The 53466-nt window shown below is 63.9% G+C and carries 62 protein-coding genes (1 of these 62 only partly in view); 25 read left to right on the top strand and 37 right to left on the bottom strand.

Annotated features, from left to right (window positions below; genetic code table 11):
- Positions 1-56 precede the first annotated feature (56 nt).
- Complete coding sequence (locus ACKUUH_RS00005; RefSeq protein ID WP_407947785.1) at positions 57-566, top strand: hypothetical protein; 510 nt, start codon at positions 57-59, stop codon at positions 564-566.
- A gap of 4 nt (positions 567-570) precedes the next feature.
- Here the strand turns inward: ACKUUH_RS00005 and ACKUUH_RS00010 are convergent, their stop codons facing one another.
- Positions 571-1857, bottom strand: coding sequence for a dipeptidase (locus tag ACKUUH_RS00010; RefSeq protein ID WP_407947786.1), 1287 nt, complete (start codon positions 1855-1857; stop codon positions 571-573).
- A 151-nt stretch (positions 1858-2008) separates the two neighbouring features.
- Between ACKUUH_RS00010 and ACKUUH_RS00015 the strand changes: the two genes are divergently transcribed.
- Positions 2009-2896, top strand: coding sequence for an FkbM family methyltransferase (locus ACKUUH_RS00015; protein ID WP_407947787.1), 888 nt, complete (start codon positions 2009-2011; stop codon positions 2894-2896).
- Here the strand turns inward: ACKUUH_RS00015 and gshB are convergent.
- The 5 genes from gshB to rsmI form a co-directional block, all read right to left on the bottom strand.
- Positions 2893-3831, bottom strand: coding sequence for a glutathione synthase (gshB, locus tag ACKUUH_RS00020; RefSeq protein WP_407947788.1), 939 nt, complete (start codon positions 3829-3831; stop codon positions 2893-2895). The two genes, ACKUUH_RS00015 and gshB, sit on opposite strands and share 4 nt — an antisense overlap.
- Before the next feature lie 100 nt (positions 3832-3931).
- Entirely contained in the window at positions 3932-4780 is an 849-nt protein-coding gene (locus ACKUUH_RS00025) for a SirB1 family protein (RefSeq protein WP_407947789.1), read from the bottom strand.
- A 56-nt stretch (positions 4781-4836) separates the two neighbouring features.
- Positions 4837-5427 carry a BON domain-containing protein gene (locus ACKUUH_RS00030; RefSeq protein WP_407947790.1) on the bottom strand — a complete coding sequence of 197 codons (591 nt, stop codon included), beginning with the start codon at positions 5425-5427 and terminating at the stop codon, positions 4837-4839.
- 57 nt (positions 5428-5484) lie between these two features.
- On the bottom strand, positions 5485-5856 hold the full coding sequence (locus tag ACKUUH_RS00035; protein WP_407947791.1) for a YraN family protein: 372 nt from the start codon (positions 5854-5856) through the stop codon (positions 5485-5487).
- 13 nt (positions 5857-5869) lie between these two features.
- Complete coding sequence (rsmI, locus tag ACKUUH_RS00040; RefSeq protein WP_407947792.1) at positions 5870-6754, bottom strand: 16S rRNA (cytidine(1402)-2'-O)-methyltransferase; 885 nt, start codon at positions 6752-6754, stop codon at positions 5870-5872.
- A 111-nt stretch (positions 6755-6865) separates the two neighbouring features.
- On the opposite strand from rsmI, the gene ACKUUH_RS00045 reads away from it, so the two are divergent.
- Positions 6866-8143 (top strand): penicillin-binding protein activator, encoded by a 1278-nt coding sequence (locus ACKUUH_RS00045; protein ID WP_407947793.1) that lies wholly within the window; start codon positions 6866-6868, stop codon positions 8141-8143.
- 14 nt (positions 8144-8157) lie between these two features.
- The gene (maiA, locus tag ACKUUH_RS00050; RefSeq protein WP_407947794.1) at positions 8158-8814 is read left to right on the top strand and encodes a maleylacetoacetate isomerase; all 657 of its coding nucleotides are present in this window, start codon (positions 8158-8160) and stop codon (positions 8812-8814) included.
- A gap of 3 nt (positions 8815-8817) precedes the next feature.
- On the opposite strand, the gene hemW is transcribed toward maiA, so the two are convergent.
- Genes hemW through rph form a run of 3 tightly spaced genes read right to left on the bottom strand, consistent with a single transcriptional unit; the run spans position 8818 to position 11301 of the window.
- A complete protein-coding gene (hemW, locus tag ACKUUH_RS00055; RefSeq protein WP_407948013.1) occupies positions 8818-10002 on the bottom strand; it encodes a radical SAM family heme chaperone HemW in 1185 nt (394 codons plus the stop codon).
- Positions 9983-10594 carry an RdgB/HAM1 family non-canonical purine NTP pyrophosphatase gene (gene rdgB / locus ACKUUH_RS00060; RefSeq protein WP_407948014.1) on the bottom strand — a complete coding sequence of 204 codons (612 nt, stop codon included), beginning with the start codon at positions 10592-10594 and terminating at the stop codon, positions 9983-9985. The genes hemW and rdgB overlap by 20 nt, the downstream gene beginning before the upstream one ends.
- A complete protein-coding gene (rph, locus tag ACKUUH_RS00065; RefSeq protein WP_407947795.1) occupies positions 10585-11301 on the bottom strand; it encodes a ribonuclease PH in 717 nt (238 codons plus the stop codon). The genes rdgB and rph overlap by 10 nt, the downstream gene beginning before the upstream one ends.
- A 263-nt stretch (positions 11302-11564) precedes the next feature.
- On the opposite strand from rph, the gene hrcA reads away from it, so the two are divergent.
- From hrcA to ACKUUH_RS00080, 3 genes are all read left to right on the top strand, one after another.
- Positions 11565-12620, top strand: a complete 1056-nt coding sequence (hrcA, locus tag ACKUUH_RS00070; RefSeq protein ID WP_407947796.1) for a heat-inducible transcriptional repressor HrcA — start codon at positions 11565-11567, stop codon at positions 12618-12620.
- Between the two features lie 96 nt (positions 12621-12716).
- Positions 12717-13352, top strand: a complete 636-nt coding sequence (gene grpE / locus ACKUUH_RS00075) for a nucleotide exchange factor GrpE (RefSeq protein ID WP_407947797.1) — start codon at positions 12717-12719, stop codon at positions 13350-13352.
- A 114-nt stretch (positions 13353-13466) separates the two neighbouring features.
- Positions 13467-14171, top strand: a complete 705-nt coding sequence (locus tag ACKUUH_RS00080; protein WP_407947798.1) for an NnrU family protein — start codon at positions 13467-13469, stop codon at positions 14169-14171.
- On the opposite strand, the gene ACKUUH_RS00085 is transcribed toward ACKUUH_RS00080, so the two are convergent.
- A complete protein-coding gene (locus tag ACKUUH_RS00085) occupies positions 14165-14842 on the bottom strand; it encodes an alpha-ketoglutarate-dependent dioxygenase AlkB (protein ID WP_407947799.1) in 678 nt (225 codons plus the stop codon). The two genes, ACKUUH_RS00080 and ACKUUH_RS00085, sit on opposite strands and share 7 nt — an antisense overlap.
- 58 nt (positions 14843-14900) lie before the next feature.
- Here ACKUUH_RS00085 and ACKUUH_RS00090 point away from each other — a divergent pair, with 58 nt between their 5' ends.
- The 6 genes from ACKUUH_RS00090 (at position 14901) to ACKUUH_RS00115 (ending at position 20889) form a co-directional block, all read left to right on the top strand.
- The gene (locus ACKUUH_RS00090; RefSeq protein WP_407947800.1) at positions 14901-15455 is read left to right on the top strand and encodes a hypothetical protein; all 555 of its coding nucleotides are present in this window, start codon (positions 14901-14903) and stop codon (positions 15453-15455) included.
- Between the two features lie 324 nt (positions 15456-15779).
- Positions 15780-17705: a molecular chaperone DnaK gene (gene dnaK, locus ACKUUH_RS00095; protein WP_407947801.1), complete on the top strand. Its 1926-nt coding sequence runs from the start codon at positions 15780-15782 to the stop codon at positions 17703-17705.
- A gap of 101 nt (positions 17706-17806) precedes the next feature.
- The gene (dnaJ, locus tag ACKUUH_RS00100) at positions 17807-18958 is read left to right on the top strand and encodes a molecular chaperone DnaJ (protein ID WP_407947802.1); all 1152 of its coding nucleotides are present in this window, start codon (positions 17807-17809) and stop codon (positions 18956-18958) included.
- A gap of 68 nt (positions 18959-19026) precedes the next feature.
- On the top strand, positions 19027-19365 hold the full coding sequence (locus tag ACKUUH_RS00105) for a DMT family protein (protein WP_407947803.1): 339 nt from the start codon (positions 19027-19029) through the stop codon (positions 19363-19365).
- 48 nt (positions 19366-19413) lie between these two features.
- Entirely contained in the window at positions 19414-20229 is an 816-nt protein-coding gene (gene dapB, locus ACKUUH_RS00110) for a 4-hydroxy-tetrahydrodipicolinate reductase (RefSeq protein WP_407947804.1), read from the top strand.
- A gap of 27 nt (positions 20230-20256) precedes the next feature.
- On the top strand, positions 20257-20889 hold the full coding sequence (locus ACKUUH_RS00115; RefSeq protein WP_407947805.1) for a 2,3-bisphosphoglycerate-dependent phosphoglycerate mutase: 633 nt from the start codon (positions 20257-20259) through the stop codon (positions 20887-20889).
- Here ACKUUH_RS00115 and ACKUUH_RS00120 read toward each other — a convergent pair.
- Positions 20886-21413 carry a DUF2244 domain-containing protein gene (locus ACKUUH_RS00120; RefSeq protein ID WP_407947806.1) on the bottom strand — a complete coding sequence of 176 codons (528 nt, stop codon included), beginning with the start codon at positions 21411-21413 and terminating at the stop codon, positions 20886-20888. The two genes, ACKUUH_RS00115 and ACKUUH_RS00120, sit on opposite strands and share 4 nt — an antisense overlap.
- A gap of 81 nt (positions 21414-21494) precedes the next feature.
- On the opposite strand from ACKUUH_RS00120, the gene nth reads away from it, so the two are divergent.
- On the top strand, positions 21495-22145 hold the full coding sequence (gene nth, locus ACKUUH_RS00125) for an endonuclease III (RefSeq protein WP_407947807.1): 651 nt from the start codon (positions 21495-21497) through the stop codon (positions 22143-22145).
- Between the two features lie 10 nt (positions 22146-22155).
- Here the strand turns inward: nth and ACKUUH_RS00130 are convergent, their stop codons facing one another.
- Both ACKUUH_RS00130 and ACKUUH_RS00135 read right to left on the bottom strand, forming a co-directional pair.
- Positions 22156-22533: a hypothetical protein gene (locus ACKUUH_RS00130; protein ID WP_407947808.1), complete on the bottom strand. Its 378-nt coding sequence runs from the start codon at positions 22531-22533 to the stop codon at positions 22156-22158.
- Positions 22530-23210: a sulfate transporter family protein gene (locus tag ACKUUH_RS00135; protein ID WP_407947809.1), complete on the bottom strand. Its 681-nt coding sequence runs from the start codon at positions 23208-23210 to the stop codon at positions 22530-22532. The genes ACKUUH_RS00130 and ACKUUH_RS00135 overlap by 4 nt, the downstream gene beginning before the upstream one ends.
- 264 nt (positions 23211-23474) lie before the next feature.
- On the opposite strand from ACKUUH_RS00135, the gene ACKUUH_RS00140 reads away from it, so the two are divergent.
- Complete coding sequence (locus ACKUUH_RS00140) at positions 23475-24470, top strand: adenosine kinase (protein WP_407947810.1); 996 nt, start codon at positions 23475-23477, stop codon at positions 24468-24470.
- Here the strand turns inward: ACKUUH_RS00140 and coaA are convergent.
- From coaA to hisB, 9 genes are all read right to left on the bottom strand, one after another.
- A complete protein-coding gene (gene coaA, locus ACKUUH_RS00145; RefSeq protein ID WP_407947811.1) occupies positions 24467-25453 on the bottom strand; it encodes a type I pantothenate kinase in 987 nt (328 codons plus the stop codon). The genes ACKUUH_RS00140 and coaA overlap by 4 nt on opposite strands.
- Positions 25450-25779 (bottom strand): phosphoribosyl-ATP diphosphatase, encoded by a 330-nt coding sequence (locus tag ACKUUH_RS00150; RefSeq protein ID WP_407947812.1) that lies wholly within the window; start codon positions 25777-25779, stop codon positions 25450-25452. The genes coaA and ACKUUH_RS00150 overlap by 4 nt, the downstream gene beginning before the upstream one ends.
- Before the next feature lie 115 nt (positions 25780-25894).
- Positions 25895-26992: a pentapeptide repeat-containing protein gene (locus tag ACKUUH_RS00155; RefSeq protein WP_407947813.1), complete on the bottom strand. Its 1098-nt coding sequence runs from the start codon at positions 26990-26992 to the stop codon at positions 25895-25897.
- A gap of 135 nt (positions 26993-27127) precedes the next feature.
- Positions 27128-28657, bottom strand: coding sequence for a CHAD domain-containing protein (locus ACKUUH_RS00160; protein ID WP_407947814.1), 1530 nt, complete (start codon positions 28655-28657; stop codon positions 27128-27130).
- A gap of 158 nt (positions 28658-28815) precedes the next feature.
- On the bottom strand, positions 28816-29574 hold the full coding sequence (gene hisF / locus ACKUUH_RS00165; protein ID WP_407947815.1) for an imidazole glycerol phosphate synthase subunit HisF: 759 nt from the start codon (positions 29572-29574) through the stop codon (positions 28816-28818).
- The gene (gene hisA, locus ACKUUH_RS00170; RefSeq protein ID WP_407947816.1) at positions 29574-30305 is read right to left on the bottom strand and encodes a 1-(5-phosphoribosyl)-5-[(5-phosphoribosylamino)methylideneamino]imidazole-4-carboxamide isomerase; all 732 of its coding nucleotides are present in this window, start codon (positions 30303-30305) and stop codon (positions 29574-29576) included. The genes hisF and hisA overlap by 1 nt, the downstream gene beginning before the upstream one ends.
- Before the next feature lie 10 nt (positions 30306-30315).
- The gene (hisH, locus tag ACKUUH_RS00175) at positions 30316-30954 is read right to left on the bottom strand and encodes an imidazole glycerol phosphate synthase subunit HisH (RefSeq protein ID WP_407947817.1); all 639 of its coding nucleotides are present in this window, start codon (positions 30952-30954) and stop codon (positions 30316-30318) included.
- 2 nt (positions 30955-30956) lie between these two features.
- A complete protein-coding gene (locus ACKUUH_RS00180; protein ID WP_407947818.1) occupies positions 30957-31463 on the bottom strand; it encodes a DUF2628 domain-containing protein in 507 nt (168 codons plus the stop codon).
- Positions 31464-31561: 98 nt separating this feature from the next.
- Positions 31562-32173 (bottom strand): imidazoleglycerol-phosphate dehydratase HisB, encoded by a 612-nt coding sequence (gene hisB / locus ACKUUH_RS00185; RefSeq protein WP_407947819.1) that lies wholly within the window; start codon positions 32171-32173, stop codon positions 31562-31564.
- A 368-nt stretch (positions 32174-32541) separates the two neighbouring features.
- Here hisB and ACKUUH_RS00190 point away from each other — a divergent pair, with 368 nt between their 5' ends.
- Positions 32542-33072, top strand: coding sequence for a pyridoxamine 5'-phosphate oxidase family protein (locus tag ACKUUH_RS00190; RefSeq protein WP_407947820.1), 531 nt, complete (start codon positions 32542-32544; stop codon positions 33070-33072).
- Positions 33073-33289: 217 nt separating this feature from the next.
- Here ACKUUH_RS00190 and ACKUUH_RS00195 read toward each other — a convergent pair whose 3' ends face one another.
- Complete coding sequence (locus tag ACKUUH_RS00195) at positions 33290-34321, bottom strand: hypothetical protein (RefSeq protein WP_407947821.1); 1032 nt, start codon at positions 34319-34321, stop codon at positions 33290-33292.
- 169 nt (positions 34322-34490) lie between these two features.
- Positions 34491-35105, bottom strand: a complete 615-nt coding sequence (locus tag ACKUUH_RS00200; RefSeq protein WP_407947822.1) for a pyridoxamine 5'-phosphate oxidase family protein — start codon at positions 35103-35105, stop codon at positions 34491-34493.
- Positions 35106-35282: 177 nt separating this feature from the next.
- Between ACKUUH_RS00200 and hslV the strand changes: the two genes are divergently transcribed.
- The 3 genes from hslV to hslU are packed head-to-tail and all read left to right on the top strand — an operon-like array spanning position 35283 to position 37730.
- A complete protein-coding gene (gene hslV / locus ACKUUH_RS00205) occupies positions 35283-35834 on the top strand; it encodes an ATP-dependent protease subunit HslV (protein ID WP_407947823.1) in 552 nt (183 codons plus the stop codon).
- The gene (locus ACKUUH_RS00210; RefSeq protein WP_407947824.1) at positions 35831-36418 is read left to right on the top strand and encodes a DUF2585 domain-containing protein; all 588 of its coding nucleotides are present in this window, start codon (positions 35831-35833) and stop codon (positions 36416-36418) included. Before hslV ends, ACKUUH_RS00210 begins: the two co-directional genes overlap by 4 nt.
- Before the next feature lie 4 nt (positions 36419-36422).
- On the top strand, positions 36423-37730 hold the full coding sequence (gene hslU, locus ACKUUH_RS00215) for an ATP-dependent protease ATPase subunit HslU (protein WP_407947825.1): 1308 nt from the start codon (positions 36423-36425) through the stop codon (positions 37728-37730).
- Positions 37731-37750: 20 nt separating this feature from the next.
- On the opposite strand, the gene ACKUUH_RS00220 is transcribed toward hslU, so the two are convergent.
- From ACKUUH_RS00220 to ACKUUH_RS00250, 7 genes are all read right to left on the bottom strand, one after another.
- Entirely contained in the window at positions 37751-38827 is a 1077-nt protein-coding gene (locus tag ACKUUH_RS00220) for an isopenicillin N synthase family dioxygenase (RefSeq protein ID WP_407947826.1), read from the bottom strand.
- The gene (locus ACKUUH_RS00225; protein WP_407947827.1) at positions 38824-39600 is read right to left on the bottom strand and encodes a hypothetical protein; all 777 of its coding nucleotides are present in this window, start codon (positions 39598-39600) and stop codon (positions 38824-38826) included. The genes ACKUUH_RS00220 and ACKUUH_RS00225 overlap by 4 nt, the downstream gene beginning before the upstream one ends.
- Before the next feature lie 117 nt (positions 39601-39717).
- Positions 39718-40656, bottom strand: a complete 939-nt coding sequence (locus tag ACKUUH_RS00230; protein WP_407947828.1) for a LysR family transcriptional regulator — start codon at positions 40654-40656, stop codon at positions 39718-39720.
- Positions 40657-40836: 180 nt separating this feature from the next.
- Positions 40837-41220 (bottom strand): helix-turn-helix domain-containing protein, encoded by a 384-nt coding sequence (locus tag ACKUUH_RS00235; protein WP_407947829.1) that lies wholly within the window; start codon positions 41218-41220, stop codon positions 40837-40839.
- The gene (locus tag ACKUUH_RS00240) at positions 41217-41822 is read right to left on the bottom strand and encodes a Smr/MutS family protein (RefSeq protein WP_407947830.1); all 606 of its coding nucleotides are present in this window, start codon (positions 41820-41822) and stop codon (positions 41217-41219) included. The genes ACKUUH_RS00235 and ACKUUH_RS00240 overlap by 4 nt, the downstream gene beginning before the upstream one ends.
- Before the next feature lie 53 nt (positions 41823-41875).
- Positions 41876-43006 (bottom strand): murein transglycosylase A, encoded by a 1131-nt coding sequence (locus tag ACKUUH_RS00245; RefSeq protein ID WP_407947831.1) that lies wholly within the window; start codon positions 43004-43006, stop codon positions 41876-41878.
- A gap of 12 nt (positions 43007-43018) precedes the next feature.
- The gene (locus ACKUUH_RS00250; RefSeq protein ID WP_407948015.1) at positions 43019-43750 is read right to left on the bottom strand and encodes a Tim44/TimA family putative adaptor protein; all 732 of its coding nucleotides are present in this window, start codon (positions 43748-43750) and stop codon (positions 43019-43021) included.
- A gap of 281 nt (positions 43751-44031) precedes the next feature.
- Here ACKUUH_RS00250 and ACKUUH_RS00255 point away from each other — a divergent pair, with 281 nt between their 5' ends.
- Together ACKUUH_RS00255 and secB are read left to right on the top strand one after the other, a co-directional pair.
- Entirely contained in the window at positions 44032-44583 is a 552-nt protein-coding gene (locus tag ACKUUH_RS00255) for an FxsA family protein (RefSeq protein WP_407947832.1), read from the top strand.
- A gap of 89 nt (positions 44584-44672) precedes the next feature.
- Positions 44673-45170 carry a protein-export chaperone SecB gene (gene secB, locus ACKUUH_RS00260; protein ID WP_407947833.1) on the top strand — a complete coding sequence of 166 codons (498 nt, stop codon included), beginning with the start codon at positions 44673-44675 and terminating at the stop codon, positions 45168-45170.
- Between the two features lie 16 nt (positions 45171-45186).
- Here secB and dnaQ read toward each other — a convergent pair whose 3' ends face one another.
- Genes dnaQ through ACKUUH_RS00290 form a run of 6 tightly spaced genes read right to left on the bottom strand, consistent with a single transcriptional unit; the run spans position 45187 to position 49399 of the window.
- Positions 45187-45870 carry a DNA polymerase III subunit epsilon gene (gene dnaQ / locus ACKUUH_RS00265; protein WP_407947834.1) on the bottom strand — a complete coding sequence of 228 codons (684 nt, stop codon included), beginning with the start codon at positions 45868-45870 and terminating at the stop codon, positions 45187-45189.
- A gap of 59 nt (positions 45871-45929) precedes the next feature.
- Positions 45930-46358: a VOC family protein gene (locus tag ACKUUH_RS00270; protein ID WP_407947835.1), complete on the bottom strand. Its 429-nt coding sequence runs from the start codon at positions 46356-46358 to the stop codon at positions 45930-45932.
- Positions 46359-46402: 44 nt separating this feature from the next.
- Entirely contained in the window at positions 46403-47029 is a 627-nt protein-coding gene (coaE, locus tag ACKUUH_RS00275) for a dephospho-CoA kinase (RefSeq protein WP_407947836.1), read from the bottom strand.
- Positions 47030-47046: 17 nt separating this feature from the next.
- Positions 47047-47892 carry a shikimate dehydrogenase gene (locus ACKUUH_RS00280; protein WP_407947837.1) on the bottom strand — a complete coding sequence of 282 codons (846 nt, stop codon included), beginning with the start codon at positions 47890-47892 and terminating at the stop codon, positions 47047-47049.
- A gap of 43 nt (positions 47893-47935) precedes the next feature.
- Positions 47936-48562, bottom strand: coding sequence for a Maf family protein (locus ACKUUH_RS00285; protein ID WP_407947838.1), 627 nt, complete (start codon positions 48560-48562; stop codon positions 47936-47938).
- A 6-nt stretch (positions 48563-48568) separates the two neighbouring features.
- A complete protein-coding gene (locus ACKUUH_RS00290) occupies positions 48569-49399 on the bottom strand; it encodes a pyruvate, water dikinase regulatory protein (protein ID WP_407947839.1) in 831 nt (276 codons plus the stop codon).
- A 601-nt stretch (positions 49400-50000) separates the two neighbouring features.
- Here ACKUUH_RS00290 and hemE point away from each other — a divergent pair.
- The 4 genes from hemE to rho form a co-directional block, all read left to right on the top strand.
- A complete protein-coding gene (hemE, locus tag ACKUUH_RS00295; protein WP_407947840.1) occupies positions 50001-51023 on the top strand; it encodes a uroporphyrinogen decarboxylase in 1023 nt (340 codons plus the stop codon).
- Entirely contained in the window at positions 51020-52069 is a 1050-nt protein-coding gene (gene hemH, locus ACKUUH_RS00300; RefSeq protein ID WP_407947841.1) for a ferrochelatase, read from the top strand. The genes hemE and hemH overlap by 4 nt, the downstream gene beginning before the upstream one ends.
- An 18-nt stretch (positions 52070-52087) precedes the next feature.
- A complete protein-coding gene (gene hemJ, locus ACKUUH_RS00305) occupies positions 52088-52531 on the top strand; it encodes a protoporphyrinogen oxidase HemJ (protein WP_407947842.1) in 444 nt (147 codons plus the stop codon).
- 365 nt (positions 52532-52896) lie between these two features.
- Positions 52897-53466, top strand: the beginning of a protein-coding gene (rho, locus tag ACKUUH_RS00310) for a transcription termination factor Rho (RefSeq protein ID WP_407947843.1). Its footprint extends 696 nt past the window's final position; 570 of the gene's 1266 nt are visible here — the first part of the coding sequence; it begins with the start codon at positions 52897-52899; its stop codon lies off the right edge, out of view.

Raw genomic sequence — 53466 nt, forward strand, 5'->3', positions numbered from 1 at the left:
CAAATGGTCACGAGACTCTACTTCCGACTGGATGAAACTTGGGGCGCAGGTCAGGCATGATCGCCTATGCGCGCGCTTTTGCTCTCGTCTGCGAGATGCGAAACAGCGGGCCGTTACCGCACTATTTCAATGATGGCATTGAGGCCTCTCTGCGGGCGGCCCAAGAAGACAAGAAAAATAGGAGAACCGACTCCGCGAGCCGTTCCAATAGCGTCAGAAACGGAAGCATCTTTTTTTCTGGCATATTGCTTTCATTCATTGGACTGACGGTGTCGCTAAATGACAAACTCGATAATTCTGTGCCTCCTGCTCGCGTGGTGCATGTGGTGCGACATGTTTACGAACATCTTGACTATGCTTTTGCAACCCTATTTCTACTTGCCCTTCCTTTTCTCATTCGTATCAGAGTTTTCTTTGACTGGATGAAAAACATTTTTTTCAGGAACGTTACTCGCCTCATTCAAGTATTTCCCCAGAAGGTAGCCACCACGATCTTGGCTGTTGTCACCGTGGGTCTTTTCCTTCTCACCTGGACGGTGACCACATTTCTACTCCGCGCATCGTAGCGGCCTATCGTGCCTTGCGGGCCTTTTCGACGTCTTCCATGACGCGCAGCAGATTGCCGCCCCAGAGCTTCACGATCTCTTCTTCCGAATAGCCGCGCCGCACGAGTTCCGCCGTGACATTGGCGGTCTCGCCCGCATGCGACCAGCCCTCGATGCCGCCGCCGCCCTGGAAGTCGGAGGCGATGCCGACATGGTCGATGCCGACGAGCCGCACCGCATAGCCGACATGATCGGCAAGGACGGCGACGGTGGCGCGCGGATATTTGCGGTCAAGTTCGGCGAGGCCCTCGGCGAATTTCGCCTTCGCCGCCTCGTCCGCCGCGAAGACCGCGTCGAGGCTCGTGAAGCCGAGCGAGACGGCGAGCTCGCGGCGCGCCGCCATTTTCTCGTCCGGCACGGGGTGGAGATATTCGTCGAAGGCGACGATCTGGACGACGCCACCCTTCGCGGCGAGCGCCTTCATTTCCTCGCCAGAGAGATTGCGCGGGTGGTCATGCACCGATTTCACCGCCGAATGCGAGGCGATGACTGGGGCACGCGAGGCCTCGATCGCGGCCATCGTCGCGGCGCGCGAGGCATGGGAGACATCGACCATGAGCCCCAGATCGTTGGCGCGGGCAACCGCCTCGCGGCCAAGCGCGGAAAGGCCGCCATGTTCGCCGCCCTCCTCGTTCGGCCTGTCGGCGAATTTTTCCTGCGGTTGGGCGCTGTCGGCAAGATCGTTGTGGCCGTTATGGACAAGGCCGAAATAGCGCGCGCCGAGATCGTAATAGAAGTCGAGAAGCGCCGGGTTCTTCGCAATCGAATAACCGTTCTCGATGCCGATGAGCGCGATGCGCTTTCTCTCTGCGTGCAGCGCGCGGACATCGGCGGCGGTGAGCGCCAGGCCGATTTCATCCTTATACTGAACATCCGTCATGCGGCGGATGGCGGCGAATTTCGCCAGCGCCTCGGAGGCAGCCTGCGCATAGCCGACGGGTCCGCGCTCCGTCTGGCCGACATAGACGATGAAGAAGACGGCATCGAGGCCGCCTTCGCGCATGCGCGGCAGATCGACCTGGATGGGGGGAGCGCCGCGCAGGCCCGGATCGTATTTCTCCGTGCCGAAGAAGCTCGGGATATCGACATGGGTGTCGATGACGATGGCGGTGCGGTGAATGTCGGCGGCGATTTCCTCCGGCGAGCGTTCGGGCGCGGAGGGGGAAAAGGCGGGGCGGAACGTCCAGAGCGCCGCCAGCAGCAAAAGCGCGGCGGCTGCCGCGATACCGTATCTCAAGCCGTTCATCCGCATGAAGACCTCCCCCGCAATAACCGGTCAAGACTAGCCGTATTTGGCGGATCGGCAAAAACGGACGCCCCGGCGTGGACAGTCAAGTTAACTCGCCTTATGGTCCCACGCAGCCGGCGCGTTCTCCGCGCCGTTGAGAATGCCGGGGGCTTCGTTGCGCGACTTCATTTTCGCCGCCATCGCGCGGTACTTTCCGACCGAGCGTATCGGGGAGAGCCGTCTGCTCGCGGGCATCTGGCGCGTCCTCTTCTACCTTATCCGGCCGTCGGCACCCTTCATCATGCGGTTGCCGCATTACCGGCTCTGGGTGCACCCGACGAAAGGCACGCTGACGCGCGTCGTGTTGCGGCGCGGCTATTGGGAGCCGGCGGAAACGGCGTTCTTCATCAGCCGCCTGAAACCGGGGGCCTTCGTCGTCGACGCGGGGGCCAATTTCGGTCACTACGCGCTCGTCGCATCGGGCATCGCCGGCCCGGGGGGCCTCGTTGCCGCCTTCGAACCCTTCCCGAAGAACTACGCACTTCTCCAATCGAACGTCGCCCTCCTCGCGACCGGGAATGTCGTGGCCGAACAGGCGGGGCTTGCCGCGGCGAGCGGCACGATGGACCTCATCACCGACGAGGCCAACCCAGGGGGACACAGTTTCAATCCCAACCTCATCTGGAAAGAGGGGGCGAAGATTTCGGTGCCCGTCTACGCTCTCGACGATTATATCGAGAAGCGATGCGCTGGCCGCAAGCTCGACATGTTGAAGAGCGACACGCAAGGCTATGAGTGGCAGCTCATCTCCGGCGCGCGAAAAACGATCCTGCGCGACAAACCTGTCATCCTTTGCGAGGTGGCGCCGAAGGCGCTTGCGGCGATCGGCGACTCGCACGAGGAGCTGCTCCGCTTCTTCGAGGAAGCCGGATATTCGATGCTGATCGTCGACCGGAACATCGAGCGGCTCCGTCCTATCAGCTATACGGAGCTCAAGCGGCATTTCAACGAAACGAGCCGCGAGTTCGAGGACGTGATTTTTCTGCCGCCGGAAAGTGCCTAGCGCCGCGCCTCGATGGCGTCCCAGACGAGGCCGGCGAGATTGGCGTTGTCGAAGCGGTCGATCTCCTGGATGCCGGTCGGCGAGGTGACGTTGATCTCGGTGAGATAGTCGCCGATCACGTCGATGCCGACGAAAATCAGGCCGCGCGCCTTGAGCTCGGGGCCGATGATGTCGCAGATCTCCTGTTCGCGCTTCGTCAGCATCCATTTTTCCGGGCGGCCGCCGACATGCATGTTGGAGCGCGCCTCGCCTTCCGCCGGCACGCGATTGATCGCGCCGACGGGTTTCCCGTCGACAAGGATGATGCGCTTGTCGCCCTGGCGGACTTGCGGGAGATATTTCTGCACGATGACCGGTTCGCGGTTCATCTGGCCGAACATTTCGAGGAGCGAGGCGAGATTTTCGTCGCCGTCGCGAATGCGGAAGACGCCCATGCCGCCATTGCCGAAAAGCGGCTTCACGATGATGTCGCCGAACTCCTTGCGGAAGGCGCGGATTTCGCCCGGATCGCGGCTGATGAGGGTCGGGGGGAGCAACCCCCTGAAGCGCACGGCGAAAAGCTTTTCCGGCGCGTTGCGGACTTCCGCCGGGTCGTTCACGACGAGCGTCTTCGGATGCACGGTTTCGAGAAGATGCGTCGCCGTGATGTAGCTCATGTCGAAGGGCGGGTCCTGGCGCATCAGCACCACGTCCACATCCTCCAGATAGATTTTCTCCAGACTGCCGAGCGTGGAATGATTGCCGATCTCGCGGCGCAGCGTGAGCGGGCGCATCTGCGCATAGACGCGGCCGTCGCGCATCGAGAGGTCGTGCGGCTCGTAATAGAAAAGCCTGTGGCCGCGCGACTGAGCCTCGAGCCCCAGGGCGAAGGTCGAATCCGCGTTGATGTCGATGTGCTGGATGGGATCCATCTGGATGGCGACGGAAAGGCTCATGTTCTTCTCATTCTGGCGGGGCCGTCTCTCGGCGCCGGTTCTCTGGTTCCGGGGAAAGATGGGGGGAGACGCGCGGCTTTGCGAGTAAAAAAACCGGCGGTCAGTTGAGCCGCGTGCGGAGGCGGCGCAGCGCCTCCTCGGCCATGCCCGCGATCCGCGTTTCGCCGATATCGGCGGCGAGGTCCTTGCAGGTCTCGAAGGCGTCCGCCGCGGCACCCATGTGGCCTGCATGAACCTCGAGACGGCCAAGCTCGAAGCGCAGGCCCGCGCGGTGCGGCGCGAGCCAGATCATGCGCGTCACGACCTCGCGGGCACGGGCGAAGTCGCCGCCCCTGATGGCGCGGCTCAGAATGTTGTTTTCGAGGCGAAGCAGGATGTCGCGCGGACCGACCTCCGCGCAGGCATCGGGTGTCAGACGCGCCTCCGGCCCCTCGACACCGCGCAAGAGCGAGAGCAGGCCGGCAGAGGAAAGCGGCTGGCCGCCATTGAAGGGATCGATCACGACGGCCTCGCCGCCGGCCCGCAGGCGCAGCACAAAGTGGCCGGGAAAATTGAGCCCCGCAAGATCGAGACCGAGCTTCGCGCCGACATGGAGATAGAGAATGCCGAGTGTGACGGGCAGGCCTTTCCGCCGGTCGATCACATGCGCAAGATTGGCGTTCTTCGGATCGTCGTAGGTTTCCGCATCGCCGAGATAGCGGAAGCGGCCGGAGATGACGCCGGAGAGAATGCCCGCGACCACGCTGCAGGGCGGGTGCGCATTTTCATCCAGCGCCTTGCGCGCGGCGTCCGCGAGTTCATCGAGATGTGCGTGGTAGGGATCGAGAGACACGCCCGGCCGGTCGCAGGCGGCGAGCAGCAGCGCGAGATGCGCGATGTCGAGACCGGCGTCGGGCGTCTCGCCCGCCGCGCGCAATTCGCGTTCCCACTGTTTTTCCTGTCCCGCCATGACAGGCATCATGGCGCGGAACGGAGAAAGGCGGCAAGCGCCGAAATGGGAAAATCTCAGCCCTGCCTCTTCACTTCGACATAGGAGACGACGTTGCGCACGCCCTTGATGTCGCGCGCATGCGCGATGACGCGGTCGAGTTCGGTCCGGTCGAGCGCGGTTCCCATGAGATAGACCACGCCATCCACCGTCTCGATCGAGTAGTTGATGCCGCTGACATTCTTGTCGCCTGTGAGGCGGGCGCGAAGCTTGGTGGAGATCGTCGTGTCGCTCACCGATTGCGAGAAGCTGCCTTCCTTGCCGGTATTGAGCTCGTTGATGACTTCCTTCACGCCGCCGATCGACCAGACGAGGCGGGTGACGGCGATACGGTCTTCCTGCGCGGGGACGCGGCCGGTGAGAAGCACGCGGCCCTTTCGCACCTGCGTCGAGACGCCGGAATAGAGGTTCGAATGCTGCGCGAGCAGCTTCCGGTTTATTTCGAAGGCGATTTCATTGTCGTCGACCGCCTGTTCGAGGCCGCGATCCTGGGAGGCGCCGACCGCCGCCGCACCGCCCGCACCCGCAACGAGAGGCACGCAGCCGCCCAGCGCAAGCGCCACAGGAGCAAGCAGCGCAACGGCACGTATCGCGAGAAACTTCCGCATGGTCCAATCCCCATAATCGAATTCGCCGCGGAGAATGACCTTGAAGCTGCGGCGAGATTATGGCCGCCAGGCGTCGGCGAGATGACGCGGCAGGCGGCGCGGCGCGACGAGGACCACATCGAAGCGGATATCGAGACCGGCGAGGTGCGGGTTGCGGCCGAGAAAATGCGCGGCGGCGCGCTCCAGGCGGCGCTGCTGGCGAGGCAGGATCGCCTCCACGGCATCGCCCGTTCCCCTCGCCTTCACCTCGACGATGGCGAGGCTCGAGCCCCGGCGCACCACCATGTCGATTTCGCCCGCGGGCGTCTTCAGCCGGCGCGCCAGAATGCGGTAGCCCTTGAGGCGGAGAAGGATGGCGGCCAGCGCCTCGGCGCGCAGGCCCGAGCGATAGGCCGCGCGGCCCGTCGCGGCATCGCCCCGCCTGCTCATGCCGTGCGGCTCACTATTTCGCACCCGAAAGTTCAAGCGCGCGGGCATAGATCTCGCGGCGCGGAAGGCCCGTCATCGAGACGATTTCGGCGACCGCATCCTTCAGCGAGGTGCGGGCGAGCGCGTTTTCGAGCATGGCGTCGATCTCATGCGCACAGAGCGCGACGCGCTTTTCGGGCGGGCCGACGACGATGACGATTTCGCCTTTGGGCGGCCCCGCCTCGGCATAATGCGCGGCAAGATCGCCCAACGGTCCCCGCCGCACTTCCTCGAATTTCTTGGTGAGCTCGCGCGCGACCGCCGCTTCGCGGGGTCCGAGCGCCGAGGCCATGTCGGCGAGCGCGGCTTCGAGGCGGTTCGCGCTTTCAAGGAAGACGAGGGTCGCGGGAATGGCGGCGAGTTCGGCGAGATCCTTGCGCCGCGCCTCCTGTTTCGCGGACAGGAAGCCCGCAAAGAAGAATCGGTCGGTCGGGAGCCCCGCCAGCGTCAGCGCCGCGAGGACGGAGGAGGCGCCCGGCAGCGCCGTCACATTGTGGCCCGCTTCCAGCGCCTCGCGCACGAGCTTCAGGCCCGGATCGGAGACGAGCGGCGTGCCCGCATCGGAGACGAGCGCGATCGCCTCGCCCGCTTCGAGGCGTTTCAGCACGCGCGGACGCATCTCGGCTGCGTTGTGGTCGTGATAGGGCGCGGTCTTCGCGGAAATCCCGTGGATCGCAAAGAGCTTTGCCGTCACCCGCGTATCCTCGCAGAGGACGAGGTCGGCGCGGGCCAGCACATCGAGCGCGCGCAGCGTGATGTCGCGCGCATTGCCGATGGGCGTCGCGGTCACATAAAGGCCGGGCGCAAGGCCCGCGGAGAGGCGGGTTTTTGTCTTGTCTGGTGTCGTATCTGGCGTCATGGCTGGACCTTGACCCCGGTAACCGCGTTTGGCAACGCCGGTTTACTTGACGCAGGCCGGACAGTACCCTCCGCACTCGTCCGTTTCCGCGTCCCTGCTCAGGAAAATCCGGTGAGAACAGCCGCCCGCTCCGCCTGCTTCGGCATCAAGAACGCCACGAAGGTGGCGCTCCTTTTCGGTTTCGCCCTGGCGCTCGCCGCCTGCGGGACCGACCGCCGGCCAGCGCCGCCACCCCAGGTGACGCCGCCGCCGAAAGTGGAGGTGACTCCGCCGCCGGTGACGCCGCCGCCCTCCTATGGGCGCGACCCGTCGCGCTTCTACATGCCGGCCTATATGGCGGGCGAGAGGCCGATCCGGGTTGCCCTGCTGCTGCCGTTCAATGCGCCGCGCGAGAATGTGCGCACGCTGTCGAACGCGCTTTTCAATGCGGCGCAGCTCGCACTGTTCGAATTCGACCGCGACAACATCCTGCTGATGCCGAAGGCCACCGGCGGCACGGCCGACGGCGCCAGACGCGCCGCGCGCGATGCGCTCGATGCGGGCGCGGACCTGATCCTCGGACCGCTTTTCGCGGAGGAAGTGACCGCTGTCGGGCCGCTTGCGGCGCAGGTCAACGTGCCTGTCGTCGCCTTCTCCTCCGACACGTCGGTCGGCGGCCAGAATGTCCATCTCCTTTCCTTTCCGCTCGATCAGGATGTGGAGCGCATCGTCGATTATGCGACGCTGCAGGGGATCACACGCTATGCGGCGCTTTATCCGCAGGGCACCTATGGCGAGCGCGTGCGCGCAGCCTTCCAGAGCGCGGTGTCGTCGCGGGCCGGCGAAGTGGTGGCGAGCGCGAGCTATCCTTCGAGCGCGCAAGGCATGTACGAACCGGCGGAGCGCGTCGCGCGCGCTTACGGCGGCGGCAACTATCACGCGCTGCTGCTGCCCGAGGGCGGATCGGAGCTCAAGTCGCTGGCGCCGCTGCTGCCTTATTACGACGTCGATCCGCGCGATGTGAAATTTCTCGGCACCGGGCTCTGGGACGATCCCTCGCTCGCGCGCGAGCCGCCGCTCAACGGCGCCTGGTATCCAGCGCCGCCACCCGAAGGCCATGAACAGTTCCTCACGCGCTACCGCCGCGCCTATGGCACGACGCCGCCCCGCATCGCCAGTCTCGGCTATGACGCGGTGAGCCTCGCCATTGCGCTTTCGACCCTGCCCGAGAGCGAACGCTTCACGCAGGAAGCGCTGACCAATCCGGACGGCTTTGCGGGCGTCGACGGGATTTTCCGCTTCCTGCCGGATGGCGGCACGGAGCGCGGCCTCGCCGTGCTCGAAATAAGGCCGGGCGGCGCGGTGGTGATCGACCCGGCGCCGACGAGCTTCCGGCCGGAGGTGTTCTAGAAGGAGGTCTCCCCATGGCCGAACTTCGCCTGCACAATTTCTTCCGCAATTCGGCGGGCCATCGCGTGCGCATCGCGCTGGCGCTGAAGGGGCTCGACTACGATTATGTGCCGGTGAATATCGGCCCGGCGAGCGAGCAGAAATCCGAAAGCTATCTCAGGCTCAATCCGCAGGGGCTCGTGCCGGCGCTCGAACACAAGGGCGCGGTCATCACGCAATCTTCCGCCATCATCGAATATCTCGAAGAGATGTTTCCAGATCCGGCGCTCCTGCCCGCCGATCCGCTGACCCGGGCGCGGGCGCGCGCCTTCGCCGCCGCCATCGCCGCCGAAATGCACGCGCTCAACAATTCGGGCGTGCACCGCTATCTCGCGAGCGAGATGGGGCTCGACGACGCGCAGCGGCAAAACTGGTATGCCCATTGGGCGCAGAAGGGATTTTCGGCGCTCGAAGCGCTGCTTGCCGCCGGGCCGGACACGCCGTTCTGCTTCGGCGACAAACCGACGATCGCCGACATTTTCCTGGTACCGCAGCACCTGAACTACCGGCGCTTCAAGATCGACCTCTCGCCCTACCCGCGCATCAACCGCATCGTCGCGCGATGCGAGGCACTGCCGCCCTTCCAGGCCGCGGCGCCGGAAGCGCAACCGGATTACGTCGACGGGTTCTGAAGATCAGGCGAGAAGCCGCGCGAGAACGGCGTCGAGCAGCATGCGGCCTTCGGGTGTCGCGCGAACGATGCCGTCCTTCACCGCGAGAAGATTGTCGGCGGCGAGGGCCTCAAGGCGGGCGGATGAAATTTCACTGCCGGTGAGACGCGCGTAACGCGCAAGCGAGACGCCTTCGGCAAGACGCAGGCCCATCAGCATCATCTCGTCGCCCTGCTCCGCCGGTGCGATGTCTTCCATCGCTTCGACGCCATGGCCTTCGCGCTCGACGCTGTCTATCCAATCGCCGGGGAGGCGGCGCGCGCGCGTGGCAAGCCGCTTTCCCCCGGCCATGATGCGTCCATGCGCGCCGGGACCGGCGCCTGCATAATCCCCGTAGCGCCAATAGACGAGATTGTGCCGGGACTCCGCGCCCGGGGCGGCATAGTTCGATACTTCGTAGGCTGACAATCCGGCTTCCGCGCAGACTTCCCCCGTCAGCGCATACATATCCGCCGCTTCTTCATCCTCCGGCAACGCAAAGGCGCCTTTCTCGTAGAGCCGCGCAAAGGCCGTCTCCGGCTCAATGGTGAGCTGATAGAGAGAGAGGTGATCGGCCGCATGGGCGAGCGCGGCACGCAGTTCCTTTTCCCATTTCTCCGCCGTCTGGCCGGGGCGCGCATAAATCAGGTCGAAGGAAAGACGCGGGAAGGTTTCGCGCGCGAGTGCGATGGCGCGCAATGCTTCCTCGGCGCTGTGAAGACGGCCGAGAAATTTCAGCTCCGCATCGTCGAGCGACTGCACGCCGAGCGAGAGACGGTTGACACCCGCCGCGCGGTAGCCCCTGAAGCGGTCCGCCTCGACGCTTGTCGGGTTCGCCTCGAGGGTGATCTCGGCGCCCTCCTCCATCGTCCAGAGCGAGGCGATTTTCGAGAGCACCGCGTCAACTGTTTCCGGCAGCATCAATGAGGGCGTGCCGCCGCCGAAGAAGACGGAGCGCACGCGGCGCGGCCCCGACAGCGCACGCATATGCTCAAGCTCGCGCGCAAGCGCACGCGCCCAGCGCGCCTGGTCGATATTCGCGACGACATGGGAATTGAAATCGCAATAAGGGCATTTCGACTGGCAGAAAGGCCAGTGCACGTATACGGCAAAGCCGCCTTCGGTTTCCCGCGGCGCTTCCCGCGCGGCGCTATTTACCGAAGCAGGCATCGACCAGTTGCCGGAAGGCATGCGCGCGATGCGAGATGCCATGTTTTTCCTCCGGCTCCATTTCGCCGAAGGTGATGTCGTAGCCGTTCGCGACGAAGACGGGGTCGTAGCCGAAGCCCTTGCCGCCGCGCGGCGGCCAGACGAGTTCGCCGTCGACACGGCCCTCGAAATACTCGACATGGCCGTCCGGCCAGGCGAGCGCGAGGCCGCAGACGAAATGCGCGCTGGTGTCGGAGAGGCCCGCCTCGATCATGCCGCGGCGGAGCTTTTCCATCGCGAAATCGAAATCCTTGTTCGGGCCTGCCCAGCGCGCGGAATGAATGCCGGGCGCGCCGCTGAGTGCATCGACGCAGAGACCGCTGTCGTCGGCAAGCGCGGGGAGCGATGCCGCCTTCGCGGCGGCAAGCGCTTTCAGTTCGGCGTTTTCGCGGAAGGTTTCGCCCGTCTCGTCGGGCTCGGGCAATCCGAGATCGCCCGCCGAGACGGTTTCGATGCCGAAAGGCGCGAGGAGATCGGCAATCTCGCGGACCTTGCCGGGATTGTGGCTTGCGACCACGAGCTTGCCGCCCTCGAACCTGCGCGTCATTTCGATATGACTTCCTTCTGGAGCTTCACGAGATCGGCGACGCCCGCCTTGGCGAGTTTCAGCAGCGCGAGGAACTCATCCTCGGAGAAGGGGTCGCCTTCCGCCGTGCCCTGGATTTCGCAGATGCCGCCGGCGCCGGTGATGACGAAATTCGCGTCGGTGTCGGCGGTCGAATCCTCTGCATAGTCGAGGTCGGCGACGGGAACGCCCTTGTAGATGCCGCAGGAAATCGCCGCGACGTGATCCTTGATCACGGGCGCGGAGATCATCGAGCGGGCGCGCATCCATTCGATGCATTGATGCAGCGCGATCCAGGCGCCGGTGATTGAGGCTGTGCGCGTGCCGCCATCGGCCTGCAGCACGTCGCAATCGACGCTGATCTGGCGTTCGCCCAGCGCCTTCAGATCCACCACCGCGCGCAGCGAGCGGCCGACAAGGCGCTGGATTTCCTGCGTGCGGCCGGACTGCTTGCCCTGGGACGCCTCGCGGCGCATGCGCTCATGCGTGGAGCGCGGCAGCATGCCGTATTCGGCCGTCACCCAGCCCTGCCCGCCGCCCTTCAGGAAGGGCGGTACGCGCTCTTCAAGGCTCGCCGTGCAGAGCACATGCGTGTCGCCGAAACGCACGAGGCAGGAGCCTTCGGCATGCTTGGCAATGCCGGGTTCGAAGCTGACGGCCCGCATTTCGTGCGGTTGACGTCCGGAAGGGCGCATATCGGAATCCAGTGCTGGCTGATCGTCTCTATATAAATAATTCGGACCGTTTCCAGACCGGCAAGTGTTCTGCCTGCCTAGAAAACGGTCTCGTTCGAGGCCTTGTTACATGGGGGGTGGCCCGGCGTAAAGGCGGCGCATCGCCCTGCCCGGCTCCGGCCTTGCCGCCGCTGCGAATTTCCCCGATAAAGGTTTCCAGTCGCGGGAAAGCAAACTAGATTGTTACTCAATATCAGAGGCTTATGAGGAAGCGGGTTGCGAGCATGATTGGCGTGATGGATCTCAATGAGCGCTCGCGCGAGATCCTGCGCCGCGTGGTCGAGACCTATCTCGAAACCGGCGAGCCGGTGGGTTCGCGCTTCCTGTCGCGCCAGCTTCCCCTGTCGCTTTCCGCCGCCTCGATCCGCAACGTGATGTCCGACCTCGAGGCGCTCGGCCTCATCTTCTCGCCGCATACGAGCGCCGGGCGTGTGCCGACACAGGCGGGGCTTCGCATGTTCGTGGACGGGCTTCTCGAAATCGGCGACCTGACCGACGAGGAGCGCGTCTCCATCGAGCGGCAGGTCGCGGGGTCGCACAAGAGCGTAGAGGACGTGCTGGACGAGGCAACGAAGCTTCTCTCCGGTCTCAGCCACGCGGCGGGCTTCGTCGTTGCGCCGACCTATGAGGCGGCGCTCAAGCATGTCGAATTCGTGCCGATCGACAATGAGCGCGCGCTTGTCGTCATCGTGACGGAAGGCGGCGCGGTCGAGAACCGCGTCATCGATATTCCCAAGGGGCTTACACCCTCCGCGCTGGCCGAGGCGACAAACTATCTCAATGCGCAGTTGCGCGGGAAGACGCTCGACGAGGCAAAGACCCATCTCGCACGCGAACTCGAAACGCAAAAGGCCGAGCTCAACGAGCTCACCGCCAAGGTGATCGAGGCGGGGCTCGCCACCTGGTCGGGCTCCAATGCGCCGAACGATCCGCTGGCGAAGTCGCTGATCGTGCGTGGCCGCTCGCGGCTCCTCGAAGATGTGCATGCGGTGGAAGACCTCGAACGCATAAGACTTCTGTTCGATGAGCTGGAGAACAAGCGCGACCTGGTGCAACTTCTCGGGCTGGCGGAAGAGGCGGATGGCGTGCGCATCTTCATCGGCTCGGAGAACAAGCTTTTCTCGCTGTCGGGCTCGTCGCTCATCGTGAGCCCCTATATGGATACGCAGCAGCGCGTGGTCGGCGTGCTCGGCGTGATCGGCCCGACAAGGCTCAACTATGCCCGCGTGATCCCGATGGTGGACTACACCGCGAAGCTCGTGGGCCGGCTGATCAACTGAGGGCCGCGACGGGCTGCCCGGTTGACATATCGGGCCTCCATGCGCACATGGGCGCGCACACCGAACCCAACTATCCGTGATTACCGGAAAAGACGAATGACCGACGAAACGAACAAGCCCGAAGCTGAAACGCCCGCCGAAGCGGCGGAAAACCTGGCGGAATCGCTCGCCGAGGAACCTGCCGCGCAGGGCGAGGCGCAGGACGCGGCCGCCAGCGGCCCCGATATCGCGGCGATCCAGGCCGAGAATGCCGACCTTCGGGACCGGCTGCTGCGCGCGGCTGCCGAGATGGAGAATACGAGGAAGCGGGCCGAGCGCGAGAAGCAGGACGCCGCGCGCTACGCCAATGCCGGCTTTGCCCGCGACATGCTGGAGGTTTCCGACAATCTGCGAAGGGCGCTGGCGACCCTCAAGGAAGATGAGCGCGAAAGCGCCGCCGGCAGCGTCAAGGCGATGGTCGAGGGCGTGGAGATGACCGAGCGTCAGCTTCTCGCCATTTTCGAGCGCCACGGGATCAGGGAAGTCACCCCGAAACCGGGCGAGCGCTTCGATCCGAACCATCACGAAGCGATGTTCGAAGTTCCGGGCAGCGAGCATCCGGCGGGCAGCGTCGTTCATGTGCTGGAAGCGGGCTACAAGATCGGCGACCGCCTGCTGCGGGCAGCGCGGGTAGGCGTGGCAAAGCGTGAAGATGGCGCGCAGAATGGCGGCAAGGTCGATACGACGGCATAATTCCGGCGCCTGATCCCGGCGCCCCTTGCACTCCGGCAGTGTCTGGCCCATCTTTTATAACGCTGTTATAAACCGGACCCGGGGTGGGCCGGACCATTGGGAGGAGGGCGGATCATGCTTCAGCTATGGGCGGCGGCGGCGTTTTTTCTCGGCATTCATCTTCTCGTGGCGGGCTCCAGCGCCCGGACGAAGATCGTTGGCGTATTGGGAGAGCGGGCCTGGCTCGCAAGCTTCTCGGTCCTCTCCATCGCGGGCATTTCCTGGCTCGCCTACAGCTTCAACGAGGCGGTGGCCGGACCCAATCACCTCTACTGGGCGGCGCCCGGCTGGGCCTATCACCTGTCGCCGCTCGTGATCCTCGTGGCGGCGCTCTTCGCGGTCATCGGCGTCACCACGCCGAACCCGACGGCGGTCGGCGCGGAGGCACTTGCCGAAAAACCCGAAACGGTGAAAGGCATTCTGCGCATCACGCGGCATCCCTTTCTCTGGGGTGTCGCTGTCTGGGCGCTCTGGCACATCTTCGTGAATGGCGACAAGGCGTCGATCATCTTCTTCGGCACCTTTGCGCTGCTGGCAATGCTCGGCACGTTTTCCATCGACGACAAGAAGCGCAAGCGCCTAGGCGATGCGTGGACCGGCTTTGCCGCGAGAACCTCCAACCTGCCATTCGCGGCGATCTTCGCCGGACGCAATCAACTGAAGATCGGCGAACTCGGCTGGTGGCGAATCCTTCTGGCGCTCGTCATCTTCGGCGGGCTTTTCTACGGGCATCTCTGGCTGTTCGACGTGTCGCCGGTGCCCGGTTTCCAGCCTTATTGAGCGGAAGAAGGGGGCTTCGTCACCCTTCGCAGCGTCAGGTTGATCCTGCCGCCGCCGGGCACAAGCTGAGACGAGCCGGGGATCACGCGGTCGACGCCGTGATAGCGCAGCCGCGATGCACCGCCGATCACCAGCACATCGCCGCTCGCGAGTCTGAAGCTTTTCGATTTGTCGCTTCTGGCGAATCCGCCGACGCGGAAGACGCAGCTGTCGCCGAGCGAGATCGAGACGACGGGGGCGTCCAGCGCCTCCTCGTCCTCGTCGCGGTGGAGGCCCATGCGCGATTTCGGCGTGTCGTAGAGATTGACCAGGCAGCATTCGGGCGGGGCGGGGTAGTGTGCCACCTGAGCCCAGATATCGAGTAGGGCCGCCGGTATGGCCGGCCATTTGCGGCCGTTAACGTCGTTCGTTGACGCATAGAAATAGCCGTCCGGGCGCGAGACCCAGCCCAATTCGCCGAAATTCGTCTGGCGGATCGACCAGGGCTGGCCGGTGCGCGGCATGCGCGGACGATAGGGCGGGGCGGCCTCGAAGCCCGCGGAAAGCGTGGCAAGGAGCGCCTGCTGCGCGGGAACATCCAGATATCCCGGATAGAGCCAGGTGCCCGGAAAGCCGGTTTCGACCGGCCTTCGCCCCTTTGAGGGCTCGTCTTTTGGCACTTTATATGTCATATTAACAGGCATTCTACCGGGTGGCGCGGCCATGGCCCGCGCGAAAATGGGGGTACGCATGAAAAGGATAATCGGGCTTTGCCTGACGGCAATGCTTCTTGGGGGGATGCTTTCGGGCTGCGCGGCGGCGGCGATCCAGGGCGCCTCGCGCGCCAAGGACAACGCAATCATCGCGGGTAATGAAGACGAGGCGGCGGCGGGCGACGTCGCGGCGCAGATGAAGGTGGGCGACGCCCATTGCTGCACCATCGCAGGGAGCGCCGGCGTTCTCAACAACCAGAAGGCGACCGAGTGGTACTGCAAGGCGGCGGACCAGGGCGAACCGCGCGCCTTTTACGAGCTTGGCCGCATCTATTCGGGCGACCTCGTGCGCGGCATGAACGGCCCGGCGAAGATCGGCGCCCTGCTGACGGAGCAGCGCGAAAACAAGCCACTGGCGCTGATGTGGTTCAACCTCGCGATGGAGCAGGGCTATGGCGATGCCATGGGCGAGATTTCCGATCTGCGCGAGGACATGACCGGGCCCGAGACGCAGCAGGCGAGCCTTCTCAAGAAGAACTGGCGCGAACAGCCCTGCGAGTGGAACGAGGTCTATCTGGACAACCAGCGCTGATCCTTCAGGGTAACCGGCGCGTTTCGCACCGGAGTTTCAAAAGAGAACCCGCATCGGCGCCCGCCGCCGGTGCGGGTTCGCTGTTTCAGGGCCGCAGTGAGTCCCAAAAGCCCCGCCATGTGGCCATATTGCCGCATCAACGCTTGCGGGCCGTAGAACCCAAACCTATATACAGCGCAATGTTTCAACCCCTGAACCGGGGCGAAAATCCCGGGAAGGATCCCCTTTGGGGACCGGTCGGACGGCCGCGCGCAAGCGCAAGCCGGCCAGCGGGTGCCACAAGGCCCGCCCGGTCAGCCGCAAGTGAAAGAGGACCAGCAAGCTATGGCTAAAGTCATCGGTATCGACCTCGGCACGACGAATTCGTGTGTCGCGGTGATGGAAGGCAACAGTGCCAAAGTCATCGAGAATTCCGAAGGCATGCGCACCACCCCGTCGATGGTGGCCTTCACGCAGGACGGCGAGCGCCTCGTCGGTCAATCCGCCAAACGCCAGGCCGTCACCAATCCGACCAATACGCTTTTTGCAATCAAGCGCCTTATCGGCCGCGCCTACGAAGACCCGACGACCCAGAAGGACAAGGGGATGGTGCCTTACGACATCATCCGCGCCGACAATGGCGATGCCTGGGTGGAAGCGCAGGGCGACAAATATTCGCCGTCGCAGATTTCCGCCTTCATCCTGCAGAAGATGAAGGAAACCGCCGAAAGCTATCTCGGCGAGAAGGTCGAGAAGGCCGTCATCACCGTTCCCGCCTATTTCAACGACGCGCAGCGCCAAGCGACCAAGGACGCCGGCAAGATCGCGGGTCTTGAAGTGCTGCGCATCATCAACGAGCCGACGGCAGCGGCACTCGCCTATGGTCTCGACAAGAAGGAAGGCGAACTCATCGCGGTCTACGACCTTGGCGGCGGCACGTTCGACGTGTCGATCCTTGAGATCGGCGACGGTGTCTTCGAAGTGAAGTCGACGAATGGCGACACGTTCCTCGGCGGCGAAGACTTTGACATGCGTCTCGTCAACTACCTCGCCGACGAATTCAAGAAAGAGAACGGCATCGACCTGCGCGGCGACAAGCTCGCGCTGCAGCGGCTGAAGGAAGCCGCCGAAAAGGCGAAGATCGAACTCTCCTCTTCGTCGCAGACGGAAGTGAACCTGCCCTTCATCACCGCGGATGCTTCCGGACCGAAGCATCTCACCATGAAGATCACGCGCGCGAAGCTCGAGGCGCTCGTCGAGGATCTCATCCAGCGGACGATCGATCCCTGCAAGGCGGCGCTGAAGGATGCGGGCGTGACCGCGGGCCAGATCAACGAGATCGTTCTCGTCGGCGGCCAGTCGCGCATGCCGAAAATTCGCGAAGCCGTGAAGCAGTTCTTCGGCAAAGAGCCGAACATGAGCGTGAACCCGGACGAAGTGGTCGCCATGGGCGCGGCCATTCAGGCCGGCGTGCTGCAGGGCGACGTGAAGGACGTGCTGCTGCTCGACGTGACGCCGCTTTCGCTCGGCATCGAAACGCTGGGTGGCGTGTTCACCCGTCTCATCGAGCGCAATACGACGATCCCGACCAAGAAGGCGCAGACTTTCTCGACAGCCGAAGACAACCAGTCGGCTGTGACGATCCGCGTCTTCCAGGGCGAACGCGAGATGGCGGCCGACAACAAGCTGCTCGGCCAGTTCGACCTGCTGGGAATCCCGCCCGCACCGCGCGGCGTGCCGCAGATCGAGGTTGCCTTCGACATCGATGCGAACGGCATCGTGAACGTGTCGGCGAAAGACAAGGCGACGAACAAGGAACAGACGATCCGCATCGAAGCCTCGGGCGGTCTCTCGGAAGCCGACATCGAGAAGATGGTGAAGGACGCCGAAGCGCATGCGGAAGAAGACAAGAAGCGGCGCGAGGAAGTCGAGACGCGGAACCATGCCGAAGCGCTGGTGAACGCGACCGAAAAGACGATCGCCGAGAATGCCGACAAGCTCGACGCAAGCGTGAAGGCCGATGTCGAAGGCGCTGTCGAGGCGCTGAAGGCCGCGCTGAAGGACGGGTCGAGCGACGACATCAAGACGAAGATGGAAGCCCTCACCCAGACGTCGATGAAGATGGGCGAAGCGCTCTACAAGGCTGCCCAGGCGGAAGCCGAGAACGAGGCCGCCTCCGCAAGCGACAGCAGCAATGCGGGCGACGATGTCGTCGATGCCGACTTCGAGGAAGTCGACGACGACAAGAAAGATCAGGACAAGTCCGCCTGATCCGGGGCCTCGTCATGACGCCCTTATTCTCACACATCCATGCAGGCCGGGCGCGCAAAGGCGCGCCCGTGCCCGCGCGTTCAGTTGCAAGGTGATCCCCGATGTCGAAGCGCGATTACTATGACGTGCTCGGGGTGAGCCGCAACGCAAGCGCCGACGAGCTGAAGAAAGCCTATCGTTCGCTTGCGAAGAAACTCCATCCCGACCAGAACCCGGGCGACAAGGAAGCCGAGCAGCGCTTCAAGGAACTCAACGAAGCCTATGACGCGCTGAAGGACGAACAGTCCCGCGCGGCCTACGATCAGTTCGGACATGCGGCCTTCGACGGCGGCATGGGTGGACGGGGCCCCGGCGGCATGGGCGGCGGTTTCGGCGGCGCCTCGATGTCCGACATTTTCGACGATCTCTTCGGCGAATTCATGGGCGGGCGCGGCGGCCGGGGACGCCGCGGCGGTGGCGGCCAGATGCGCGGCCACGATCTTCGCTACAACATGGAGATCACGCTCGAGGAAGCTTTCGAGGGCAAGAAGGCGCAGGTCCGCGTGCCGGGCTCCGTCGCCTGCGAGGCCTGCCAGGGCTCCGGCGCGGCGCCGGGATCGAGCCCCGTCACCTGTCCGACCTGCCAGGGCGACGGCAAGGTGCGCGCCTCGCAAGGCTTCTTCACCATCGAACGCACCTGCCCGACCTGTCACGGCCGCGGACAGACGATCGACAAGCCCTGTCCTGCCTGTCAGGGCGCGGGCCGCGTCGAAAAGGAGCGCACGCTCTCGGTCAATATTCCCGCCGGCGTCGAGGACGGCACGCGCATCCGCCTTGCGGGCGAGGGCGAAGCCGGGATGCGCGGCGGACCTTCAGGCGATCTCTACATCTTCCTCTCGGTGAAGCCGCACCGCCTGTTCGAACGCGACGGCGCGGATCTCTTCTGCCGCGTGCCGATCTCCATGGTCACGGCGGCGATGGGCGGCGAGATCGAGGTGCCGACGCTCGGCGGCAAGAAAGTGAAAGTGAAGATTCCCGAGGGCGCACAGACGGGCCGTCAGTTCCGCCTCCGCTCCAAGGGCATGCCGGTGGTGAATTCGCGCGAAACGGGCGACCTCTATATCCAGATCACCATCGAGACGCCGGTGAACCTGACGCGCAAGCAGAAGGAACTGCTGAAGGCATTCGAGGACGCCTCGGACCCCAGCAACAGCCCCGAAAGCACCGGCTTCTTCGCCAAGGTGAAGGAGTTCTGGGACGGCTTCCAGAACTGAGGCATTGCGATATGCTCCAAAGGCCCCGCGGGAAAAATCCGGCGGGGCCTTTTTCGTGGCCGGTCCCCATGCAAGCCTATCTCACGCCCATCGCACTTCTCGTCGCCTCCAACGTCTTCATGACGACCGCCTGGTACTGGCACCTGAAGTTCAAGGCGACGCCCCTCATGTTCGTCATTCTCGTGAGCTGGGGGCTCGCCTTCTTCGAATATTGCCTCGCCGTTCCGGCCAACCGCTTCGGCTCCGACGTCTATTCGCCGGCCCAGCTCAAGACCATCCAGGAAGTCATCACGCTCGTCGTCTTTGCCGGGTTTTCCGCGGTTTATCTCGGCCATGCGCCGACATGGAACACCGCCATCGGATTTGCGCTCATCGCGCTCGGGGCCTATTTCGTCTTCCGGGGGTGAGGCGGGGCTGCTATAGAGCCCGCGGGACAGACGGAGCGCGAGACCATCATGGCTCAAGACATCAGGATCGCGGTAACGGGGGCGGGCGGCCGCATGGGCCGGACGCTCATTCGTCTCATCGCCGAAACGGACGGGCTGACGCTTTCGGGCGGGATCGAGGCCGAAGGTTCGCCGCATCTCGGCAGCGATCTCGGCATACTGGCGGGGCTCAGCGCCCCTCTCGGCATCGCCGCGACGTCCGACGCGCTCGCCGTCATCAAGGATGCCGACGCGCTGGTCGATTTTTCCGTGCCGGAAGCCTCGCTCGAATTCGCCGCGCTCTCGGCCCAGGCCCGCATCGTCCATGTGATCGGCACGACGGGCTTTGCCGACGAAGACCTGCCGAAGATCGAGGCCGCCGCGCGCCACGCGACGATCATCAAGGCCGGGAACATGAGCCTCGGCGTCAACCTTCTCGCCGCACTCGCGCGGCAGGCGGCGAAGGCGCTCGGACCCGAATGGGATATCGAGATCCTCGAAATGCACCATCGCCACAAGATCGATGCGCCGTCCGGCACCGCGCTGCTGCTCGGGCAAGCGGCAGCGGAAGGGCGGGGCGTCGGCCTCGGCCACAATTCCGAACGCGGCCGCGACGGCATCACCGGCGCGCGCGCATCGGGCAAGATCGGCTTCGCCTCGCTCAGGGGCGGGTCCGTCGTGGGCGAGCACGACGTCATCTTCGCGACCGAGCATGAGCGCATCGTGCTCCGCCATGTCGCGGAGGACCGCAGCATCTTCGCGCGCGGCGCTCTGAAGGCGGCGCAGTGGGGGCAGGGCAGGGGACCTGGCCTCTTCAACATGGCCGACGTTCTCGGCATAGAGTAATCCCTATACGGATCAATGGAGCAAGACTTGGCTAATCTGCTTGTGCTTGTCCGCCACGGACAGAGCGAATGGAACGAGAAGAACCTCTTCACGGGCTGGCGCGATCCGGGCCTGACCGAACAGGGCAAGGCGGAGGCGAAGGAAGCGGGCGAGGCGATGAACGCGGCCGGTCTCAGCTTCGACGTCGCCTATACGTCCGACCTTTCGCGCGCGCAGGAAACGAACCGCATCATGCTCGCCGAACTCGGCCAGAGCGACATCGAGATCGTGAAGGATCAGGCGCTCAATGAGCGCGACTATGGCGACCTCTCCGGGCTCAACAAGGACGATGCGCGCGAAAAATGGGGCGAGGAGCAGGTCCATATCTGGCGCCGCTCCTATGACGTGCCGCCGCCCGGCGGCGAAAGCCTGAAGATGACGGCGGAGCGCGTGCTGCCTTATTACGAGCGGGAAATCCTGCCCCGCGTGCTGAAGGGCGAGCGCGTCCTCGTCGCCGCGCATGGCAATTCGTTGCGCGCGCTCGTCATGCAGCTCGACAAGCTCTCCCAGGACGAAATCCTGAAACTCAACATCGCGACCGGCGCGCCGATCGTCTATGAGCTCGACGACAAGGGAAACGTGCTCTCGAAGAAGATGCTGATCGAGCGCGAGGCGCACTAGACTTCTTGCGGCATCCTTTCGGCGGCCGGTGCGCTGCGCAGCTTCGCCAGCGCCCTTTCGAGGGCGCGGGCGAAATCCGCGCGTTCCGGCGGCGAGAGCGCGGCGGCGACTTCGATGCCGCGGCCATGGCTCGTGAGATGCAGGTGGGTCGATTCATCCGGCTCCTCGCGGAGCGCGAGCCGCACCCAATAGGGCTGGAAACTGAAGGCCCGCGCCTTTCCCTTCGCATCGACGCGGCGCACGCGAAGCTCATTGTCCGAGAGCTGCACCGTTTCATGCGCGCGGGCCGCCCGGTAGTTCGCGCGGAAGGCCCACCAGACGGCCACGACCTCGAGACCGCAAAAGCCGAAAACCGGCCAGGCGCCCTTCGCCATGAAGAGGACGCCGGACGCGAAGTTCACCGCCGCCACGATGCCGATCAGGATCGCGAAGCCGCGCATCGAAAGCGAGCGGTGCGGCGTGATCAGCGCGTTGAAATGCAACGGGGGCGCGAGGGGCGCCGGATCGGGCGAAAGAATGGTCATGCATCAAAGGGTAAGGCGGCGGCCGCGCCCCGGCAATACGGCCTTGCGACGCAGGCGGGGTTATGTACAAAGTTTCGCCCCATGCCCGTACAGATGAAAAAAGCCGATATCGAGGAGTTCTTCCGCCGCCTTTGCCAGGCGCTGCCGGAGCCGAAGACCGAGCTCGAATACCGCAACACCTATACGCTGCTCGTCGCGGTGGTGCTTTCGGCGCAGGCCACCGATGTCGGCGTCAACAAGGCAACGAAGGCGCTCTTCAAGACCGTCGACACGCCGCAGAAGATGGTGAAGCTCGGCGAAGCGGGGCTCACCCAGCACATCAAGACGATCGGGCTCTACCGCAACAAGGCGAAGAACGTGATCGCGCTGTCGCGCCTGCTGATCGAGAAACATGGCGGCGAGGTGCCGCGCGACAGGGAGGCGCTGCAGGAGCTGCCGGGGGTTGGCCGCAAGACGGCCAATGTCGTGCTCAATGTCGCCTTCGGCGAACCGACGATCGCGGTCGACACGCATATCTTCCGCGTCTCGAACCGGACGGGGCTCGCGCCGGGGAAAGACGTCGTCGAGGTCGAGAAGAAACTCGAAAAGGTCGTGCCCGCCAAATACCGGCAGCACGCGCATCACTGGCTGATCCTGCATGGGCGCTATGTCTGCAAGGCGCGCAAACCCGACTGCCCGGCTTGCCCCGTCAGCGATCTCTGCCGCTTCAAGGCGAAGACCGTCGTTACCTGATCCCGGAACGTCAGGACATCGGTACGTTGCGCTTGGCAAGCACCGCGGCAAGGCAGGCATCCTTGCTCGCCGGGCCGCCTTCCATTTTGCGCGCATCGACATGGCGCGAACCGAGCGCGCCGCCATCCGTTTCGTAGAAATAGACGAAGAGGCTGCAATCGCCGCCCGCATATTGCCATATCTCGGCATGGGGTTCGGCGCGGCGGAAATCCGGCTCGCCGAGGCGGGCGGAGATCGCCCCGGGGGCGGCGCCAAGAAGCGAGGCGGGGGTCAGCGGCGCCGTGCCGAGCGAAGCCATGATGCCGCCGCGCGCGTCGATGCCCTTGCCCGGCGCCGTCTCGCAGGCGGCAAGGCCGAGCGCGAGCCCGAGAAGCAGAAGATGCCTCATGCGGGCCTCCGCGCCGCGAGGCCCTTGTAGGTGTGGACCATCAGCGCCGTGCCGAACAGCGGCGCGAAGAGGTTGAGGACCGGCACCGTCGTGAAGAGCGCGATGATGACGCCCGCGAGGAAAACACGCACGCCGTGGCGCTTGCGCAACCCCTGCGCCTCGACCGCCGGGATATGGCGCAGCGCCACGAGCTCGAAGAATTCACGGCCGAGCAGATAGCCGTTCACCACCCAGAACAGGACGAGGTTGACGCCCGGCACGAGATAGAAGGGGAGCGCCAGCAGGTTCACCACGACGAGAACCAGCGTGAAGCGGATCGCGACCAGGATCGATTGCCAGAAAGGCTGGTCGCGCCCCGGCGGATCGGCCGGATAATCCTCCGCCTCCACGCGGGCGGCGATGTTTTCAAGGAAGAGACCCGCAACCAGCGAGACAACCGGGTGAACCAGCGGGACCAGCACGATGACGGCGAGGAAGCGCGCCACGAATTCGAGGATCGCGTCGACCCAGCCGCCCGCAAAATCGGGTCCGAAAGCCGGCATGGCGGCGAGCGCCCATTGCAGCCCCGCCCCGAAAAGGGCGAGGACGAGGATCGTCAGGCCCACCGAAATCACCATCACGCGCCGGAAGGGCGGCGAAAAGGTTTCTCGGAAGGCGCGCAGCGCGTCGGACAGCATGAAATACTCCGGGACCGTTGGGCCGCCTAACCTAGAGCCCGCAAGCAGCGCCTGCAATGCGCCCAGGGAAACCACGGAGCCGGGAAAACCCCGGATTTCCGGGAATCCGGCAGGTTTTTGGACATATGAGCCTCAATCCCTATACTCCCGCCCGCAAGGTCTTTCCGTGGCGTGTTTTCGAACCGCAAAAGCCCTCTCCTCATATGAAGGAGGCGCTTTTGCTGAAAACGCTCCGAAATTCTCCCTGAAAAATTCCAGAGGATCATGGCAGAGCTCAAGTATGACGTGGCGGGCATCGGCAATGCGCTCGTCGATGTGATTTCCAACGCAGACGACACTTTCCTGACGGCAAACGGCATCGAGAAGGGCGGCATGACGCTGATCGATGCGGAACGCGCCGATGTGCTTTACGGCAAGATGGGCGCCGCCGTCGAAATGTCGGGCGGTTCCTGCGCCAACACGATCGCGGGGCTCGCCTCGCTCGGCGGCAAGGGCGCCTTTTTCGGCAAGGTCCGCAACGACCAGCTCGGCGAGGTCTTCATCCACGACATCAAGTCGCTCGGCGTCGCCTTTCCGGCCTCGCTGGCGGAAGAAGGCGCGCCGACGGGACGCTGCCTCATCATCGTGACGCCGGACGCGCAGCGCAGCATGAGCACCTATCTGGGCGCCGCGCAGAAACTCACCCCGGACGATATCGACGAGGCGACGATCCGCGCCGCCGCCGTCACCTATATGGAAGGCTATCTCTGGGACGAGCCCGGCGCGAAGGATGCCTTCCTCAAGGCCTCAAAGATCGCGCATGACGCAGGCCGCCTCGTCTCGCTCACGCTGTCCGACAGTTTCTGCGTCGGCCGGTTCCGCGACGAGTTCCGCCGTCTCGCGAAGGACGAGGTCGATCTCCTCTTCGCGAACGAAGCGGAAATCCTCTCGCTCTACGAAACCGATGTCTTCGACGAAGCGCTGCAGCAGGTGCGCAAGGACTGCAAGTTCGCCGCGCTCACGCGCTCCGAGCAGGGTTCCGTCATCGTCGCCAATGGCGAGGTCCATGTCGTCGATGCGGCCAAGGTCGAGAAGGTGGTGGATACGACAGGCGCGGGCGATCTCTTCGCGGCCGGTTTCCTCTACGGGCTCACGCGCGGCAAGGACCCGGTGACATGCGGACGGCTCGGCGCGCTGGCGGCGGCCGAAGTGATCTCGCATTACGGACCGCGACCGCAGGTTTCGCTTCGCGATCTCGCCAAGGAAAAAGGGCTCGCCTAAATCTTGCGGAGATAGACTTCGCGGATGCGGTGGTCGTCGCCTTTCCTGAGGATCAGGTCGGCGCGCTGGCGCGTCGGCAGGATGTTCTTGTGCAGGTTGGCGAGATTGATCGAGGTCCAGATCGCGTCGGCCGTTTCTACCGCTTCCTCCTCGCTGAGCTTGGAGTAGCGGTGGAAATAGGCCGCCGGGTCCTTGAACGAGGTCCGGCGCAGGCTCAGGAAGCGCTCGATATACCAGCGACGGATCGTTCCTTCATCGGCATCGAGATAGATCGAGAAGTCGAAGAAATCCGACACGAAAGGCTGCGGCTCGTCGCCATCGGCGGGCTTCCAGGGCTGCAGCACATTGAGACCTTCCACCACGAGAATGTCCGGCCGGTCCACCGTCACGGTCTCGCCGGGGAGCACGTCATAGGTGAAGTGCGAATAGAGCGGCGCCTCGACCTTGCGCGACCCGGCCTTCACATCCGAGAGGAAGCGGATCAGCCGCTTGATGTCGAAGCTTTCGGGAAAGCCCTTGCGCTGCATCAACCCGCGCTCTTCGAGCAGCTTGTTCGGATAGAGAAAGCCGTCGGTCGTGACGAGATCGACTTTCGGATGGTTCGGCCAGCGCGCGAGCAGCGTGCGCAGGATACGCGCGGTGGTCGACTTGCCGACGGCGACGGAACCCGCAACGCCGATGATGTAGGGCACCTTGTCGGCGCCGCCGAGAAAATCCGACGTGACGCGGTAGAGTTCCTGCATCTCGCCGACATAGAGATTGAGGAGCCGCGACAGCGGCAGGAAGATTTCCGACACCTCGTCGAGCGAGATCCGTTCGCCGAAACCCTTCAGCTCCTCGAGTTCCTTTTCGGAAAGCGGCAGCGGCGTGTCCTCGCGCAGCCGTCCCCATTCCGCCGCCGTGAAGTGGCGGAAGGGCGAAAGGGATTCCCGTTCTTCCTGATCCATGATGCCCGTGCCGCCCATGCCGATGGTCTCCGTCATCTTTCCGCGCGCGCGGCTTTTTCGTCGAGGCCGGAGCGGCCTTCGCGCCGCTCGAGTTCGGCATAGACGTCAGCCGGATCGAGGCCGAGCGCCGCGATCAGCACAAGCCAGTGATAAAGGAGATCGGCACTTTCGGAGATGGCGCCTTTGGCATCCCCGGCCATCGCGGCGATCACGGTTTCCACCGCTTCCTCGCCGAGTTTCTGGGCGCAGGCAGGCAGGCCCTTCGAAAACAGTTTTGCCGTATAGGAGGAGGCGGCGTCGGCGCCCGTGCGGGCGGCGATCACCTCGAACAAACGATCGAGCTGGCGGGCGTCGGCAGCCATGAGGCGCTCCCCGGACGGTTGACGGGCCCACGTCCGGGTCCGTCGAAACGGCCCCGCGCGGCGGCATTGCGTAGCAGATTTACGGGTTTGAGGCCAGTGCGGGGCTTCCGCAGCCTCAGAGCCTTGTGGAGAGGCTGGTGCCCGAGAGTTCGCCCTTCTTGGTGCCGTCCTGGATGGCACCTTTCAGTTCGGCGCCGCGAAGATCGGCACCGCGAAGATCGGCCTCCCTCAGATTGGCGCGCAGCAGGATCGCATCGCCGAAATCGGCCGCCGCCAGGACCGCCTTTTCGAAGTTCGTATCGGCAAGGATCGCCTCGCGGAAATTCGCGCCGGCGAGCACCGTGCGGGAAAAATCCCGGCGGGAAAGGTCCATGCGGGCGAAATCGGCGCGCATACCGCCCCGCTGGCCGGTTTGTATCCATTCCAGATGAGCGCTGAGAATTTTCGCCATGCGCTCGGGGCCGGGCGCGGTGCGCGGGCGGGTTGCGCGCATCATGTCGCCGCGCGAGACCGTGTCCTCGTCCATGATGGCGCGGCGGAAATCGGCATCGGCAAGATTGGCGCCCTTGAGTTCGACGCCCTTGAGTTCGGCGCCCGCGAAGCTCGCGCCGCGCAGATCGGCGCCCTGGAGGCTCGCACCGGAGATCGACGCTCCGTCGAAATCGGCATCGAGCAATTTGCATTCGGCCATGTTGGTGCCATACATGCGCGCGCCGCGGAAACTGGAGTTCTCGCGGCCGACAGGCGCGCTTGCGCCGCGCCGGATCACCGCTCCGCGCCGCAGATCGGCGCCGTCGAGCCGGGCTTCCGTCATTTCGGCATCGCTGAAATTCGCGCCGCGCAGGTCTGCGCGCGAAAAATTGGTGCGCGTCATGTTGCAGTGGTCGAAATTCGCGCTGAAGAGATTGGTGCCCGCGAGCCGCGCGTCCTCGAGGTTTGCGCCTGAAAACTCGCAGCCGATGAAATGGCCCTGCGAAAAATTGAGGTTGCGGAAGTCGAGGCCCGAAAGGTCGCATTCCTTCATCACGACGCACCAGCCGCCGGGAATGCCCTTGAGGTAACGCAGATGCAGTTCCGCGATCCGGTTCAGCGCCTCCTGACCGATACGGCGGCCGATGATCGCGTTGTCGTCCGACACCGTCTTGCCGGCCTTTCCCGTGGCGGCGCTCGCCGCTTCTTCCGGGGATTTCGCAGCAGCTTCGGAACTCGACATGATGAGCCAGACCCTCACACAGACAAATCGGCCCCGTCCGGTGCGCGGGGCCTCACGGGTCGCATGCTAGAGGGCTAGTTTTTCAGATTTTCTTAACGGCAGCCGGGATTCGAACAAAACGGCAGGACCGTCGCATCAGGCGGCTTTTTCCCGCCAGAAGGGGGCCGTTCCAGCGAAGCGCCGCCAGAGGCGGATCGCGCCTTTCCATTCCCTCGCCGCCCGCTTTTCATGCCAGGCGAGGATACGGGCGGCCACCGCCCGAATTTCCTTGCCCTCGGCGAGGCGGCCGAGAATGACGTGCGCCGTCTCTACATCGTTAAGACCGCCAAACACGTCCTGCATCTGGCCGAGATATTTCAGATAGGGTTTCACCTCGTCCTGCTCGTAGAGCGACGAGAAAAAATGCAGCGCGTAGCGCAGTTTCTTCAGCCGCTTGCGCAGCTCATGCCGCTCGCCGCCTTCCAGGCGTTCGATATCGCGGCCGAGCTTCATCGCCTTGGCCAGGCGCTTGTCAAGCGCGGCCCCGGCAAAGTCACGCGCGAAGGCCGGCGCCTTGCGCTTCGTATGCCAGCCGCGTTCGGCAAGAAAAAGACCGTATTCGAGGAGGAAGCGCGTATAGCGCCGCGACCGGAGAACGGTGAGCGCCCGTTCCCATGCATCCGCGCGCGCCTTATCGATGCAGGCCTCGAGGGCGGCGCAGCGGGCGCCGCCAAGATCGACGGGCGCAACGATATCGGAGGTGAAGACGTCGAGGTCGCGCGCGGCGCCGAGTTCGTTCGCAAGCCACTTTGCTTCGGAGGCGAGGCGGTCGGCGAGATCGCCGCCGACAACGGGGCGGAAGATTTCGAAGGCCGAGCGCGCGCGGCGCAGCGCAACGCGCATCTGGTGCAGGCCTTCGGGCGATCTGTGTTCGGCGGCGGCTTCCTCGTTCGCCATCATGTGGACGAGGCAATGCCTGAGCACGATCCCATAGGCATCGTCGAGCGTGGCATGGCGGTCGATGAGAATGGCGTCCGCCTTCACGACGGCGGGTGTCTTCTGGCGCAGAAGCGCGAAGCCGCGCTCCGACTTGCTCCTGTGACCGACGCGCAGTTCCGCGATCTCGTTCAGGTCGAGCGCGATGCGATAAAGGCTCGCTGGCGTTCCCTCCTTGAGTTCGAGTTCGATTTCGCTCACCGGCGCGCCGCGGCCATCCGCCTGCAACTCGCCGCGGTCGAGCGCGAGTTCGATCAGGTCGCCTTCGGGCGTCGCGATGTTGTGGATCGTGCGGCGAATGTCGCTGACGAGGCGCGGACCGATCGCGTGGCCGTTGGCGAGTTCGCGAACGCGGGCGCGCAGATCTTCGGGCAGCTTGTTCAGGTCAGGCGTGGAAGCGTTGCCCGGCAGCCGGGCTTCATATTCGCCGACGTCGCGCGCAACGCTGCCCGCGCCCGACACGTCGGCCTCGGTCTTCAGCGTCTGAACGCAGCCTCGGCCATGACGGCGCAGCCGCAACGCCATGCCGTTGTCGCCCAGGACCAGATTGTCCGTGTCGAAATATATGGAATGCAGATGCTTGCCGGAGGCGCGGCCCTGCTTCATGCGCTGCAGCACCGGCGCCCGGCGCACGCGCTCAAGCTCTGCAGGCTCGCAGACGAGCTTCAGTTCGATTTCGCGGTCCGACATTATTCCCGCCGACGCCTTTGGAAAACCAAGCCTCTCGCGCACCAAGGCAGAAGCATTCTGCCGGGCGCCGCTCCCGCACGCAATTGTCACCTTCAGCCTGCGTCGTTTCTCCACAGGCTCTAGTAGGAAGAGAGCCGTTTTGGCACAAGCTGTTGCGGTTAGAGCCTGACCGGTATGCCGGCCTTCGCCATATGGGCCTTCGCTTCGCCCACCGTGTGATCGCCGAAATGGAAGATCGAGGCCGCGAGGACCGCACTCGCATGACCGTCGCGAATGCCCTCGACCAGATGGTCGAGCGTGCCGACGCCGCCCGACGCGATGACGGGAACGGAGACGGCATCCGATACGGCTCTCGTCAGGGCGATGTCGAAGCCCGACTTCGCACCGTCGCGGTCCATGGACGTCAGGAGGATTTCACCGGCGCCGAGCTCCGTCACCTTGACCGCATATTCCACCGCGTCGATGCCGGTTTCCTTGCGGCCGCCATGAGTGAAGATTTCCCATTTGCCGGGGGCGACCTGCTTGGCGTCGATCGCGACGACGATGCACTGGTTGCCGAACTTTTCCGACGCCACGCGCACGAAATCCGGATTGAAGACGGCGGCCGTGTTGATCGAGACCTTGTCGGCGCCCGCGAGCAGAAGCTGGCGCACATCGTCCACCGTGCGCACCCCGCCGCCGACGGTGAGGGGCATGAAACATTGCTCCGCCGTGCGGCGCACGACATCGAAGATGATCGCACGTTCTTCGTGGCTCGCCGTGATGTCGAGGAAGCAGAGTTCGTCGGCGCCCGCCGCATCATAGGCGCGCGCGGCCTCGACCGGATCGCCCGCATCGCGCAGGTCGACGAAGTTCACGCCTTTGACGACGCGGCCATCCTTCACATCGAGGCAGGGAATGACACGGGCCTTCAGCATCAGGCGGCACCCCGGAGAAGAGCCAGCGCTTCGGCCGGATCGAGGCGGCCGTCGTAAAGCGCGCGGCCCGAGATCGCGCCTTCGATGCCGGAGCAGTTCGTCTCCATCAGTTTCTTCAAATCCTCGATCGAGGAGAGGCCGCCGGACGCAATCACCGGAATGGAAATCTGGTCGGCCAGCGCAACCGTCGCCTCGATGTTCAATCCCTGCAGCGCGCCGTCGCGGTCGATGTCGGTGTAGATGATCGCGGCAACGCCCGCATCCTCGAAGCGGCGCGCCATGTCGAGCACGGTGAGGTCCGACACATCCGCCCAGCCCTCCGTCGCGACGCGGCCGCCCTTGGCATCGAGACCGACGGCGATGCGGCCCGGAAACTTCCGGCAGGCCTCGATGACCAGACCGGGGTCCTTCACCGCCGCCGTGCCGATGATGACGCGGCGAATGCCTTTTTCGAGCCACATCTCGATGGTGGCGAGATCGCGGATGCCGCCGCCGAGCTGCGCCGGTATCGAAATCGCCGCGAGAATGCTCTCGACCGCACCGGCGTTCACCGGGCGGCCTTCAAAGGCGCCGTTCAGATCGACAAGGTGGATGTAGTCGAAACCCGCCGCCTCGAAGGCGCGCGCCTGCGCCGCCGGGTCGTCGTTGAAGACGGTCGCCTGGTCCATGAGCCCATGCACGAGACGGACGCATTGCCCATCCTTCAGGTCGATCGCGGGAAAGAGGATCATCGGTTTGCTTTCACGGACGCCACTTCAGGAAATTGCCGATGAGAGCGAGGCCGAGCGCCTGGCTCTTTTCGGGGTGAAACTGCGTTCCCACCAGGTTGTCCTTCGCGACCATCGCGGTCACGGGGCCGCCGTAATCGACGCGCGCGGCAAGGACCGCGGGGTCCGACACCGCGAAAGCGTAGGAATGCACGAAATAGGCGTGGGTCGCGGGCATGTCTTCAAGAAGAGGGTGTCCGTTCACGACCTCGAGTTCGTTCCAACCCATATGCGGAATCTTGAGCAAGGGGTCGGACGGTTCGATCTTCACGACGTCACCCTCGAGCCAGCCGAGCCCCTGGTGAACGCCGTGTTCAAGGCCGCGCTCCGCCATGAGCTGCATGCCGACACAGATGCCGAAGAAAGGTTTGGCGTCTTTCCGCACGGCCTCTTCCAGCGCTTCCACCATGCCGGGGATCGCATTGAGCCCGGCGCGGCAATCGCCGAAGGCGCCGACGCCGGGAAGCACGATCCGCTCGGCGGCGCGCACCGCATCCGGATCGCTCGTGACCAGCACGTCCGCCACAAGCCCCCCATCGCGGCCCGCGCGCTCGAAAGCCTTCGCGGCGGAGCGGAGATTGCCGGACCCGTAATCGATGATCGCGATCTGCAAGATCAGTTTCCTCTTTTCGGCCCGGCTTCGGGAAAGAGGCCGAAAACGTCATGCGTGGCTGTATTGGCCGGGGCGGGAGCGACCGCATTGCGGCGCGGCCAGACCGGCGCCGAGAGCGGCGCCACAGGCGCCACATCGAGCGGGCGATCCCATTTCGCAAAGAAGCGGCGTTCGGCTTCCTCCAGCGACGAGCCGCCGGAAATGCCGATCTCGCGGTAGCCTTTCCTCGCCAGCGTCCAGCGGCGGATGTCGTTTCCCTCGAAGCCGAGGAGAAATTGCAGCGCCAGCGAACAGACCGCCGCCGCCTCGACGCCGAGCGTACGTTCAGCAAGGAAGGAAACCACGGCGGTGAGGCCGATCCAGAATGCGAGCGCGATCCAGAGCCGGTTGAAGGCAAGCCATATCCAGGACAGCAGGAAGGCCGGGAAGGAGAAACCCTCCTTCACCAGCACAATGCCGGCGCCGTCGAGCGGCGCGCCGGGAAGCTCGTGGACCGTGTAGATGCGCATGGGTTCGTTCCGCCCGTGAGGGGCTTTGCGTTCGCGCTTTATCTAGGACAGATCGCCGCCGAAAACCAGCAGGAAGGCCCCCGCATGAAGACCGGCGATCAGTTGCCGAGCACGCCCTTGGTCGAGGGGATGCGGTTCGCCGCGCGCGGGTCGATCTCCACCGCCTCGCGAAGCGCCCGGGCGAGGCCCTTGAAGCAGCTTTCGACGATGTGATGGTTGTTGTCGCCATACATGTTTTCGATGTGCAGCGTGATGCCCGCATTCTGCGCGAAGGCCTGGAACCACTCCTTGAAGAGTTCCGTGTCCATGTCGCCGAGCTTCGGCTTGGTGAAGTTCACCTTCCAGACGAGATAGGGGCGCTGCGACACGTCGATCGAGACGCGGGTGCAGGTCTCGTCCATGGGGATCACCGCCGTCGCGTAGCGGCGGATGCCCTTGAAGTCGCCCAGCGCGCGGCGCACGGCCTCGCCGATCACGATGCCCGTGTCCTCGGTCGTGTGGTGAAAATCGATGTGGAGATCGCCCTGGGCGCGGACCTTGAGGTCCATCAGCGAATGGCGCGAGAGCTGCTCGAGCATGTGATCGAGGAAGCCGATGCCGGTATCGACGTCGTATTCCCCGTTGCCGTCGAGATCGAGCGAGACGAAGACATTGGTCTCCTTGGTCTTGCGCTCGACGGTCGCTGTGCGGCTTTCGCTTTCGATCTGCATGATCCGGTTTCCGTTCGAGGGCCCTGAGGGGGCCTCATTCGCGGCAGCTTTTATCAGGCGGGGGGCTGGCAGGCCAGCGCAAAGCCCCAGTACCGCACCCGATTTACTTGAAGTCCCTAATCAGATTGAATCACAAATACTTACAGGACGTTAACCAATATTCTGGAGCACTTCTCATCCAATACTTTAAGTATCTCCGAATCCCGGTGCGGGACAAGAGCCAAGTCATTGATTCAAATTGTGAGGGTCTGCTCTTCTTAGTTGGTGCGGCAAGACGGCTCACAACATCTTGAAGCAAGCGCGCGCTGGCGGGAACGCCGTTTCGCCGCCATATAGAGCTTCCCGCAGCGACCGAAAGGGGCTCCCGCATGGCCTGGCAGACCCGTATGACACAAGGCCTCGCGCAGTTCATTGCCGAACGCGACCACTTCTACATGGCGACCGCCAATGCCGCCGGGCGGCCCTATATCCAGCACCGGGGCGGCCCGAAGGGGTTCCTCAAGGTCCTCGACGAGAAGACGCTGGGCTTTGCCGATTTCGCGGGCAACCAGCAATTCGTGACGCTCGGACACCTTTCGGAGAACGATCAGGCCTTCCTCTTCCTGATCGACTATCCGGAACGGCAAAGGGTGAAGATCAGGGGCCGCGCGAGAGCGGTTTCGGACGATCCGGCACTCGCCCGCTCGCTCGCGGACCCGGCCTATCGGGGCCGCGTGGAGCGGGCGATCCTTTTCGAGGTCGGCGAATGGGATGCGAACTGCCCCAGCCACATCCTGCCGCGCTGGGATGCCGCCGCCCTCACGCCCGCCTTCGACCGGCTGGAACGGCGTATTCGCGAACTCGAAGCCCAGGTCCGCGAGCTTGGCGGCGATCCCGGCGAATTCGAGCTGCCGGAGTAAACAGGCGAATAGCTGTGAATACTAAGCTCTTTTTCGCGGCGGCCTATCGGGGTCGTTAAAGTACGCGGCTGAAGGCGGCGTAGGGATAAGCCTTGCCGATGTTCCCGTCAGGGTTCCGGAGGTCACCCTGACGTCCACGGCCCCTCTAGAGACGGTAACGCTGTATGATCCCACTCCGCTTCGCCCAGTTGAATGTCCTAGCGATGTCGCAGTCGACTTACTTTTGGCCATGATTTCCTACTTGCGGTTGCGGGGGTTCATCCACATGCAGTTGCTTGGTTGCGAGTAAATTCACGTATTGTGCGAGTGGTGTGAACAATGCGTCTGCTATCGTGGCGCCGAGAGGACCATCGAAGCGATGTTTGAACACATTTCGGAAGGCGCTATCAATAGCCAAGAATCCAATGCACCCGGTCGTCTCGAGATTTAGTGTATTGGCTTCCCTTTGCTGAATTGGGAATACCATTGTGCTGGCATAAGGTAGCGTCCAACCTACGCGGGACAAGAACGCGCGCTGAAACCAATTTCCAGACGTTGGGCGTTCTCCGTAAATTTCGAAGCTTGAATTTTTGTAATCACGCTTATTCGGTAGGTCATTCTCAAGATAAAATCTTTCTTTTTCGTAAAATATAGAATGAAAATCTTCATTTTTTTCTAAAGGATCCTGCTTTTCTTCAAACCTTTTTCTATCTAGAGAAGAATTAGTCTGACTTGATCGGCGATCTCGCGCTAAAGAATAAACAAAAATTTTATCATCTTCATTTTGAATGACTTTTATAGCTGTACGGCAGGTTGTTCCGGTTAGCATTGAGAAAATGTCGCTAATATCATCAAGTATGTGCTCTATTTCAGCTCTTATTATTTTCTGAAATTGAGGAAGGTCTCCGACTCCGTTCTGAGTTTTTTCTATAAGAAAAGTATTTATTGACTTTATTTGGCACATTATTGCTTCTGTTTTATCAAAAATATTTGCGTACTTCTCTTTCCTTATCCTCAAGTCTTCTCTTATTATTGCTCCGATGAGAAGCAATAAGAATGCAGACAATATGAAAACGCGATCTACTAAGTAATCGAAGTCAGGAAAACTTGGTGAAATATAATTTGAACCATAATGTAGGCAAAAAACAATAACGAGCAGGAAACCCAGATAGCGGGTTATCCATGAACTGCTTTGAGTGGCCAGATTCCAAAAATGGCGAATGGGGCCTGGTACTTCCGGAACTTCAGGGTTGGAGCCGTTCTGAGGCATTCTCCTGGAACCCCTTATCGTCGGTTGCCGAAGCGCAACTTGATTCTGCGGTGATTTGCAATTTTCGCAAAGCTATTTTGGTGCTCGCTGTTGTGCTCATACAACATTTAGCGTTGGCATGCGGTGGGCTGGCAAAAAGATTGGGGCGCCTTCACCACGGACGACCCCCTCAGTAGAGGTTCTTCTTCGCGTCGTCCTCAAGCGCCGTATCAATCAGATCAGCGGGTATTGGCAGCTTCATCTGGTCGCGAACGATCTGGCCAAAAGTCGGCATTGTTTCGCGCGGCACATGCTTCGACGCGTTCCAGAGGCCGGAGCGCTTCAGTGCCTTGGTGCAGTGGAAGAAGACCTCCCGCACCTCGACGATCATGACGGAGCGGGGCTTTTTCCCGTCCACCACGAAGCGCTCCATCATTTCCGGATCGATGGTCGTTTCGGCGACGCCGTTCACGCGCAGCATTTCCTCGAAGCCCGGCACGAAGAAGAGCAGCCCGACCGGGGGCGAGTGGGCGATGTTCGAAAGCGTGTCGATCAGGTTGTTGCCCGGCCGGTCGGGCATGGCGAGATGCATGTCGTCCAGCACATGGACGAAACCCTGCTCGCCGCCACGGGGCGAGACATCGCCGAGCCCGTCCGGCCGCGACGTGCCGATGCAGAGAAAGGGAGAGAGGCCGATGAAGGTCTTCGCATGGGGGTCGAGCGCGGGGAGCACCTTACCCCTCGTCTGGCCAGGGTCCGGATAGACGGTGCGCAATGCTTCTTCCGTATCGAGCTTGGCCGGCATCGAACTCTCCTGGCTGCGTAAATCGGGCTAATTGTTGCGAAAGACTATCATTTGCATGTGTGTGGCGCCAGAGGCAGGCGCTCTCCGCCTCCATCCGCGGGCTTGACCCTATGGCGCGAAGCGGCCACATGCTATCCGGCAACCTCCCGCCTCCTGACACAGCAAGACAGGAAAGAAATGTCCTCGCACGATCCCATCAACTGGCACGGCACAACGATCCTCTCCGTCCGCAAGGGAGGCAAGGTCGTGATCGCCGGCGACGGGCAGGTCTCGATGGGCGACACGATCATGAAGGGCAATGCCCGCAAGGTCCGCCCGCTCGGCAAGGGCGATGTGATCGCGGGCTTCGCGGGCGCGACGGCGGATGCGATGACGCTGTTCGAACGGCTGGAAGCGAAGATCGAGCAGTATCCCGGCCAGCTCATGCGCGCCTGCGTGGAACTTGCGAAGGACTGGCGAACCGACCGCTATCTGCGCCGCCTCGAAGCGCTGATGATCGTCGCCGACCGCGAGGTGACCCTCGTGCTCACCGGCAATGGCGATGTGCTGGAACCCGAAGGCGGCGTCATCGGCATCGGCTCCGGCGGCAATTATGCGCTCGCCGCCGCCCGCGCGCTGGCCGACATGGAGCTTTCAGCCGAAGAGGTCGCGCGCAAGGCGATGAAGATCGCCGCCGAAATCTGCGTCTATACGAACGACAACCTCACCGTTGAAAGCCTCGACGCGTGATCCGGCAAGACCTCGCGCGGTGGAAGCCGCCTCTCTGGCTTGTCGCCTGCATCGGCCTATTCGTCCTGCAAGGCGCGCTGCTCTGGATGATGGGGCGGGTGACCATCTGCGAATGCGGCACGGTGAAGCTCTGGCATGGCGTGGTGCTGAGTTCGGAGAACTCCCAGCACCTCAGCGACTGGTACACTTTCTCGCATGTCATCCACGGCTTCCTCTTCTATGGCGGCGCTTTCCTTCTGCTTCGGCGCTACCCCATCGGCTGGTGGCTCGCGGCCGCTCTTTTCGTCGAGGGCGCCTGGGAGGTGCTCGAGAACACGCCCATGGTGATCGAGCGCTACCGCGCCGGCACGATCTCTCTCGATTACTTCGGCGACAGCATCGTCAACTCGCTCGCCGACAGTCTCGCCATGGTGCTCGGCTTTGTCATGGCCGCGCGGCTTCCCATATGGGTCGTGGTGCTGGCGGCGCTCGTCATGGAAGCGGGTGTCGCTTATGTCATCCGCGACAATCTCGCCCTCAATGTTGTGATGTTGATCTACCCCGTCGACGCCATACGCGAATGGCAGGCGGCAGGAGGAATGTAAGTCTATGACCAGTTTTTCGCCGCGTGAGATCGTTTCCGAACTCGACCGCTACATTGTGGGGCAGCGCGACGCCAAGCGCGCCGTCGCCATCGCGCTGCGCAACCGCTGGCGGCGCCAGCAATTGCCGGAGGACCTTCGCGACGAGGTGCTGCCGAAGAATATCCTGATGATCGGACCGACCGGCGTCGGCAAGACCGAAATCTCGCGGCGCCTGGCCAGGCTTGCCGAAGCGCCGTTCCTCAAAGTCGAGGCGACGAAGTTCACCGAGGTCGGCTATGTCGGCCGCGATGTCGAACAGATCATCCGCGATCTCGTCGAGATTTCGCTTGCGATGACACGGGAGAAGCGGCGCAAGGACGTGCAGGCCAAGGCACATCTCGCCGCCGAGGCCCGCGTGCTCGACGCGCTGGTCGGCCAGAATGCGAGCGAGGGAACGCGCGACAGCTTCCGCAAGAAGCTCCGCGACGGGGAACTCGACGAGAAGGAAATCGAGGTCGAGGTGCAGGATGCGGGCGGCGGCATGCCGTCTTTCGACATTCCCGGCATGCCGGGCGCGCAGGTCGGCATGATCAATCTCGGCGACATCATGGGCAAGGCCTTCGGCCAACGCACGAAGACGCGCCGGATGCAGGTGCGCGAGAGCTACGAGGTGCTGATCGCGGAGGAAAGCGACAAGCTTCTCGACCAGGAGCAGGTGACACAGGACGCGATCCGCGCGGTCGAGCAGAACGGCATCGTGTTTCTGGACGAGGTCGACAAGATCTGCGCCCGCGCCGAAAAGCAGGGCGGCGATGTAAGCCGCGAAGGCGTGCAGCGCGATCTTCTGCCGCTCATCGAGGGCACGACCGTCGCGACCAAGCATGGCGCGGTCAAGACCGACCACATCCTTTTCATCGCCTCCGGCGCCTTCCACATCGCGAAACCGTCGGACCTCCTGCCCGAACTGCAGGGGCGTCTCCCGATCCGCGTCGAACTCAAGGCGCTGACGCGGGAGGATTTCCGCCGCATCCTTACCGAACCGGAAGCCAGCCTCATCAAGCAATATGTGGCGCTGATGAAGACGGAGGAGGTCGAACTCGACTTCACCGATGACGGGATCGGCGCCATCGCCGAGATCGCGGCCGCCGTCAATTCATCGGTCGAGAATATCGGCGCGCGGCGTCTTCACACCGTCATGGAGCGCGTGCTCGACGAGGTGAGTTTCGCCGCGTCCGACAAATCCGGCCAGACGGTGAGGATCGACGCGGCTTATGTGCACGAGCATATCGGCGACCTGACGAAGAACGCGGATCTCACGAAGTTCATTCTCTGAACCTCGCTCTGAAGCTCGCGTCAGGCGACTTCCTTTTCGCGGCGGCCGAAGGCCGTGGCCCGATCCTCGCTCTCCGGCAGTTCGAGTTCCCCGGCGGCAACGAGCTTCTTCAGATAGTTGAAGGTGCGCATGGTCTGCGTGACGAGATGATCGCCCGCCCCATAGCCCGGATAGCGCTTCTCGCCGTCGATGAACTGCCGCAGCGGCTCGATTTGCGTGTCGTAGTCGAGCGAGCAGAAGAGCGGGAAGGAGAAACGCTCATCGGGCACGTTGCGCACGCGATGCGGCGTGGCGATGAAGCGGCCATTCGTCATTGCTTCCAGCATGTCGCCGATATTGATGACGAAGGCGCCCTCGACGGGCGGTGCGTCGATCCAGTCGCCATTGGCATTCATCACCTGAAGACCCGGCGCGGTCACGTGAAGGATGGTGAAGCACTCGTAATCCGTATGCGCGCTGATGCCCCACTCAGCTCTCTGTCCTTCAAGGGGCGCACGAGCGGGGTCCGCCGGGTAATGCACGAGGCGGAGCTGCGAGGGCGGCTTTGTCAGCCATTGCTCGAAATGGTCTTCCGGCAGTCCGAGCGCCAGAGCGAAGCCCTCGAACAGCTTGTGGCCGAGCGCCATCGCCGCCTCGTAATAGGCGTAGACGTCACGCTGCATTTCGGGCATGTCCACCGGCCACTGGTTCGGGCCGAGCATCCGGTATCCCTTCACATGGTCGGGATCGTCTTCCGGCAGTTCGACGGAAAGGTCGAAGGCTTCCTTCTTGTCGGTCTTGGCGGGGTCCGTGCCGTCGTAGAAGCCTTCCTCGCCCGTCGGCACATAGCCGCGATGGGCGCGCGACTTGCCGATATAGAGATCCATCTTCTCTTCAAGCGGGCGCGCGAAGAATTCGGCCGCGCGCGCCTCGAGCTTTTCGATCATTTCGCGCGGGATGTTGTGGCCCTTCACATAGAGGAAACCGACATTCCCCGCCGCATCGGCCATCTCCGCCGCGACGCGCATCTTCGCCTCTTCGTCCTCGCCGAAAAGGGCCGAGATGTCGATGACGGGAATACTCGTGAAGGCCGTGCCCTTCGCTTCGGTCTCGCTCATGAAAAGACTCCATTCGGCAGAACATCGGTCAGCGGCTCGCCGCGCAAATCCGTGATTTCCCAGCGCCGCGTGAACGGTTTGCCCATGCGGTCCTGATCCAGCGTTTCGAGAAGCCCGCCATTGAGAACGGGGAGAAGCGGCCTTGCCTCGCGATAGGGGAGCGTCGAGCGCTGGACGATCCATCCCGCGCTCGTCACCGCGCCTTGCGAGATTTCGCAATCGAGAAAGTCCCGGGCGCGGTCGATGCTGGCGGCACCCGCCACGCATTCGCCAAGCGAGAGGCCCGCCGGCGTGCTGCAACAGCGCTCGCGCGCCAGCATGAAAAGACCGCCCATGCGCGCAATCGCGCCTTTCTGTCCGGTCTCGCGGTCTTCGAGCCGCGCCGCCCATGAGGGCGTGCCGGCAATCGGTTCGCGGTGCCAGTGCTCGATATAGGGAATGTCCTTTCCCTCCTCGACCATGGTGGTGCCGTCGATCCAGAGGCGGCCCCGGTCCGAATAGACCGCCTTCGGCTGGAAATCGATGTCGCGGCGCCATTCGAACCAGCCCTCTTCCTCGACAAGCTCGCCCGCGAAGCCTTCCTGGGTGGCAAGCCACATCAGCGCTTCATGGTCGAGTGCAGAGAGCGAGCCCATGCCCGAAAAATCCGGTCTCCCCTCCGGCTGGCGGAGATCGAGATAGAGGCCCGGTCCCTGCAGCCAGTTCACGAAGCTCGTCGTGTCGCGCCGCCCGTCGGGCCAGGCGATGAGCGAGCGGCGCCAGAGGCCGGGCATGGTCTCAAGGGAAGGTTCCGGGAGGGCTGTGCTGAGGGCGACTGACATGAGGCCATGGTGGCGGGCTCGCAGCCATCGGCCTAGACGGGAAATTTCAATGGGAGACATAGATAAAATCTATGCCTCCCGGCCGGGCTCCCGGAGCTTCCCCATGATTTCCGCCAGAAAGAGTTCGGTCGGCGTGTTGCGGACGGGTTCGTCCCGCGTCACCAGATAGACCTGGTAGGCGGGGAGCACCGCTTCCGGCAGCAGCGGCCAGAGCGCGCCGTCATGGTCGAGCGTTTCGGCGGTGCAGGTCGGCAGGAAGCCGATGCCGACGCCAAGCTCGATCAGGCGCTTCGTCTCGTGCAGGTTTTCCGCATAACCACCGACCCTTTTTCCGAGGCCGTAGCGCTGGCGGAAATTCGCCAGCTCCTGCGGCTCGTCGAGACCGGTCGCGATATAGGGCTCGGCGGCGAGATCTGCGGGCTGCGGCACGGTCATGCCGTAAAGCGCGTGCGCCTTGTGGCAATAGAGCTGCTGCACCTCGCGCATCAGCGGCTGGTAGCACAGCGCCGCGTCCGGCGCGTTGTCGCAGGCGATGCCGATTTCGGCCTCGCCCGATTTCAGTGCCGCGATCACCTCGCGCCAGGGCGCAACCTCGATATGAATGCCGACGCCGGGATGGTGCCGGTGGAGGCCGGCCAGCGCCGCGTCGAATTCCGGCGAGACGACGGAAGAGATCATGCGGATGTTGATGACGCCTTCGACGAGACCGGCGGCGAGCGCCACGTCATGCGGGGCGGCGCGCACCGCGCTCATCATGGTCTCGCAAAGATCGTAAAGCGCGCGGCCCGCGGGCAGGAGCTCGATGCCGCTCGCCGTGCGCTTCAGCAGCGTCACGCCGAGATGATCCTCGAGCCGCTTCAGCCCGGCACTGACGGTTGGCTGCTGGCGGTTGAGCCGCCGCGCCGCCGCACCGATGCCGCCCGCGCGCACGATCTCGTGGAAGAGCTGGAAAAGATTCCAGTCCACCTTGCGGGCAAAACTCAGCTCGATCTTCTTGCTGTCGTCCATTTCGTTTCATGCCGTGGCGGCAAAGGAAGGCGCTCCATTGAAGCCCTTGCGCGGGCTTGCGTCCATCGGCTTCGCCGTTCGAGGCGCGCCGCGAATCCGTGAGCCTTCCGCTTTCTCGCTTCCGGCGAATCCGGAAAGACGCATCTTCGCCCCGCGCGAGCCCCAACCGGATGCGTCGCTTCACTGCGGGCGAGTCTTTCGCTTCTTTGCTCTCCGCTTGTCGAGAAGAGCGAGCATTCCGGCGATTTCCGCCTGGCTCATCTCTGCGATTTCCTCCGAAAGGCGGTTGGCGAGTTCCGTTGCCTGCGGGGCAAGGCCCGACGTGTCGATCGCCACGCGCGGATGGGAGAGACGGGCCAATCGCTCCAGTTCCTCCGCCTCGTCCCAGATCACATTGAAATAGCCGATGATCGCCTGCACGAGGCGCCAGCTCGGGCGGCCGCGCTTGCCATGCTCGAGGGCGGAGAGATAGGCGGGCGTGACGCGGAGCGCGGCCGCCATCTCCTTCATGGTGACGCCCCGGGTGGCGCGCAATTCGCGCAGCTTGCGGCCGAAGGGGGTCATCTCTTCTTGCGCAGCCAGACATAGAAAGCGCCGCCGCCGCCATGTTTGGGATGGGCGGGCTGGAAACCCGAGACATGGGCGCGAAGCTCCGCCTCGTTGAGCCAGCGCGGAACGGCGCTGCGCAGCACGCCCTGGCGCTCCGGCGCTTCGTAGAAGCTCGTGCCATGCAGCGTGTGGCGCGCGTAAGGAGAGGCGCCCTTGCCGGTGATGACGAGAACGCAGCGCAGCCCGCGTGCCCGCGCGGTGCCGATGAAACCCGTCAGCGCCCGATGCGCCGCTTCCTGGCCGTGCCCGTGAAGGTCGAGGGTCGCCTCCACCTCCATCTGCCCGCGGGCAAGGCGCTGGCTCGTGCGGCGGTCGAGGCCGGTGAGCGGCGGCGGCTCGGAGGCGCGGCGCGGCGGCGGCGCGGCTGGCCGTTCGGGCAGGGGCACAAGCGATTGCGGGCGAACGGGGAGGGCTTCCTTGCGCTCCTCTTCGGGCAGCGCCTCCTCCGCTTCCGCGGGGCGCCGGGAGATCGGCTTCGCGTCTTTCGTGACGGCACGCCAGAGCTTGCGCTCCTCGTCCGTCAGATGGCGGCGCTGTCTGGATTTCGGGCGCGGCATCTTCTCTTTCCCGCTCGCCATAAAAATGCCCTGTCCCGGTTCGACGGCCCCGATCAGCGCGCAATGCTCTTGGGCACCAGCGCGATCAGTTCGCCTTCGGCCTTCATCCGGCCCGCGATCTCGCCCGCTTCCGCGCCCGAGCCGAAGAAGATGTCGCCGCGCTGGCGGCCCTTGATCGCCGAACCCGTATCCTGCGCGACCATCAGCCGGCGCACGGGCACACGGGCCTTCCCGTCGACGGTGGGATGTTCGGTCGTCAGAAAGAGCAGGGTGCCGAGCGGATGATGGCTGCGGTCGACCGCGAGGCTCCGCCCCGGCGTCAGGCTCACGCCTTCGGCGCCGGGCGGGCCCATGGCGGGATCGACATTTCTCAGTACACGGAAAAAGATATAGGACTCGTTGCGGCGCATCAGCGCGCGGCCTTCTTCCGGATGCGCCTCCGCCCAAGCCCGGATCGTCTGCATCGAAACTTCGTCGAGCGGCATCTCGCCCTTCTCGACAAGGAGCTTGCCGATCGAGGTATAGGGATGACCCGTCTTCGCCGCGAAGGTGAGACGCACGGTCTCGCCCGTTTCGAGCTTCACACGGCCCGAACCCTGCACATGAAGAAAGAACGCGTCGATCGGGCTTTCGAGCCAGAGAAGCGCGAGCTTGTCCGTATCGAGCGCGCCGTCCTCGATGGCGGCCCGGTTCGGGAAGCTGCCGCCGCCTTCGACCATGCGGAAGCCGGCGGGAGGTGCCAGCACCGGCGTCTGGTAAACCCCGTGCCGCGTCAGCGACCCCTTCATCTCCGGCTCGTAATAGCCGGTGAAGAGGCCGGGCCCGCCGGAAAGGCGGACGGGCGCGAACCAGTGCTGGAAGAAGCCGCGCGCATTGCCGGCGCCGGGCGCGACCTGCGCCGCCGCTTCGCAGGCGGGTTGCCAGTCTCCCGCGCGGCCGTAAACGGGATCGCCGCCTTTGGTGTCGAGCGGCGCGGAGGGCGAGAGCTTCAATATGCGCGCGCAGGAACCCTTGAAGGCGGTCAGCGCCGCCGACTGGTCGTCGGTCTGCCAGCCCTCGATGCCGGAAAAGGACAGGCGAGCGGAAACAGGGGAAGCGGCATGCGCGCTCATCTCAGGCGCGCCCGGCGCATGGCCAAGAAGAAGTCCTCCCATGAGGAGAAGAGACACCGCACCGAGCCGCATCGCCACCGCCGGTCAGTCGGAAGCGCCGGTCGCGACCAGCTTCCAGTTCGGGTCGCGGTTCTTCACATCGCGTTCGAAAGTCCAGACATCCGTCACTTCGCGCACGGTCACGGGATCGCCCTCGATCACCACGCCGTCGGAATTCTTGGTGCAGGAGGTGAGCGTGCTCTTGAAGGCGATGGTGAGCCTTGCCCGCGAGCCGTCGAGCGAGGCTCCCTTGAGTGCCGCCTTCTCGATGCCGATGAAGCTCTGCTCGACCGTGAGGCCGTCCTTTTCGCGCGCCTTCAAGGCGTCGTCGAAACTGCGATAGACCTCGTTGCTCAAAAGCGGCTTCAGCGTTTCGCGGTCGCCCGCCGCATAGGCGGTCACGATCATCTCATAGGCCGAACGGGCGCCGGAGAGGAAAGCGCCGGCGTCGAAATAGCGGTCGCTCGCGGCGATCGCGTCGAGGCCATCGGCAAGCGGCGTGCCCGGTTCGGCAATGCCGCGCCAGCGATCCCGCGAAGGCGCCGCGGCAAAAGGATCGCCTGCGGCGTCGATCGTGCGCGCCGCGCCGTCCCTTTCGCCCAGGGCTCCGTCGCGCGGGCGCTTGGGCAGCGTCACCACCTTGTCGTTGCCGGCCGCGTCGCCCGAATAGGGATCGTAGGGCGGGCGCTCATGCCCCGTCCGCCGCCCCAGCACGCTTCTGAGTTTCAGAAATACGCCGACAGCAATCGCGAGCAGGATGATGTTCAGAAGATTCAAGCCGTCGTCCATTCGCTCGAGGAGCCTTTCACACCGGAGGCCGCGCCATTTTCCGTCCCTCTCGCGGGGCTCCCTTGCGCCGGAGCCGCCTTCGCGACGGGGGCAGGCCTGCCGTTACCGTTGTTCTTTCACTTATTCGTTCCTGAGCCATAACCTAGGGCATTGGAAGGCGTTTTACTACCGGAGCCATGTGGGCAAAGGGTGTCCCGTACCCTATCTTCATGGTTAGCGCGGGCGCCGCCCGATGCTTAAATTTACCGAAACCCCCGCGAAAGTCCGTCTTGCCCGCTTTCATTTTCCTCATCTTCCTCGCCGTGCCGCTCATCGAAATCGCCATCTTCATCGAAGTGGGCGGGGCGATCGGCGTCTGGCCGACGGTCGCCATCGTGCTCCTGACGGCCCTTCTCGGCGCGACGCTTCTCAGGGTGCAGGGGCTTGCGACATGGCGACGCGCCGAGGAAGCGATGCGCCGGGGCGAGCCGCCGGTCGCGGAAATGCTCGATGGCGTCTTCCTCATCGCCGCCGCCCTTCTCATGGTGACGCCCGGCCTGTTCACCGATTGCATCGGCTTCCTTCTCCTCATTCCGCCCATCCGGCGCGCCATCGGCCGGTTCGCGGCGCGGCGGATCGCCGCGAGCAGCCGCTTCACGGTCTATCGGAGCGGCATGGGCATGGGGCCGGGCATGGGTCCCGGCGGCTTCGGGCCGGGCGGAAGCGGGCCGGCGCCCTCACGGCGAGGCCCCGTGATCGAGGGAGAGGCTGAGGAAATCGGCGAGGATGCCGACGCGCCGCGGGGGTCTGGCCCCGATCCGGATTCACCCTGGAGGCAATAAGTCTCCCCGTGGTCCCCGGCTTTCTTGTTCGCCACCGCGTTCCGTGATAGCCAGCAGCCTTCCCGAAATCGAGAAGCGATGAGGCAAGGATGTCGGATCAGGGCTCGGCCAATGCAGGCAATGGCGCCACCCAGACGGGCGCGCAACTGCGCGTGCTGACGCAATACGTCAAGGACCTGTCCTTCGAGAACCCGAACGCGCCGCAAATGCTCGGCCCGGTGGACGAAACGCCCTCGATCGGGATCCGCGTCGATGTCGGCGTGAAGCGGATGAGCGACACGGACTACGAAGTCGCGCTCAAGATCGGCGCCGAGGCAACGGTGAAGGAAAAGCCGATGTTCCTCGTCGAGATCGAATATGCCGGTCTCTTCCGCCTGACGAATATTCCCGAGCAGGATCTCGAAGCGGTGCTCGTCGTCGAATGCCCGCGCCAGATCTTCCCCTTCGCGCGCCGTGCGCTCGCCGACGTCACCCGCGACGGCGGCTATCCGCCGCTGATGATCGATCCGATCGACTTCGTCAGCCTCTATCAGCAGCGCCGCGAGCAGATGGCGCAGGAAGTCGCGGGCGCGCAGCAGCCCAACTGACTGCCCGCTTCTCTCTTCAGCTTTTCTGGCCGAGCCAGAGCGCGTCGTCGCCCAGCGTGGCGATGAAGGCGTCATGCGCCTCGCGTTCGGCACCGGTGAGGCGCGGGGGAAGAGGCACGGGCCGTGCGGCACGGGCCACGCGCTCGCCCGTCTTGCCGGCCAGTTCCGTCTGCAGCACAAGGCCCGGCTGACGGCCGCCCATCATCTCGAGATAGACCTCGGCGAGCAGTTCGCTGTCGAGCAGCGCGCCATGCTTGGTACGGCCGGAATTGTCGACATTGAAGCGGCGGCACAGCGCATCGAGATTGTTCTGCGAGCCGGGAAATTTCCGCCGCGCAATGTCGAGCGTGTCGATGGCGCGCGCCATCGGCAGGGCCGCGCGGCCGATCCGCTTCAGCTCGGCATTAATGAAGCCCATGTCGAAGGAAGCGTTGTGGATGACGAGGGGATCGTCCGCGATGAATTCGAGAAAGGCGTCCGCCACTTCCGCGAATTTCGGCTTGTCCGACAGGAACTCGGCGGAGAGCCCGTGAACGCGGAAGGCGCCTTCGGGCATGTCGCGCTCGGGATCGACATAGGTGTGGAAAAACTTTCCCGTTGCGACGTGATTGAAAAGTTCGAGACAGCCGATTTCGACCAGCCGGTGGCCATCCTGCGGGCTGATGCCCGTGGTTTCGGTGTCGAGCACGATCTCGCGCATGTTTTTCCCGTATCGCCCGTGACCCGCTTTCCCCCGAAAGCGGTGGCGTCCATTGTCGCCTATTCGTCGGAGAAATGGAACGAGCCGTCTTCGCCGATGATCCCGTCCGGATTCCAGGCAACTTCCCAGAGATTGTTGTCGGGATCGGCGAAATAACCGGTATAGCCGCCCCAGAACGCATCGCCGCCCGGTCTCATGATGCGGCCGCCCGCCGCTTCGGCTTCGGCGAGCACCTCGTCGACCTCGCTTTTCTCGCGCACATTATGCGCGAGCGCGACGCCGGAAAAACCTTCGCCGTAAGCGGCCACCTTCGCATCCTCGGCAAGCGCCTCGCGGCCGAACAGCGCGAAGACGATGCCGCCGCACTGGAAGAAGGCGACGGTGGGATTGCTTTGCGGCAGCGGCGTCCAGCCGAGCATTTCATAGAACTGGCGCGAGCGGGCGAGATCGGTGACGCCCAGCGTGATGAAGCTTATGCGCTGTTCCATGCTTCTTCTCCTTTGCCGTCACAAGTCCTTTGCCGTCACAAGCGTCAGCCGGTGCGAAGACGCTCCTTCAGCACCTTGCCCTCTCGCGTCTTCAGAGCCTCGACGATGGCGGCGACCTGCGCGCGCGCGTGATCGAGGCCCTTGTCGCTTTCGACCACGAAGTCGGCGCGGCGGCGCTTTTCCGCGTCGGGCACCTGCCTGGCGTGGATCGCGGCGAATTTCGCCTCATCCATATCGGGCCGCGCCAGCACGCGCGTCTTCTGGAGATCGTAGGGAGCGGAAACCACCACCACAACATCGACGCGCGTCTCGCCGCCCGTCTCGTAGAGAAGCGGAATGTCGAGAACCGCCATCGCCTGGCCCGCTGCCATGTTCTCGCGCAGGAATTCCATCTGCGCCTCGCCGACGAGCGGATGCACGATCGCCTCGAGCTTCTTCATCTCGTCGGGCAACCCGATCACGCAGCGCGACAGCGCCTTGCGGTCCACCGCATCGTCCACAATGGCGGCGGGAAAGGCCGCGCGCAGCGGTTCCACCGCCTTGCCGCCCTTTTCGTAAAGCTTGTGAACGGCGGCATCCGCGTCATAGACGGGCACGCCGAGCTCGCGAAACATCTTTGCCGTTTCGGATTTGCCCATGCCGATCGAGCCGGTGAGACCGATAAGAAGCATTGCGTTCCCCGCTTCCCCTATTTCGCCTGGCCGATATCGGCGAGCACGATATTCCTCAGTTCTTCCGTCACATGCGGACGGACGCCGAACCAGGCCTCGAAGCCCGGCACCGCCTGATGCAGCAGCATGCCGAGCCCGTCCACCACCTCGTGGCCGGCAAGCCGCGCGCGGCGCAAGAGCCCCGTTTCGAGCGGCGTATAGACGATGTCGGTGACGATCGCGTCGCGCGGCAGGCGCGCGAGATCGAGATCGACGTCGCTTTCGCCCTTCATGCCGAGTGTCGTCGTATTGACGAGAAGGCCCGCGCCATCGAGCGCGGCTTCCGCCTCGTCCATCGAACAGGCGCGGGCCGATGTCAGGCCGAGATCGCGGATCAATGCTTGCGCGCGTTCGACGGTGCGGTTCACGATGCGGATTTCGGGAACGCCCTCTTCCTCGAGCGCCAGCGCAATGGCGCGCGCGGCGCCGCCCGCGCCGAGCATCACCGCCGGGCCCTCGCTGGCGCGCCAGTCCCGCGCGCCCGCTTTCAGGTTGGCGATGAAGCCATAGCCATCGGTATTGCGGCCTTCGAGTGCGCCATCTTCCAGCGTGACGATGGTGTTGACTGCCTTGAGGCGCCCGGCCACCGCGTCATGCCGCTCAAGCGCGGCAAAGGCCGTTTCCTTGTGCGGCACGGTGACATTCGCGCCGATGAAATCGAGCTTGTGGAGATGGCGGATCGTCTCGGCCGCGTCCTCCGGCTTCACCGCCAGCAATTCGTAGCGTGCATCGGGAATGCAATGCTCCGCGATCCAGTGATTATGGATCAGGGGCGAGCGCGAATGGGCAACGGGCCAGCCAATGACGCAGACTCTTCTCGTCATGATGTGGGCCTCGCGGCGGGACGAGGCTCCTTGCTCGGCCTTGTCATGAACCCAAAACTCCTTGGCGTCGGAGTTCATCGAGGAGCGGCAGCATGGGCAGCCCCAGAATATCGAAATAGTCGCCCTCGATCTTTTCGAAAAGCTGCACGCCGGGCCCTTCGAGCTGATAGCAGCCGACGCTTTTCATCACGCGCTCTCCGGTTTCATCCAGATAGGCGTCGAGGAACTCCTCGCTGAAAGCCCTCATGGTCAGCGTCGCGCGGGCGGTCAGGTTCCAGATCGTGGCGCCGTCCTTCACGATGACGAGACCCGAATGAAGAATATGCGGGCGGCCGCGAAAGGCCAGCAGGTTCGCGCGCGCTTCCGCCATGCTTTTCGGCTTGTCGTATCTGCGGCCTTCGCAGGAGAGGATCTGGTCCGCGCCGATGACAAGCGCGCCTTCGCGTTTTGCCGAGACGGCAAGCGCCTTCGCTTCCGCGAGCGCCAGCGCCAGCGCATCCGTCTCCGCCTCGGGGGTCGCATGGCGTCCGGCTTCTCCCTGGGCGAATCCGGTCTTGAGCGCGTCTTCATCGACACGCGAATCCTCAGCCGTGAAAGCGAGCCCCGCTTCCGCGAGAAGCTTCTGCCGGACGGCGCTGGCGGAGGCGAGAACAAGGGGGGTAGCGGTCATGACGCCTCAGCTCATGCGCTCGCGCTGGCGCTCATTATAGAGATTGAGGACGGCTGCCGCCGTCTCTTCGATCGAGCGGCGCGTCACGTCGATCACCGGCCAGCCGTTCCGCGCGAAGAGCTTGCGCGCAAAGGCAATCTCGTCGGCAACGACATCGGGCGCAACGTAATCCGTATCGGCCTTCTCGTGCAGCGAAAGAAGCCTGTTCTTGCGAATTTGCACGAGGCGATCGGGGCTTGTCGTCAATCCGACGACGAGCGGCTTCTTCGCGGTTTCGAGATCGGGGGGCAGGGCGGCGCCCGGCACGATCGGAATATTCGCCGCCTTGATGCCGCGATTTGCCAGGTAGATGCAGGTCGGCGTCTTCGAGGTGCGGCTCACGCCGAGCAGGACGATGTCCGCATCGTCGAGATCGCCGGCCGATTGTCCGTCGTCATGCGCCATCGTGTAGTTGAGCGCGGCGATGCGGTCGAAATATTCCGCATCCATGATATGCTGCGAGCCGGGCTTGTGAGAGCTCTCCTTGCCGAGATATTTCCCCAGCGCCTGCATTGCGGGGTCGAGCACCGAGATGCAGGGCGTCTGTATCTCCGCGCAGCGCTTCTCGAGCCGCGTGCGAAGTTCGTCGTTCACCATGGTGAACATGACGAGGCCGGGCGCATTCTCGATTTCCCCCAGCACACGTTCGAGCTGCTTCGGGCCGCGCACCAGCGCATAGACATGTTCGATCGGACGCGCATCCTCATATTGCGCGCAGGCCGCGCGCGCGACCATGTTCAGCGTCTCGCCGGTCGCGTCGGAGACGAGATGAAGATGAAAGACGCGCTTGTTGCTCATTGCGATGGTCTTGGTCCTGTCCGGGTCCCGAAGGCAGGGGCAAGGTATCGGGCACCTCCTCGCCATGCCAATTCTTTTTGCGGCCAATCCCTGTCATGCAAAGCATAACGGGCTTTGCGCATATTGGTCTCGGTCCTGTGGAAAGCTGTGATTAACGGGTGTAACAGGCGTTAGGGAAGGAAGCCCTACCGGGTCATACCCGTGCTTCGAAATACGTCCCCCGTTCCATGAGTCCATGAACAAAGCCCGCGGTTCGCTTGCGAAAAACGGGTATGACTGGCGAGTCTCGTCTCCGCGTGCGACTTGTCCACGCTATTAACGCTTCGCAGGCCGGAGACAATCCACAGGCCAACTATCCGCGTAGAAAGGCGCGTCAGTCTGACGGGCTGAAATTACGCACAGGCTGTGGCATAGAAGACGGCGAGGAAACGCAGATCGGCGCGGCAGAAGCGGAACTGTGGAAAAAACGGGGTCGGCATTTGATCCCCGCCATCCACAGGCATCCACTCCTATCCACCACTTTCAAGACTCTTCTATAGAATTGGGAAAAGAACCGTTGAGCGATAGAAAGGCTCCCGGAACCATGCTTCCGGAAAAGAAAATGCTGAGAGCGCTTGCGGGTCTCGAGACGCAAGGCGTGCCGCTCTGGATGATGCGCCAGGCGGGACGCTACCTGCCGGAGTATCGCGAGGTGCGGGCAAAGGCTGGCGGCTTTCTCGATCTTTGCTACACGCCCGAGCTTGCCGAGGAAGTGACGCTGCAGCCGATAAGGCGTTACGGCTTCGACGCGGCGATCCTCTTTTCCGATATTCTTGTCGTGCCCGATGCGCTCGGTCAGAAGGTTGCCTTCAAGGAGGGCGAGGGGCCGGTGCTGGAGCCGATCTGCGACATGGGCGCTCTCGCGGCGCTGTCGAGCCCGGCGCGCGTCACGGAGCATCTGAAGCCCGTCTACGAGACGGTGGCGCGGCTGTCGAAGAGTCTTCCCGCCGAGGTGACGCTGATCGGTTTTGCGGGCGCGCCCTGGACGGTGGCGACCTATATGGTCGGCGGCAAGGGCAGTCCCGACCAGGCGGCGGCAAAGCTCTGGGCCTATCGCGCGCCGGACGAATTCCAGAAGCTGATCGACATTCTGGTCGAGGCGACGGTCGAGCATCTGTCGGCACAGGTCATGGCAGGCGCCGAAGTCATCCAGATCTTCGATACCTGGGCGGGAAGCCTGCCGGAACTCGCCTTCGAGCGTTTTGCGCTCCGTCCCGTGAAGGCGATCCGCGAACTCATGCAGGCGCGCTTTCCGGGCCTGCCGGTAATCGCTTTCCCGCGCGGTGCGGGCGCCATGGCGGTGCGCTATTTCAGCGAAACCGGGGTCACGGCCCTTAGCCTTGACACCGGCGTCTCGCCCGAATGGGCCAGGGACGCGCTTCAGGTTCAGGGCTGCGTGCAGGGCAATCTCGATCCGCTGCTTCTGGTGGCGGGCGGAGCGGAGATGCGCGCCCATGCGCTCCACATTCTCGAAACGCTGGGCAAAGGGCCCTTCATCTTCAATCTCGGCCATGGCATCGTGCCGCAGACACCGCCGGAGCATGTCGCCGAGCTCGTCGAACTCGTGAAAGCATGGCGCCCGTGACCACACAAGTGGCGAAGAAGACCGCCATCGTGCTTTTCAACCTCGGCGGGCCGGACCGTCCGGAGGCGGTCGAACCTTTCCTTTTCAACCTGTTCAGCGATCCGGCCATCATCCGCGTGCCGCAGCCGCTGCGCTGGCTGATCGCGAAACTCGTCTCCAGGCGCCGTGCTCCTGTGGCAAGGGAGATCTATGCGGAGCTTGGCGGCAGATCGCCGATCGTGCCGCTGACGCAGGCGCAGGGTGCCGCCCTCGAAGCCGCATTAGCCGATGGCGAGTCCGAGTACCGCTGTTTCCTCGCCATGCGCTACTGGCATCCCTTCGCGCGGGAGGCCGCTGCCTCTGCAAAGGCCTGGGGCGCGACCGAAGTCGTGCTTTTGCCGCTTTATCCGCAATATTCGACGACCACGACCGAGTCTTCCTTGCGCGACTGGGAGAAAGCGGCGGCGGGCGCCGGGCTTGCCGTGCCGGCAAGGGCGGTCTGCTGCTATCCCACCGAAGAGGGCTTCGTCGCCGGTTATGCCGCGCTTCTTCGCGCCGCCATCGGCGAGGCGGGCGGCATCGAGGGCGTCCGCGTCCTCTTCTCGGCTCATGGGCTGCCGAAAAAAGTGGTCGATCGGGGCGATCCCTATCAGGCCCAGGTCGAACAGAGCTGCGCCGCGATCGTTGCGCGGCTCGGGATGGACGGCCTCGACTGGATCACCTGCTATCAAAGCCGGGTTGGGCCGCTCGAATGGATCGGACCCTCGACCGACGATGAAGTCCGGCGCGCGGGCAAGGAGGGCAAATCCCTCATCGTGCTGCCGGTCGCCTTCGTTTCGGAACATTCCGAAACGCTCGTCGAACTCGACAAGGAATATGCCCATCTGGCAAAGGAGAGCGGGGTGCCGGCCTATATCCGCGTGCCCGCGCTCGGCACGGAGCCGCATTTCATCGAGGGGCTTGCCCGCCTCGTGCGTGCGGCGCAGGCAAACGAAACGATCCTCTGCCCGGAAGACGCCGCGGGGCATGTTTGCACCAAAGACGCCGGCCTCAAGACGATCCGCTGATCAAGGAAAAGAAGAGATATGGGTTTTCTTGCCGAATACTATCTGTGGATCAAGGCTCTTCACATCATTTCGGTGATCTTCTGGATGGCCGGCATGGCCTATCTTCCCCGCCTCTTCGTCTATCATGCCGATAGCGAGCCGGGCTCCGACAAGTCCGAGACCTTCAAGGTGATGGAGCGGCGGCTGTTCAGGGGGATCATCAATCCGGCGATGATCGCGACCCTGCTTTTCGGCCTCCTGATGTTTGCCATTAACCCCTCGCTTTTCGGCGATCACTGGATGCAGGCGAAGCTCGTCCTGATCGTCGCGATGCTGGGGCTGCACGGGATGTTTTCGGCCTGGCGCAAGGCCTTCGAGCGCGACGAGAACAAGCGGCCGGCCCGTTTCTACCGCATCGTCAACGAGGCCCCGCCCACCCTCGTCATCTTCATCGTGCTGCTGGCGGTCGCGAAGCCGTTCTGACGGCAAGGATGCCGCCCACCAATTTCCGTTGAAATCGGAACCGGGGCGCTTTATATGGGTTTCAAAGCCGGGTTCCTTCCGGCGGCCTTCCTACGTTCTTTCCCGGCTCCAATGCGTCTTTCCTCACGTCGAGGGGCGTCTTGCCGGCCAGAAGATCCCCGCATGAGGTTCCACAAGGGCAAAAGCCCGAGGCCTGTGCGGCGACGGAAAGAACCCCGAGGCCCGTTTCTCCGACATATCATCAGCCGTTCGCAGACCCGCTTTATCCTCCCCCATTCCGAAAAGATTTCCCCTCCCTCGCTCCGAGGACCGACCCTGAAAGAGGGACGGCAAGTGGAAACCCCAGAGAAAGACCTATCAAGCCGATGACGCAGATCAAGCTGCAGGACCTCAAGGCCAAATCCCCGACGGACCTTCTGGCGCTCGCCGAGGAACTCGAGGTCGAGAACGCCTCCACGCTCAGAACGCAGGACATGATGTTCGCGATCCTGAAGCAATATGCCGAGCAGGGCGTCGACATCATCGGCGAGGGCGTGGTCGAGGTGCTGCCGGACGGTTTCGGCTTCCTGCGCTCGCCCGAAGCAAACTACCTGCCGGGTCCCGACGACATCTACGTCTCCCCCTCGCAGATCCGCCGCTTTTCGCTCCGCACCGGCGATACGGTCGAAGGTGAGATCCGCAGCCCGAAGGATGGCGAGCGCTATTTCGCGCTGCTCAAGGTTTCGACGGTCAATTTCGAGAGCCCGGACAAGGCGCGCCACAAGGTCCATTTCGACAATCTCACGCCGCTCTACCCGGATTCAAAGCTCGAAATGGAAGTGGACGATCCGACGCTCAAGGACCGCTCGTCCCGCGTCATCGACATCGTGGCGCCGCTCGGCAAGGGCCAGCGCGGCCTGATCGTCGCGCCGCCGCGCACCGGCAAGACGGTGCTG

It is taken from the genome of Parvibaculum sp. (genome assembly GCF_045863935.1).
Classification (GTDB): domain Bacteria; phylum Pseudomonadota; class Alphaproteobacteria; order Parvibaculales; family Parvibaculaceae; genus Parvibaculum.

Coding starts and splice junctions, on each gene's coding strand:
- ACKUUH_RS00005 (WP_407947785.1), top strand. CDS start 57: ATGATCGCCTATGCGCGCGCTTTTGCTCTCGTCTGCGAGATGCGAAAC.
- ACKUUH_RS00010 (WP_407947786.1), bottom strand. CDS start 1,857: ATGCGGATGAACGGCTTGAGATACGGTATCGCGGCAGCCGCCGCGCTT.
- gshB (WP_407947788.1), bottom strand. CDS start 3,831: ATGAGCCTTTCCGTCGCCATCCAGATGGATCCCATCCAGCACATCGAC.
- ACKUUH_RS00025 (WP_407947789.1), bottom strand. CDS start 4,780: ATGGCGGGACAGGAAAAACAGTGGGAACGCGAATTGCGCGCGGCGGGC.
- ACKUUH_RS00030 (WP_407947790.1), bottom strand. CDS start 5,427: ATGCGGAAGTTTCTCGCGATACGTGCCGTTGCGCTGCTTGCTCCTGTG.
- ACKUUH_RS00035 (WP_407947791.1), bottom strand. CDS start 5,856: ATGAGCAGGCGGGGCGATGCCGCGACGGGCCGCGCGGCCTATCGCTCG.
- rsmI (WP_407947792.1), bottom strand. CDS start 6,754: ATGACGCCAGATACGACACCAGACAAGACAAAAACCCGCCTCTCCGCG.
- maiA (WP_407947794.1), top strand. CDS start 8,158: ATGGCCGAACTTCGCCTGCACAATTTCTTCCGCAATTCGGCGGGCCAT.
- hemW (WP_407948013.1), bottom strand. CDS start 10,002: ATGCCTGCTTCGGTAAATAGCGCCGCGCGGGAAGCGCCGCGGGAAACC.
- rph (WP_407947795.1), bottom strand. CDS start 11,301: ATGCGCCCTTCCGGACGTCAACCGCACGAAATGCGGGCCGTCAGCTTC.
- hrcA (WP_407947796.1), top strand. CDS start 11,565: ATGATTGGCGTGATGGATCTCAATGAGCGCTCGCGCGAGATCCTGCGC.
- grpE (WP_407947797.1), top strand. CDS start 12,717: ATGACCGACGAAACGAACAAGCCCGAAGCTGAAACGCCCGCCGAAGCG.
- ACKUUH_RS00080 (WP_407947798.1), top strand. CDS start 13,467: ATGCTTCAGCTATGGGCGGCGGCGGCGTTTTTTCTCGGCATTCATCTT.
- ACKUUH_RS00085 (WP_407947799.1), bottom strand. CDS start 14,842: ATGACATATAAAGTGCCAAAAGACGAGCCCTCAAAGGGGCGAAGGCCG.
- ACKUUH_RS00090 (WP_407947800.1), top strand. CDS start 14,901: ATGAAAAGGATAATCGGGCTTTGCCTGACGGCAATGCTTCTTGGGGGG.
- dnaK (WP_407947801.1), top strand. CDS start 15,780: ATGGCTAAAGTCATCGGTATCGACCTCGGCACGACGAATTCGTGTGTC.
- dnaJ (WP_407947802.1), top strand. CDS start 17,807: ATGTCGAAGCGCGATTACTATGACGTGCTCGGGGTGAGCCGCAACGCA.
- ACKUUH_RS00105 (WP_407947803.1), top strand. CDS start 19,027: ATGCAAGCCTATCTCACGCCCATCGCACTTCTCGTCGCCTCCAACGTC.
- dapB (WP_407947804.1), top strand. CDS start 19,414: ATGGCTCAAGACATCAGGATCGCGGTAACGGGGGCGGGCGGCCGCATG.
- ACKUUH_RS00120 (WP_407947806.1), bottom strand. CDS start 21,413: ATGACCATTCTTTCGCCCGATCCGGCGCCCCTCGCGCCCCCGTTGCAT.
- nth (WP_407947807.1), top strand. CDS start 21,495: ATGCCCGTACAGATGAAAAAAGCCGATATCGAGGAGTTCTTCCGCCGC.
- ACKUUH_RS00130 (WP_407947808.1), bottom strand. CDS start 22,533: ATGAGGCATCTTCTGCTTCTCGGGCTCGCGCTCGGCCTTGCCGCCTGC.
- ACKUUH_RS00135 (WP_407947809.1), bottom strand. CDS start 23,210: ATGCTGTCCGACGCGCTGCGCGCCTTCCGAGAAACCTTTTCGCCGCCC.
- ACKUUH_RS00140 (WP_407947810.1), top strand. CDS start 23,475: ATGGCAGAGCTCAAGTATGACGTGGCGGGCATCGGCAATGCGCTCGTC.
- coaA (WP_407947811.1), bottom strand. CDS start 25,453: ATGACGGAGACCATCGGCATGGGCGGCACGGGCATCATGGATCAGGAA.
- ACKUUH_RS00150 (WP_407947812.1), bottom strand. CDS start 25,779: ATGGCTGCCGACGCCCGCCAGCTCGATCGTTTGTTCGAGGTGATCGCC.
- ACKUUH_RS00155 (WP_407947813.1), bottom strand. CDS start 26,992: ATGTCGAGTTCCGAAGCTGCTGCGAAATCCCCGGAAGAAGCGGCGAGC.
- ACKUUH_RS00160 (WP_407947814.1), bottom strand. CDS start 28,657: ATGTCGGACCGCGAAATCGAACTGAAGCTCGTCTGCGAGCCTGCAGAG.
- hisF (WP_407947815.1), bottom strand. CDS start 29,574: ATGCTGAAGGCCCGTGTCATTCCCTGCCTCGATGTGAAGGATGGCCGC.
- hisA (WP_407947816.1), bottom strand. CDS start 30,305: ATGATCCTCTTTCCCGCGATCGACCTGAAGGATGGGCAATGCGTCCGT.
- ACKUUH_RS00180 (WP_407947818.1), bottom strand. CDS start 31,463: ATGCGCATCTACACGGTCCACGAGCTTCCCGGCGCGCCGCTCGACGGC.
- hisB (WP_407947819.1), bottom strand. CDS start 32,173: ATGCAGATCGAAAGCGAAAGCCGCACAGCGACCGTCGAGCGCAAGACC.
- ACKUUH_RS00190 (WP_407947820.1), top strand. CDS start 32,542: ATGGCCTGGCAGACCCGTATGACACAAGGCCTCGCGCAGTTCATTGCC.
- ACKUUH_RS00195 (WP_407947821.1), bottom strand. CDS start 34,321: ATGCCTCAGAACGGCTCCAACCCTGAAGTTCCGGAAGTACCAGGCCCC.
- ACKUUH_RS00200 (WP_407947822.1), bottom strand. CDS start 35,105: ATGCCGGCCAAGCTCGATACGGAAGAAGCATTGCGCACCGTCTATCCG.
- hslV (WP_407947823.1), top strand. CDS start 35,283: ATGTCCTCGCACGATCCCATCAACTGGCACGGCACAACGATCCTCTCC.
- hslU (WP_407947825.1), top strand. CDS start 36,423: ATGACCAGTTTTTCGCCGCGTGAGATCGTTTCCGAACTCGACCGCTAC.
- ACKUUH_RS00220 (WP_407947826.1), bottom strand. CDS start 38,827: ATGAGCGAGACCGAAGCGAAGGGCACGGCCTTCACGAGTATTCCCGTC.
- ACKUUH_RS00225 (WP_407947827.1), bottom strand. CDS start 39,600: ATGCCCGGCCTCTGGCGCCGCTCGCTCATCGCCTGGCCCGACGGGCGG.
- ACKUUH_RS00230 (WP_407947828.1), bottom strand. CDS start 40,656: ATGGACGACAGCAAGAAGATCGAGCTGAGTTTTGCCCGCAAGGTGGAC.
- ACKUUH_RS00235 (WP_407947829.1), bottom strand. CDS start 41,220: ATGACCCCCTTCGGCCGCAAGCTGCGCGAATTGCGCGCCACCCGGGGC.
- ACKUUH_RS00240 (WP_407947830.1), bottom strand. CDS start 41,822: ATGCCGCGCCCGAAATCCAGACAGCGCCGCCATCTGACGGACGAGGAG.
- ACKUUH_RS00245 (WP_407947831.1), bottom strand. CDS start 43,006: ATGCGGCTCGGTGCGGTGTCTCTTCTCCTCATGGGAGGACTTCTTCTT.
- secB (WP_407947833.1), top strand. CDS start 44,673: ATGTCGGATCAGGGCTCGGCCAATGCAGGCAATGGCGCCACCCAGACG.
- dnaQ (WP_407947834.1), bottom strand. CDS start 45,870: ATGCGCGAGATCGTGCTCGACACCGAAACCACGGGCATCAGCCCGCAG.
- ACKUUH_RS00270 (WP_407947835.1), bottom strand. CDS start 46,358: ATGGAACAGCGCATAAGCTTCATCACGCTGGGCGTCACCGATCTCGCC.
- coaE (WP_407947836.1), bottom strand. CDS start 47,029: ATGCTTCTTATCGGTCTCACCGGCTCGATCGGCATGGGCAAATCCGAA.
- ACKUUH_RS00280 (WP_407947837.1), bottom strand. CDS start 47,892: ATGACGAGAAGAGTCTGCGTCATTGGCTGGCCCGTTGCCCATTCGCGC.
- ACKUUH_RS00285 (WP_407947838.1), bottom strand. CDS start 48,562: ATGACCGCTACCCCCCTTGTTCTCGCCTCCGCCAGCGCCGTCCGGCAG.
- ACKUUH_RS00290 (WP_407947839.1), bottom strand. CDS start 49,399: ATGAGCAACAAGCGCGTCTTTCATCTTCATCTCGTCTCCGACGCGACC.
- hemE (WP_407947840.1), top strand. CDS start 50,001: ATGCTGAGAGCGCTTGCGGGTCTCGAGACGCAAGGCGTGCCGCTCTGG.
- hemJ (WP_407947842.1), top strand. CDS start 52,088: ATGGGTTTTCTTGCCGAATACTATCTGTGGATCAAGGCTCTTCACATC.